54 protein-coding genes and 1 CRISPR repeat array (2 of these 55 only partly in view) are annotated in these 57,447 nt (G+C 52.3%); of the genes, 28 read left to right on the plus strand and 26 right to left on the minus strand.

All coding sequences use genetic code 11. The features are described from left to right. The 4 genes from JL719_RS05145 to JL719_RS05160 all read right to left on the minus strand — a co-directional run. Positions 1-211 carry the 5' portion of a peroxiredoxin gene (locus JL719_RS05145; RefSeq protein WP_033157086.1) on the minus strand. Its footprint begins 278 nt before the window's first position, so 211 of the gene's 489 nt are visible here — the first part of the coding sequence; the start codon lies at positions 209-211; its stop codon lies off the left edge, out of view. A 232-nt stretch (positions 212-443) separates the two neighbouring features. After that, complete coding sequence (locus JL719_RS05150) at positions 444-1,874, minus strand: TolC family protein (RefSeq protein WP_033157085.1); 1,431 nt, start codon at positions 1,872-1,874, stop codon at positions 444-446. Further along, complete coding sequence (locus tag JL719_RS05155; protein WP_033157084.1) at positions 1,864-5,037, minus strand: efflux RND transporter permease subunit; 3,174 nt, start codon at positions 5,035-5,037, stop codon at positions 1,864-1,866. Before JL719_RS05155 ends, JL719_RS05150 begins: the two co-directional genes overlap by 11 nt. A gap of 21 nt (positions 5,038-5,058) precedes the next feature. Beyond that, positions 5,059-6,144 carry an efflux RND transporter periplasmic adaptor subunit gene (locus tag JL719_RS05160; RefSeq protein ID WP_033157083.1) on the minus strand — a complete coding sequence of 362 codons (1,086 nt, stop codon included), beginning with the start codon at positions 6,142-6,144 and terminating at the stop codon, positions 5,059-5,061. Between the two features lie 454 nt (positions 6,145-6,598). Between JL719_RS05160 and JL719_RS05165 the strand changes: the two genes are divergently transcribed. From JL719_RS05165 to JL719_RS05190, 6 genes are all read left to right on the plus strand, one after another. Next, entirely contained in the window at positions 6,599-7,273 is a 675-nt protein-coding gene (locus JL719_RS05165) for a response regulator (protein ID WP_033157082.1), read from the plus strand. Then, positions 7,266-8,663, plus strand: coding sequence for a sensor histidine kinase (locus JL719_RS05170; RefSeq protein ID WP_033157081.1), 1,398 nt, complete (start codon positions 7,266-7,268; stop codon positions 8,661-8,663). Before JL719_RS05165 ends, JL719_RS05170 begins: the two co-directional genes overlap by 8 nt. Before the next feature lie 99 nt (positions 8,664-8,762). After that, positions 8,763-9,389 (plus strand): carbonate dehydratase, encoded by a 627-nt coding sequence (gene can, locus JL719_RS05175; RefSeq protein WP_033157080.1) that lies wholly within the window; start codon positions 8,763-8,765, stop codon positions 9,387-9,389. A 169-nt stretch (positions 9,390-9,558) separates the two neighbouring features. Continuing rightward, a complete protein-coding gene (locus JL719_RS05180) occupies positions 9,559-9,870 on the plus strand; it encodes a hypothetical protein (protein ID WP_033157079.1) in 312 nt (103 codons plus the stop codon). Between the two features lie 117 nt (positions 9,871-9,987). Further along, positions 9,988-10,344: a hypothetical protein gene (locus tag JL719_RS05185; protein WP_051670067.1), complete on the plus strand. Its 357-nt coding sequence runs from the start codon at positions 9,988-9,990 to the stop codon at positions 10,342-10,344. 44 nt (positions 10,345-10,388) lie between these two features. Further along, positions 10,389-10,814 (plus strand): hypothetical protein, encoded by a 426-nt coding sequence (locus JL719_RS05190; RefSeq protein ID WP_033157078.1) that lies wholly within the window; start codon positions 10,389-10,391, stop codon positions 10,812-10,814. A gap of 78 nt (positions 10,815-10,892) precedes the next feature. On the opposite strand, the gene rpiA is transcribed toward JL719_RS05190, so the two are convergent. From rpiA to JL719_RS05205, 3 genes are all read right to left on the minus strand, one after another. Continuing rightward, a complete protein-coding gene (rpiA, locus tag JL719_RS05195; protein ID WP_033157077.1) occupies positions 10,893-11,570 on the minus strand; it encodes a ribose-5-phosphate isomerase RpiA in 678 nt (225 codons plus the stop codon). A 91-nt stretch (positions 11,571-11,661) separates the two neighbouring features. After that, positions 11,662-12,690 (minus strand): UDP-3-O-(3-hydroxymyristoyl)glucosamine N-acyltransferase, encoded by a 1,029-nt coding sequence (lpxD, locus tag JL719_RS05200; protein ID WP_033157076.1) that lies wholly within the window; start codon positions 12,688-12,690, stop codon positions 11,662-11,664. Between the two features lie 8 nt (positions 12,691-12,698). After that, positions 12,699-14,927 (minus strand): spermidine synthase, encoded by a 2,229-nt coding sequence (locus JL719_RS05205; protein ID WP_033157075.1) that lies wholly within the window; start codon positions 14,925-14,927, stop codon positions 12,699-12,701. A gap of 241 nt (positions 14,928-15,168) precedes the next feature. Here JL719_RS05205 and JL719_RS05210 point away from each other — a divergent pair, with 241 nt between their 5' ends. From JL719_RS05210 to JL719_RS05220, 3 genes are all read left to right on the plus strand, one after another. Further along, entirely contained in the window at positions 15,169-15,495 is a 327-nt protein-coding gene (locus JL719_RS05210) for a hypothetical protein (protein WP_033157074.1), read from the plus strand. 252 nt (positions 15,496-15,747) lie between these two features. Then, on the plus strand, positions 15,748-16,056 hold the full coding sequence (locus JL719_RS05215; RefSeq protein WP_033157073.1) for a hypothetical protein: 309 nt from the start codon (positions 15,748-15,750) through the stop codon (positions 16,054-16,056). Positions 16,057-16,180: 124 nt separating this feature from the next. Next, positions 16,181-17,434, plus strand: coding sequence for a glutamate-5-semialdehyde dehydrogenase (locus tag JL719_RS05220; protein WP_033157243.1), 1,254 nt, complete (start codon positions 16,181-16,183; stop codon positions 17,432-17,434). A 48-nt stretch (positions 17,435-17,482) separates the two neighbouring features. Here JL719_RS05220 and JL719_RS05225 read toward each other — a convergent pair whose 3' ends face one another. From JL719_RS05225 to JL719_RS05240, 4 genes are all read right to left on the minus strand, one after another. Further along, positions 17,483-18,415, minus strand: coding sequence for a hypothetical protein (locus JL719_RS05225; RefSeq protein WP_033157072.1), 933 nt, complete (start codon positions 18,413-18,415; stop codon positions 17,483-17,485). Positions 18,416-18,684: 269 nt separating this feature from the next. Continuing rightward, positions 18,685-19,134: a hypothetical protein gene (locus JL719_RS05230; protein WP_033157071.1), complete on the minus strand. Its 450-nt coding sequence runs from the start codon at positions 19,132-19,134 to the stop codon at positions 18,685-18,687. Positions 19,135-19,254: 120 nt separating this feature from the next. Continuing rightward, positions 19,255-19,680, minus strand: coding sequence for a VOC family protein (locus JL719_RS05235; protein WP_033157070.1), 426 nt, complete (start codon positions 19,678-19,680; stop codon positions 19,255-19,257). 82 nt (positions 19,681-19,762) lie between these two features. Further along, complete coding sequence (locus JL719_RS05240; RefSeq protein ID WP_033157069.1) at positions 19,763-21,127, minus strand: cytochrome P450; 1,365 nt, start codon at positions 21,125-21,127, stop codon at positions 19,763-19,765. A 371-nt stretch (positions 21,128-21,498) separates the two neighbouring features. Between JL719_RS05240 and JL719_RS05245 the strand changes: the two genes are divergently transcribed. From JL719_RS05245 to csb2, 5 genes are all read left to right on the plus strand, one after another. Continuing rightward, positions 21,499-22,470, plus strand: a complete 972-nt coding sequence (locus tag JL719_RS05245) for a helix-turn-helix transcriptional regulator (protein WP_033157068.1) — start codon at positions 21,499-21,501, stop codon at positions 22,468-22,470. A 92-nt stretch (positions 22,471-22,562) separates the two neighbouring features. Further along, a complete protein-coding gene (gene cas3g, locus JL719_RS05250) occupies positions 22,563-24,917 on the plus strand; it encodes a type I-G CRISPR-associated helicase/endonuclease Cas3g (RefSeq protein WP_033157067.1) in 2,355 nt (784 codons plus the stop codon). Beyond that, positions 24,914-27,268, plus strand: coding sequence for a type I-G CRISPR-associated protein Cas8g1/Csx17 (gene cas8g1 / locus JL719_RS05255; RefSeq protein ID WP_051670063.1), 2,355 nt, complete (start codon positions 24,914-24,916; stop codon positions 27,266-27,268). The genes cas3g and cas8g1 overlap by 4 nt, the downstream gene beginning before the upstream one ends. 163 nt (positions 27,269-27,431) lie before the next feature. After that, complete coding sequence (cas7g, locus tag JL719_RS05260; RefSeq protein WP_033157066.1) at positions 27,432-28,442, plus strand: type I-G CRISPR-associated RAMP protein Csb1/Cas7g; 1,011 nt, start codon at positions 27,432-27,434, stop codon at positions 28,440-28,442. Positions 28,443-28,445: 3 nt separating this feature from the next. After that, positions 28,446-29,963, plus strand: a complete 1,518-nt coding sequence (gene csb2, locus JL719_RS05265; protein WP_033157065.1) for a type I-G CRISPR-associated protein Csb2 — start codon at positions 28,446-28,448, stop codon at positions 29,961-29,963. 4 nt (positions 29,964-29,967) lie between these two features. Here the strand turns inward: csb2 and JL719_RS05270 are convergent, their stop codons facing one another. Together JL719_RS05270 and JL719_RS05275 are read right to left on the minus strand one after the other, a co-directional pair. Continuing rightward, positions 29,968-30,309: a type II toxin-antitoxin system PemK/MazF family toxin gene (locus JL719_RS05270; protein WP_225893021.1), complete on the minus strand. Its 342-nt coding sequence runs from the start codon at positions 30,307-30,309 to the stop codon at positions 29,968-29,970. Further along, on the minus strand, positions 30,309-30,617 hold the full coding sequence (locus tag JL719_RS05275) for a ribbon-helix-helix protein, CopG family (protein ID WP_033157063.1): 309 nt from the start codon (positions 30,615-30,617) through the stop codon (positions 30,309-30,311). Before JL719_RS05275 ends, JL719_RS05270 begins: the two co-directional genes overlap by 1 nt. A gap of 73 nt (positions 30,618-30,690) precedes the next feature. On the opposite strand from JL719_RS05275, the gene JL719_RS05280 reads away from it, so the two are divergent. The 4 genes from JL719_RS05280 to JL719_RS05295 all read left to right on the plus strand — a co-directional run bounded on the left by JL719_RS05280 (position 30,691) and on the right by JL719_RS05295 (position 37,915). Further along, positions 30,691-30,894, plus strand: a complete 204-nt coding sequence (locus JL719_RS05280; RefSeq protein ID WP_033157062.1) for a hypothetical protein — start codon at positions 30,691-30,693, stop codon at positions 30,892-30,894. A gap of 24 nt (positions 30,895-30,918) precedes the next feature. Beyond that, positions 30,919-32,640: a CRISPR-associated endonuclease Cas4/Cas1 gene (locus JL719_RS05285; protein ID WP_033157061.1), complete on the plus strand. Its 1,722-nt coding sequence runs from the start codon at positions 30,919-30,921 to the stop codon at positions 32,638-32,640. Next, positions 32,640-32,936: a CRISPR-associated endonuclease Cas2 gene (gene cas2, locus JL719_RS05290; protein ID WP_033157060.1), complete on the plus strand. Its 297-nt coding sequence runs from the start codon at positions 32,640-32,642 to the stop codon at positions 32,934-32,936. The genes JL719_RS05285 and cas2 overlap by 1 nt, the downstream gene beginning before the upstream one ends. A gap of 209 nt (positions 32,937-33,145) precedes the next feature. Beyond that, positions 33,146-33,692: a CRISPR direct-repeat array (repeat unit 36 nt; unit sequence GCATTCCCCGGCCTCCCGCCGGGGCCTCATTGAAGG). Between the two features lie 326 nt (positions 33,693-34,018). Beyond that, entirely contained in the window at positions 34,019-37,915 is a 3,897-nt protein-coding gene (locus JL719_RS05295) for a PAS domain S-box protein (protein ID WP_129871351.1), read from the plus strand. Between the two features lie 32 nt (positions 37,916-37,947). Here the strand turns inward: JL719_RS05295 and JL719_RS05300 are convergent, their stop codons facing one another. Further along, entirely contained in the window at positions 37,948-38,223 is a 276-nt protein-coding gene (locus JL719_RS05300) for a hypothetical protein (RefSeq protein WP_033157059.1), read from the minus strand. Here JL719_RS05300 and JL719_RS05305 point away from each other — a divergent pair. Beyond that, positions 38,222-39,484, plus strand: coding sequence for an alpha/beta hydrolase (locus tag JL719_RS05305; protein WP_033157058.1), 1,263 nt, complete (start codon positions 38,222-38,224; stop codon positions 39,482-39,484). The genes JL719_RS05300 and JL719_RS05305 overlap by 2 nt on opposite strands. Before the next feature lie 105 nt (positions 39,485-39,589). Here JL719_RS05305 and JL719_RS05310 read toward each other — a convergent pair whose 3' ends face one another. Next, the gene (locus JL719_RS05310) at positions 39,590-40,213 is read right to left on the minus strand and encodes an NUDIX domain-containing protein (protein ID WP_033157057.1); all 624 of its coding nucleotides are present in this window, start codon (positions 40,211-40,213) and stop codon (positions 39,590-39,592) included. Continuing rightward, the gene (locus JL719_RS05315; protein ID WP_033157056.1) at positions 40,210-41,319 is read right to left on the minus strand and encodes a PQQ-dependent sugar dehydrogenase; all 1,110 of its coding nucleotides are present in this window, start codon (positions 41,317-41,319) and stop codon (positions 40,210-40,212) included. Before JL719_RS05315 ends, JL719_RS05310 begins: the two co-directional genes overlap by 4 nt. Positions 41,320-41,431: 112 nt before the next feature. On the opposite strand from JL719_RS05315, the gene htpX reads away from it, so the two are divergent. Then, positions 41,432-42,307 (plus strand): protease HtpX, encoded by an 876-nt coding sequence (gene htpX, locus JL719_RS05320; RefSeq protein WP_033157055.1) that lies wholly within the window; start codon positions 41,432-41,434, stop codon positions 42,305-42,307. A 42-nt stretch (positions 42,308-42,349) separates the two neighbouring features. Further along, a complete protein-coding gene (locus tag JL719_RS05325) occupies positions 42,350-42,577 on the plus strand; it encodes a DUF2835 domain-containing protein (RefSeq protein WP_033157240.1) in 228 nt (75 codons plus the stop codon). A gap of 173 nt (positions 42,578-42,750) precedes the next feature. On the opposite strand, the gene JL719_RS05330 is transcribed toward JL719_RS05325, so the two are convergent. Together JL719_RS05330 and JL719_RS05335 are read right to left on the minus strand one after the other, a co-directional pair. Further along, positions 42,751-43,260, minus strand: coding sequence for an RNA polymerase sigma factor (locus JL719_RS05330; RefSeq protein ID WP_033157054.1), 510 nt, complete (start codon positions 43,258-43,260; stop codon positions 42,751-42,753). A gap of 447 nt (positions 43,261-43,707) precedes the next feature. Then, positions 43,708-46,089, minus strand: a complete 2,382-nt coding sequence (locus tag JL719_RS05335) for a TonB-dependent siderophore receptor (RefSeq protein WP_033157053.1) — start codon at positions 46,087-46,089, stop codon at positions 43,708-43,710. Between the two features lie 182 nt (positions 46,090-46,271). On the opposite strand from JL719_RS05335, the gene JL719_RS05340 reads away from it, so the two are divergent. The 4 genes from JL719_RS05340 (at position 46,272) to JL719_RS05355 (ending at position 47,673) form a co-directional block, all read left to right on the plus strand. Next, entirely contained in the window at positions 46,272-46,697 is a 426-nt protein-coding gene (locus JL719_RS05340; RefSeq protein ID WP_129871352.1) for a putative toxin-antitoxin system toxin component, PIN family, read from the plus strand. Beyond that, positions 46,694-46,912, plus strand: coding sequence for a ribbon-helix-helix protein, CopG family (locus JL719_RS05345; protein ID WP_033157051.1), 219 nt, complete (start codon positions 46,694-46,696; stop codon positions 46,910-46,912). The genes JL719_RS05340 and JL719_RS05345 overlap by 4 nt, the downstream gene beginning before the upstream one ends. Positions 46,913-47,014: 102 nt before the next feature. Then, positions 47,015-47,260: a type II toxin-antitoxin system Phd/YefM family antitoxin gene (locus tag JL719_RS05350; RefSeq protein WP_033157050.1), complete on the plus strand. Its 246-nt coding sequence runs from the start codon at positions 47,015-47,017 to the stop codon at positions 47,258-47,260. A gap of 5 nt (positions 47,261-47,265) precedes the next feature. Next, positions 47,266-47,673, plus strand: a complete 408-nt coding sequence (locus tag JL719_RS05355; protein WP_225893105.1) for a type II toxin-antitoxin system VapC family toxin — start codon at positions 47,266-47,268, stop codon at positions 47,671-47,673. Between the two features lie 51 nt (positions 47,674-47,724). Here JL719_RS05355 and JL719_RS05360 read toward each other — a convergent pair whose 3' ends face one another. The 3 genes from JL719_RS05360 to JL719_RS05370 form a co-directional block, all read right to left on the minus strand. Next, a complete protein-coding gene (locus JL719_RS05360) occupies positions 47,725-48,783 on the minus strand; it encodes a FecR family protein (protein WP_033157048.1) in 1,059 nt (352 codons plus the stop codon). A gap of 48 nt (positions 48,784-48,831) precedes the next feature. Further along, on the minus strand, positions 48,832-49,353 hold the full coding sequence (locus JL719_RS05365; RefSeq protein ID WP_033157047.1) for an RNA polymerase sigma factor: 522 nt from the start codon (positions 49,351-49,353) through the stop codon (positions 48,832-48,834). Positions 49,354-49,640: 287 nt separating this feature from the next. Further along, complete coding sequence (locus tag JL719_RS05370; protein WP_033157046.1) at positions 49,641-50,150, minus strand: RNA polymerase sigma factor; 510 nt, start codon at positions 50,148-50,150, stop codon at positions 49,641-49,643. A gap of 406 nt (positions 50,151-50,556) precedes the next feature. Between JL719_RS05370 and JL719_RS05375 the strand changes: the two genes are divergently transcribed. After that, positions 50,557-51,096, plus strand: coding sequence for an REP-associated tyrosine transposase (locus tag JL719_RS05375; RefSeq protein WP_033157045.1), 540 nt, complete (start codon positions 50,557-50,559; stop codon positions 51,094-51,096). A 105-nt stretch (positions 51,097-51,201) separates the two neighbouring features. Then, a complete protein-coding gene (locus tag JL719_RS05380; RefSeq protein ID WP_051670082.1) occupies positions 51,202-51,738 on the plus strand; it encodes an REP-associated tyrosine transposase in 537 nt (178 codons plus the stop codon). 168 nt (positions 51,739-51,906) lie between these two features. On the opposite strand, the gene JL719_RS05385 is transcribed toward JL719_RS05380, so the two are convergent. The 5 genes from JL719_RS05385 to JL719_RS05405 form a co-directional block, all read right to left on the minus strand. Beyond that, on the minus strand, positions 51,907-54,354 hold the full coding sequence (locus tag JL719_RS05385) for a TonB-dependent siderophore receptor (RefSeq protein WP_033157044.1): 2,448 nt from the start codon (positions 54,352-54,354) through the stop codon (positions 51,907-51,909). A 451-nt stretch (positions 54,355-54,805) separates the two neighbouring features. Then, entirely contained in the window at positions 54,806-55,081 is a 276-nt protein-coding gene (locus tag JL719_RS05390; protein ID WP_033157043.1) for a hypothetical protein, read from the minus strand. Further along, positions 55,074-55,376: a BrnT family toxin gene (locus tag JL719_RS05395; protein ID WP_033157042.1), complete on the minus strand. Its 303-nt coding sequence runs from the start codon at positions 55,374-55,376 to the stop codon at positions 55,074-55,076. Before JL719_RS05395 ends, JL719_RS05390 begins: the two co-directional genes overlap by 8 nt. Before the next feature lie 78 nt (positions 55,377-55,454). Beyond that, positions 55,455-56,420: a FecR domain-containing protein gene (locus tag JL719_RS05400; RefSeq protein ID WP_033157041.1), complete on the minus strand. Its 966-nt coding sequence runs from the start codon at positions 56,418-56,420 to the stop codon at positions 55,455-55,457. Positions 56,421-56,426: 6 nt separating this feature from the next. Continuing rightward, positions 56,427-56,936 (minus strand): sigma-70 family RNA polymerase sigma factor, encoded by a 510-nt coding sequence (locus JL719_RS05405; protein WP_033157040.1) that lies wholly within the window; start codon positions 56,934-56,936, stop codon positions 56,427-56,429. Positions 56,937-57,344: 408 nt separating this feature from the next. Between JL719_RS05405 and JL719_RS05410 the strand changes: the two genes are divergently transcribed. Further along, on the plus strand, positions 57,345-57,447 hold the 5' end (the start) of the coding sequence (locus JL719_RS05410; protein WP_033157238.1) for an MFS transporter. The gene runs 1,190 nt beyond the window's last position; 103 of the gene's 1,293 nt are visible here — the first part of the coding sequence; the start codon lies at positions 57,345-57,347; its stop codon lies off the right edge, out of view.

Consider the following 57,447-nt stretch of genomic DNA (forward strand, 5'->3'; position numbering starts at 1 on the left):
CGCCGATGATCACGGTGTCCTGGGCGTCGAATTCGCCGGCCAGTGCGGTAAAGTCGTTGGCTTCAATGGTGCAGCCGGGGGTGTCGTCTTTGGGATAGAAGTACAACACCACATTTTTGTCCTCTTGGTAATCGGACAGGTAAATGAGTTTGTTGTCTTGATTGGCGGATCTAAAAAAGGGCGCTTCCTGGTTTTTTTGTAATTGTGACATGCGATTCTCCTCTTGTTTTTGGCCGGATAAGTTCCAGCACGCGGGCTGTTGGCATCGATTTAAAGCGGCGCCAGGTTTTTACGACCGGCGTCGTTGAAACCGAAAGGCTCTGCCGTAAAAGGCTGCTCTCGGCGATTATGAACCAGGTTTCCGGTGGCATCTACCACAAATATGGTGAGATTTAGGTGGACTGCAGTGCCGGGGTAACTTGAGTCTATCTCAACAAAATGCATTATGACTGCCAACCGCCGCCCAGCGCTTTGTAGAGTTCTACCATGGCGCTAATCTGCTTTTGCTTGGTTTCGATCAGTTCCTTTTTCGCTTCCAAGGCATCGCGTTGCGTCAGCAATACCTCCAGATAATCGGCGCGGGCCGAGATGAACAACTGGTTGGCTACGTCGATTGATTTCACCAAAGAATCGACTTGCTGGCGTTTGAGCTGGTAGTTTTTGTCCAGTTTATCGATGTTGGACAGTTGATTGGCGACTTCAGCATAGGCATTAATGATGCTTTGCTCGTATTCATAGGCCGCCTGCACCTGCTTGGCGTTGGCGTTTTTATATTCGGCGGTAATCGCGTTTTTGTTGACCAGCGGTGCCACCAGTTCGCCGGCGACCATGGCCGCCAATGATTCCGGCGTGTTGATCAGATATTTCAAGGCAAAGGCTTGAAAGCCGACGCCGGCCTTGATGCCGAACGACGGGTAGAAATTAGCCCTGGCAACGTCGATATTCAGGTCGGCAGCCTTCAATTCCAGTTCGGCTTTGCGGATGTCCGGCCGGTTTTGCAACAGCTCCGACGGCAAGCCGGCGCTCAACGCCTTGGGCTTGATGCTCATGAAACCGGCCGACGAACGTTCGATAGGCTGCGGGGTTCGCCCCAGCAAGGTGTTGATACGGTTTTCTACAACGGTAATCTGCTGCTCGATTTCATATTGCCTGGCCTGGTTTTTCGCCACCTCGGCTTCGTAACGCTTCACTGCCAACGTATTGGTGCGCGCATAAATCTGCAATTGCCTGACTACCAGCAAGCCATTCTGCTGCAGCGCGATGTTTTGCTGCAAATTTTCCAACTGGTTATCCAGGGCCAGCAGTTCGTAATAGGCATGCGCCACTTCCGCGACCAGATGAGTCAACAGGAAATTACGGCCTTCACCCGAAGCCATATATTCGTAGACCGCTACCTGGGTGGCGTTCCTGAGCTTCTTCCAGACGTCGATTTCCCAAGTCGAGAACAAACCGAATTGGTAGTCGCCGAGGAAAGCCGGGAAGGCCTGGCCTTTGGCAATCTCCAAATTTTCTTCGACCGCGCCGTTGCGGGTGTGCTTTGCGGTTTTCTCGCCGCTTGCCGCCGCGCCAAGTTTGACGAAGGGCAAATATTCCCCTTTGCGGGCCTGGATTTCGTTTTCGGCGATGCTGATGCGTTGCAGTGCGATGTTGATTTCCTTGTTATTGGCAACGGCGGTATCGATCAAGCTCAGCAGATGCGGATCGTCGAAAAATTCTTGCCATTTCACGGTCGCAGAACTGGCCTGCTCAATGACTCCCGGCTTGAATTGGTCGGGCAGCTGCTTATCCGCCATCTTGGTGGTCATGTCCGGAATGCCGCAAGCTTGCAGCAGCAAGCCGGCTGCCACCGTTGCGGCTAAACATTTAATACTCATCGTCGTCTCCATAGTGATAATGCTCGGTTAACGGTTCGACGTCTTCGTTTTTGACCAATGACTTACCTTCGATTAGGTTGGCGAACAGGTAATAAAGCCCAGGGATCAGCACCACGCCGAACACGGTACCGAACAACATGCCGCCCAGTGCCGAGCTGCCTATGGTGCGGTTTCCGACCGAGCCGGCGCCGGTGGCCACCACCAAGGGGATCAAGCCGGCGATGAAGGCGAACGAGGTCATTAAAATCGGCCGGAACCGCGCCCTCGCGCCCTCAATGGCCGCGTCTTTGACCGACATGCCCTGGCCGTGTTTTTGCACCGCGAATTCGACGATCAATACCGCGTTCTTGCCCAGCAAGCCGATCAACATCACCAAGCCGACTTGGGCATAAATGTCATTGGCTAGCCCCAACGCTTTCAACAGAAAGAACGAACCAAAGATGCCGGCCGGCAACGAACACAACACCGCTAGCGGCAACACGAAGCTTTCGTACTGCGCCGCCAATACCAGATAAACGAACATCAACACTACGCCGAAGATGATCAGCGCTTCGTTGCCGCGCGCCGCTTCGTCAAACGACAGGCCTTCCCAGGCAATGTCATAACCGCGCGGCAAGGTTTTGGCCGCCACGTCCCGCACCGCGTCAATTGCCTCACCGGTGGTGTAACCAGCCGCCGGCTCGGCACGGATCGCTGCCGAGTTGTACAGGTTATAGCGGGTAATTTCGTTTGGGCCCTGGCGCTGCTTGATGGTCATGAACGACGAATATGGGACCATTTCACCGGCATCGTTTTTGACGAAAAACTTCAAAATGTCCGACGGAAACCGGCGAAACTCCGGCGAAGCCTGGGCATACACCTTGAAAAAGTTGTTGAAGCGGATAAAGCCCTGCTCATAAGTACTACCGATCATGATGTCCAGGTTTTCCATCGCCTTATCGATGGACACGCCTTTCTGCATCGCCAGTTGGTTATCGATGACCAGTTCGTATTGCGGGTAATTGGCAGCGTAAAACGTGAACAGTCCGGTCAATTCTTTGCGCTTGCCCAGCGCGGCCATAAAGTCCTGGTTGATCTTGTCGAACTTTTGATAATCGACATCTTCGGACTTATCCAGCAGACGTAAGGCCAGACCGGACGCCGCGCCGTAACCCGGCACCGGCGGCGGTTCGAAAAATTCGATCAAGGCGCCAAAATCCTTGGTTTTTTCCTCCAGTTCTCGAATCACGTCGTGCACCGACATTTTACGTTGCGACCAATCCTTGAGATTGATGATGCAGGTGCCGGCATTGGAACCGCGGCCTTCGGTCAATACTTCGTAGCCGGCCAGCGACGATACCGATTGCACACCGTCTATCGTCGTTGCCACACTTTGCAGCTGGCGCGCAACCTGGTTGGTCACTTCTAGCGTTGAACCGGGTGGGGTCTGGATAATGGCGTAAATCATGCCTTGGTCCTCACCGGGAATGAAACCGGCCGGCAAGGTTTGATTGACGAGAAAAATGCCGAACGAGAATCCACCCAAAGCCAGCAAAGTGACAATGCGCCGAGCCACCACGACGTTCAGCACTTTAACGTAGCGGCCGGTGACTTTTTCGAACAGATAGTTAAAACCGTCGATGAACAGGCCAATCGGGGTTCTGCGCTTCGGCTGGCCGTGGGTGTTTTTCAAAATCATCGCGCACAAAACAGGCGCCAACGATAAGGCGACAATCGCGGAAATCACGATGGACGATGCCATCGCAATCGAGAACTGCCGATAAAACACCCCGACCGGGCCCGACATGAAGGCAATCGGCACAAACACCGACGTCATGACCAAGGTGATCGCGATAATCGCGCCGCCAATTTCGCCCAAAACTTTTTGCGAGGCGACGTAAGGTGTGACGTGTTCCGCTTCCATCTTGGCGTGTACCGCCTCCACGACCACGATGGCGTCATCGACGACGATACCTATCGCCAGGACCAACGCAAACAGCGTGATCAGGTTAATCGACAAGCCAAAAGCCGACATCACCGCGAACGAGCCGATCAACGATACCGGCACCGCCAAAATCGGAATCAAAGTCGAACGCCAGTCGCCCAAGAAGATGAACACCACCAAGGCCACCAGCACGAATGCCTCGCCCAAGGTATGCAGGACTTTCTCTATCGAGGCATCGAGGAAGCGGGACACGTCGTAATCGATTTCGTAATCCATGCCTTCCGGAAACGAGGCTTTCAATTCCTCCATTTTGGCTTTGACGTCCTCGATTACCTGGCTGGCGTTGCTGCCGTAGTTTTGCTTGAGCACAATCGCCGCCGACGGGAACGAATCTTTGTTGGAATAAATATCGTAAAATTCGCTGCTCAGATCGACCTTGGCGATGTCTTTTAAATGCAGAATTTCGCCTTCCGAATTGGCGCGGATGATGATGTTTTCGTACTGCTCGGGTTTGTTATAGCGGCCTTGGTACACCAGCACATATTCTTTGGATTGGGCGGCGATACCGGTGCTTTGCCCAATTCGGCCCGGCCGGCCGATGATGCTCTGCTTGCCTATCGCGTCCATCACCTCGTCGATTGACACCTTGTAAGCGCGCATCCGGTCCGGATTCAGCCAAACCCGCATCGCGTATTGACGGCTACCCAAAATCTTGGCCTGAGCGATGCCGAACACCCGCTGAATTTCCGGGATGACGTTGACGTTGGCGTAATTGAACAGAAATTTCTCGTCGGCGTTCTTGTCCTTGCTGTACAAATTGACGTACATCAGCATGCTGGGTTGCACCCGTTCAACGACGACGCCTTCCAGTTGCACCAGCTTCGGCAACCGGCTCATCACCTGATCCAGGCGGGTCTTGACGTTGACCATTGCCAGGTTGGGATCGACGCCCAAGCCAAAAATGACTTGAATCGTCGCTTCGCCGGCGCTAGTCGCGTCCGAGACAATGTACTTCATACCCGGTACACCGTTGATTGCCCGTTCGATGGTGATCAGCGACGATTGCACTAACACGTCGGCGCTGGCACCGGGAAACGCTAACGAGACAATGACCCGCGGCGGCGCAATATCCGGGAACTGCGAGATGGGTAAGGATTTAATCGACAGCGTGCCCATGAACAGAAACAACAGCGACAATACAATGGCCATCACCGGGCGTTTGATAAAGATATTAAACATGGCTTATCCCCGACTGGCGAATTACTCGGTATACAATTCCAATTCGGAACGAATTTTTTCCGGCGGAATTAAATTAATCTCCACTTTTTCGCCGGCGTGGACCTTGCGCAACCCCTCTAATAGCACCTTGTCGTCGTCTTTCAAGCCCTCTTTTATAATAAATAAATGCGGCAATTCGGCTTCGATTTTGACTAGCCGTTGCTCCAATTTTCCCTCTGGATTAACGACATAAACGTAGGTTTTGTCGAGAATATCGAAGGTGGCTTTTTGCGGAATTAACAACGCATTTTTATAAGGCTTTGTCATTAATATGGTGCCGGTTTCGCCGTGTCTTAGAAGTTTATCCGGATTGGCAAAAGTGGCGCGAAATTCGATATTGCCGGCGGTATTGTCAAAATCAGCTTCTATGGTTTCTATAATACCGTTCTGATTGTAAACTTGGCCGTTGGCGAGCTTTAATTGCACCTTGGTTCGGGCGTCTTCATCCTTGTGTAATTTATAATCAAGATATTCCGCTTCCGGCACATTAAAATAAACCCACAATTTACTGATATCCGATAATGTGGTTAATAAGGCGCCGTCTTCCAGTAAGCTGCCGGTCCGCACATCCAGATGATCCATGATGCCTTCGAATGGCGCATTAATATTGGTAAAACCCAAATGGGTTTCCGCCAGCTTCACTTCCGCGTTAGCCTTGTCCAGCTTGGCTTTCGCCAAGGCTAGCTCATTGGGTGAGACGATTTTTTGATCTGCCAAACCCTTGGTGTTTAGGTATTCGATATTTATCGCATTGGCTTCGGCCTGGGCTTTTAATAATTCGGCCTGGTAAATATTTGGCATAATTTTGAACATCGGTTGGCCTTGATGAACCAACTGCCCTTCATCGACAAATATATTCTGCACATAGCCCCGTTCCAATGCGCGAATTTCAATATGTCGAAATGCGTGAATCTGGGCAACATACTCCTTAGTTACCGCAGTATCTTCGCGTAGCGGCATGGTCGCTTCCAGTTTGGGTATTTCTTCTGGATGCTCAGTATCGGAGTGATTGCATCCGCTTATTAAAGCGGCCAATAATCCCATAAATAAAGTTGTTTTATATTTCATTTTAAACTGCCTAATTTACAATACGTATAAAATATCTATTATTAATCTTTAATTTAATAGAGCGAATTAAGCCTGCGACTGAAATAAACGTAAAATATTCATTTGAAATCGACTAGATTTGAGCAAATTCGATGCCAGTATTTTTTTGTGCTATTGATCAGTGAATAAATACCAGCAACGTATAGGGGATTTACCTTTGGTCTTAGATATAGCGTGAGTTAGAGGCGCAAATACTCCGATTTAAGGGTGTTTGATTTTTGATAAGCTTTAAGCTCCTAGATTGGTTGTCTGGTTGAAATCCACCGGCCAAAGGTTTGCAGTCCGGCAGGTTGGGGGTTTCGTGATAAGGTTTTCAAACATGACTGTGTTCTTGGATACCATGGAGCGACGCCTGGCGCGCGGCTCACCCTGTTGATACCCGCAGTCATTAACCTTTCAAGATAGGAAACAAAGCATGCGAATTTTATTAGTCGAAGATGACGCCGCATTGGGGGACGGCTTGTCGCGAACCCTGAGCGATTGGGGCTTCGACACTACGCTGGCCAAGACCGGGAATTACGCCGGTAGCGCGCTGATGACGCAACCCTACGATCTGGTGATTCTGGATTTGGGCCTGCCTGACATCGACGGACGGGAGGTATTGCGGCAGTTACGGGCGCGCAAATCGGTGATCCCGGTGTTGATATTGACCGCCCGCGATGCGCTGAACGATAGGGTTAGCGGTCTGGAACTGGGCGCCGACGATTACATGACCAAACCCTTCGAACTGCGGGAGTTGGAAGCCAGGGTCAGGGCGTTGTTGCGCCGCAGTCACGGCGGCTTTAATCATGACATTCGTTTCGGGGCATTGACTTTGGATACCCGCAATCAGCAGATCAGCGCCAACGACATGCCGATGGCGCTGCCGCCGCGGGAATACGGCGTGTTGGAAGCCTTGATGTTGAACAGCGGCCGGGTGGTCAGCAAGGATAATATTGCGCAACGGCTGGCGGCCCATGCCGAGGAATTGGCCGACAATGCCATCGAAGTGTATGTGCATAGGCTGCGCAAGCGCTTGGAACCGTTGGGGATCAACATTAGAACCCTGCGCGGGCTGGGTTATCTTTTGGAGAAAAGTCAGGATGAATAAACCGCAAAGTCTTAGGGCTCAGCTGCTTTCCAAGCTGACTTTGCCCCTGCTTTTCGTGGTATTGCTGGATGCCGCTGCTTCTTATTTCGTGGCAATGCACTATACCGATCTGGCGTACGACCGCTGGTTGCTGGATTCGGTGAAGTCGTTGACGCAAGAGGTGCATGCCCAACAAAACCACGTCACTTTCGAATTACCGCCGATTGCTGTCGAAGTATTTCGTTGGGACGACGTCGATAAAACCTTTTTTAAAGTGGAGTCGCAAGCAGAGGGCTTCATGGCCGGCGACGCCGACTTGCCCAGTCCAGTGATTAACACGTTAACCAGTAATGAACCGTTTTTTTCGAACGGCGAGATCGAAGGCCATGAGGTGCGGATCGTGTCGGTGCTGACCACGCCGACGCCCAGTTCCGAGCACGTGTTGGTGTCCGTGGCGGAAACCCTGAACAAGCGCCGCAGCATGATGACCGAGATTTTACTGGCCGTGGTCCCGCCACAATTTTTGCTGCTGTTCATCGTCGGTTTTCATGTCTGGACCGGCGTTAATCGCGGGCTCAGGCCGTTGAACGATCTGGCCGCGCACCTGGCCGAGCGTTCGGCCCGCGACTTTAATCCGATCCTGGATGCCGACGTGCCGTTGGAAGTACGCTCGCTGACGCATACCATCAACGATTTATTGCAACGGCTGGGTTCGACCTTAATCACCCAACAGCGTTTCATCGAAAATGCCGCGCATCAATTACGTACACCGCTGGCCGGTCTAAAATTACAGGCCGAGCGTGCTCTCGGTGCCGACAACCCGGAAGCGATGAAAGCGGCGCTTGGACATATCAAAAATGCCGCCGACCGCGTTGCTCATCTCAGTACGCAATTGCTGGTTCTCGCCCGGTCGGAATCGGTGTCGCACAGTGCTCCGGAATTCAAACCGGTCGATTTGGTCAAGCTGGCGCGGGAATCGTGTATGGATTGGGTGACCAGGGCTTTGGATCGGAATATTGAACTGGGATTCGACGCGCCGGATGCCGCCGTGATGGTCGCCGGTGACGCGGTCTTGTTGCGCGAATTGCTCAGCAATCTGTTGGACAATGCGATTTGCTACGGCAACAGCGGCGGGCATATCAATGTTGGCGTTCGGGCCTTGCCGCATTTGGCGCTGATTGTCGAGGACGACGGTCCCGGCATTTCGATTATCGAGCAGGAGAAAATTTTCGAACGCTTTTATCGAATCCAGGGCAGCCAAGGGGAGGGTTGCGGTTTGGGGCTGGCCATCGTCAAAGAAATTGCCGATTTGCATGCGGCACGGGTCACGGTAGTCAGTGGCGGCCAGGGTAGGCAGGGGACTCGCTTCGAGATTGTTTTTAATGCTGACGAAAGTGTAATCAATAGTTAGCACGCGCTTTGGGGATAGCCAGATGTTCTTTGAAAGGTTGATGAAAGGTTAAGCCGTTAATTTAGCCTCACCATCAACTCAATAAGGAATGTGCGTGCCATGCCTAACAAACTGCTTTTAGAAAACAAAGCCTGGTCTCAACAACTGGTAAACAGAAATCCGGACTATTTCGTCAATTTGGCCAAGGAGCAACGTCCCGAGTTTTTATGGATAGGTTGCGCCGATAGCCGGGTGCCGGCGGAGACCGTGGTCAACGCTCAGCCGGGAGAAATTTTTGTGCACCGCAACATCGCTAACCAAGTCGTTACCACCGACTTTAATTGCCTCAGCGTGTTGCAGTACGCGATTGAAGTGCTGAAAGTCAAACATGTGATCGTCTGCGGCCATTACGGTTGCGGCGGCGTCAAAGCGGCATTGCAAGCGCAAAATGTCGATTTGGCGATCACCAATAAATGGCTGATGCATATCAAGGATGTCTATCGTCTGCACATGGACGAGTTGGATCATATCAATCCGGAGAAGCAGCTCGACCGGATGGTTGAGTTGAACATTATCGAACAGGTGTATCGCCTGGCGCATACCTCCATCATCCAATCGGCCTGGAAACAGGGCCATAAACCAACCGTGCGCGGCTGGGTGTATGGGCTTGACGATGGCTTGATTGAAGAGTTGATCAAGCTTGACCATAACACCCCGATCAACCCCATTTACCGTTACGCAGCTTGATTACGGCTGCTTTTTAAACAAAAAACCGGCGTTTGCAATGGCTAACCGATATGAAGAAAGGCAATGGTGTTGCTATTAAGATAGCGATTCGCTATCTTAATGACGTGTGAAGGGGCATTTTCAAAAATCAAAACTGGGTCAGGCCAGATAACAACAGGAGCCGCAATTCATGTTTATTCCATTAGCTTCGGGAAAAAGCGCTGCACGGATAAGTGCCGCGTATTTAATCAGCGTTAGTTTGCTGATGTCCGCTTGTGCAACTAGGGAAGATGCCGAGTATCCCCATGCTGTTGGTGTGAAGACTGTCTTATCCACTGTGGCGTCATCCACAACGGCCGCTGACAGCACATCTTCGACGCCGCAAGTTAACGCACTTGCCGCAACGCTTACTCCGCATTCCGACGATATGCTGCAATCCTTTGAGCGAGCGTCGATGAAGATGGATCAATTGCATCGGCAAAAGGGCGAATGGAGTTTCTAACTTTTTTACTCCCTCCGTACCTTTGCCGAATCAGGGAGTTGGTGAAGAGTGATTGTAAAAACAGCACATTGCATTAGAAAACATTGTGATCACAAATAATAAGAAAGGAGACCATCAATGAAAACTAAACACTTAGCATCGCTACTGATTGCCGTCGGATTGCTGTCTGCTTGTGCGACAGAGTCTGGCCCCAAGCCGCAAAGTTGGGCAAAAGCGGTACAGACCGCTGATACCCGAGATGCGCATATACGTCTTGCCGATCATTACGAAGATGTCGCTAAAACGCTGGATGCGGATGCCCAGGAAGAGCGAGAAATGCTGGATCAATATATAGCCAAACCCTGGAAGTATGGAAAACGCATTCAGGATTTGAAGGCGCGCGCTGACGCGATGGTCAGAGATTTGGAGATGGCCGCCAAAGAAAGCCGGCAAATGGCGGAATACCACAGGCAGATGGCCATGGAAGAGCGCTAACCGGCCCGGTTGCGTTTGTTATTCACAAATCCTGGAGAATTGAGATGATCAGAGAGCATCTTGACTTGGTTATCGTCGGGCTGATCGCGCTATCTATCGCCATGTATGACATGGTGATTGATTTGTTTATGAATGTTCTGCATCTGTGTTTCGAGCTACTGCATTTTCTGTACGAATGGTTCGAGCTAGGCATAGAGTACACGGTTGAACACCTATTTCATACGTCTCGGCACGGTAGCCAGATTCTCACGTTCTATATTCTGTTATTGATCGCCGGTTTGTTGTTGTACGGCTTATGGCGGCTTATGCCGCGCCTGTGCCGGAAGTGCGTAGAGTGTTTGCGGTTGACTTGGGAGCGCCGAAAAACCGAATGCCATCATTACTGGCTGTCGCTGCCTTTGCTGAATAAAGTGAAGCTGATTTCCACGGCAACCGGGGTTTTTAGTTTGACGTTTTATTTTATGACGTGAACGTAAATCGCCGAATGGGTGAGAACCTGCCCATTCGGCGAGACGGATTTTGGGAGCTTGTGCTGGGATTCTTGGCGATTAAGCCCACTGCTCTTCGACTTGGCCGTCTTGACCGCAAAATACTGCGCGGGTCAGACCGCAGAAAATGCCGTGTTCGACAATGCCCGGAATGGCATTCAGTTGCTCGTTCAGGGTTTTACCGTCCGGATTGGCTTCGAAGGCTACATCCAGCACCAGGCTGCCGTGCGAGGTAACCACCAATCCGTCTTGATTGGCAGTTTGCCGCAACGAGCCTTGGCCGCCAATCGCCGCAACACTGCGCTGCACCAGTCGCCAGGCAAATGGGCTGACTTCGATGGGAATAGGGAATTTCTCGCCGATGCGATTGACCTTCTTGCTGGCATCAATCAACACCAGAAACTGATCCGCGGCCTTGGCCAGCAACTTTTCTCGCACCAGGTCGTAACCGCGGCCTTTCAGCAAAGTCAGGTCGGGGCTTACCTCGTCCGCGCCATCGACATATAAATCCAAGCCGTCGATATGTTCCATGCCGAGCAAGGACAAGCCCAGTTGTTTGGCTTTGTTGGCGCTGACTACTGAACTGGAAACCACCTTGAACTGCAGGCCTTCCTCATTTTGCCGACGCGCCAGCGCTTCGATGAAAAAATTGGCGGTGGAGCCGGTGCCCAGTCCCACTATCATGCCCGGTTTGACATGTTGTACCGCGTGTTCCGCGACTCGCTGTTTGTCGTTCATGATTCTGTCCTGTTGAGTGGTATAGAAATGTGCCAAGTTTTAGGGGCGATTGATTCGCTTTGGGCGATTTAAAGCGCCCCTACAAACCTGCTTACTCTTCCAGTTTGAGCACCCGCGCTTCCAGCGCCTTAAATTTTTGCAGCAACTCCGGCAATTTGGCCAAAGCAGCCAGTTCTTTCCAGGCCACTTTGCGGTCCTTGGCCGGACTGCCAAATACTTGCGCGCCGGGATCGATGTCTCCAGAGATGCCGCTGCGGGCCATCACTACCGCCCGCGCACCGATTTTGACGTGGTCTGCCACACCGGTGCTGCCGGCTAAAATCGCGCCGTCTTCGATGGTGCAAGAGCCGGAGATGCCGGACTGGCCGCAGATAATCACATTGCGGCCGACGATATTGTTGTGACCGAGCTGTACCAGGTTGTCGATCTTGCTGCCCCAGCCGATTTTAGTGGCGCCCAGTGCGCCGCGGTCGATGCAGGTGTTGGCGCCGATTTCGACGTTGTCGGCAATTTCCACATGACCGACGTGCGGTACTTTCACGTGCTGGTTGTCTCGGAATTTATAGCCAAAGCCATCGGCACCGATTACCGCGCCGGCGTGAATGATCACGTTATTGCCAATGATGCTGTGGTCGTAGATCACCGCGTTGGGGTGGATATGGCAGTGCTTGCCTATCATCACATGATTGCCGATGCGGGCGCCGGCTTCGATAGTGCTGCTGTCGCCGATGCTGCTTTGTTGGCCCACGGTAGCGAACGGCCCGACATGTACGTCAAAACCCAAAGTCGATGTTTCAGCCAACACCGCATGCTCGGACACCTGGCGTTTAAAAACCGGTTCCGGATGCAGCAGTTTTACCGCATTTAAAAAGCTGATTTCCGGGTCTTTGCAGACCAACAAGGTCAGATTTTCCGGAATCTCGCCATCTAGCAATTGTTCGGCGATAAAGCAGGCCGAAGCCTTGGAGTCTTTCAAATATTTTTTGTATTTACCGTCGCTAAGCACGGTGACTTGATGCGGGGTGGCTGACATGATGTCGGCCGCAGAATTAATAAAAGTGGTCGAGTCGCCGCCCTGGGCGGTGGCGCCGCAACGTTGGGCAAGGTCCGTAATGAGCATGTCCTATCCTATTTCCAAATGCCAATAATATGAGTGAAGTCGTCGGTCCAAGGCTGCAGACCGAACGTCAGCGGTAGTTTCTGCCAATGCCCGAGCCGGCTTTGCTGCAAGCGCTGCAGGCGCTCGGGCTGTTTTGCTATCACTACCCAGTCGGTAGCGATGACCAGAGGGACATCGGTTTCCGGTTTAAATTCCTGCAACAAGGCCGCCAAATGCAATTGGTTGACGTGGTCGGCCATGACTTTTTTCAGCGCCAGATGGCGGTTGGTGATATGAAAAGCCAGTAAACCGTTGTCTTTCAGCTTGCTAAAGTATAGCTGCAAAGCCTCGCGCGTCAGCAGATGCGTGGGTACGGCATCCGAGCTGAAGGCGTCCATGATTAATAAATCGAAGCTGGCGTCGGTTTCTTTCAGCAACGATTGTCGGGCATCGCCGACGATCATTTCTGCTTGCTTGTTGCAGCGGCTGAGGTAACTAAACCAGGCCGGGTTTTGTGCCACTTCCACAACCAGCGGGTCGATTTCATAGAATTTCCACAGCTGGCCTTCCTTGGTGTAGCAGGCGAGCGCACCGGCACCCAAGCCCACCGCGCCGATGTGCCAATGCCGGTTTTCGCCGTCAAATTCGGCAAACAGCTGGCCGATGGGGCCGGGGCGGCTGTAATAGGTCAAGGGTGTGGTGACGTTGGCGGCGGTCAGGCGCTGTGCGCCATGTTTGGTGGTACCGTGATACAGCTCGCGGACGGTTTCCGGCCGTTGGTTTTCATCGGGGATGACGGTATCTCGGACCGACATCACGCCGAAGAAGCTGCGTTCCTGATAAATAGTGTTAGAGGCCATGCTGTGCAAGCCCAGCGTGAACAACAAAATCACCCCGGTCAACGCGCCCAAACCGATGGGGCTATGCCGTAGCGAATAACTCACACCGGCCAGCAGAATTAGCGCGCCGCCGATCAAGTCCAGGTAGTCGAATAGCTGGTGGCTAGTGAAGTAAATAGTCAGGCCGGTGATTAATAACAACATCGGGAAAATCGGCTGCAAAAACCAACGGCCGTTGAAAAAACCGGGGCGCAACAGCAAGGCGGCGACGATCATGATCGGATATTCGTAAACCGCGTTAAAGATAAACGGTGCGACGAAAGTATTGAACAAACCGCCCAACATGCCGGCGAAAGACATCACCAGATAAAAGCGGGTCAGATATTGCGGATGCGGCCGGCTTTTAGCCAGTTCGCCGTGGCAGACCATCACCGCCAGGAAGAAGGCCAGCAAATGCAGGATCAAATCCAGCCAGTAGGGCAATGTGGCCGGATTAATGAAGGAATATGCGATGAATACCGTCAATACTGCCGGTTGTGCAGCCAGCATCCAGGGTCGGATACGCTCGGCCCAGGTACTGAATACCAGGATGAAGGTCAGCAAATACAAGGTCAGCGGCACTATCCACAGCAAGGGTACGGCGGCGATGTCGGTGCTGATGAACTGCGTCAAGCCCAGTAGCAAGCTGGACGGTACGAAAGCCAGCGCCAGCCAGCGCAACTGCTCTAGCGTCGATGGCGGCTCGATGCCGGCATCGCTTAACACTTCGTCGTCTGCGTTCTCGGCTTGGCTGCGCCAGAAGCTGAGCGCGCAAACGACAATTAACGCGCAGAGGCCAATATAGCCGCCGCTCCAAATCAGTCTTTGGTTCGCCAAACCCAAATTCGGCTCTATCAAAAAGGGATAGCTCAATAAAGCCAACAGGCTGCCGGCATTGCTAGCGGCGTATAAGTAATAAGGGTCGTCGCTGCTGTGGTGGCCGCTATGCGAAAACCACTTTTGCAACAAAGGCGCAGTGGTGGATACCACGAAGAACGGTAGGCCGATAGCCAGAAACAAGGTCCACACCAGCCATAAGGTAGGGTCGCCTTCGGTGGGTGGTGCGGCATCCTGCGGCAGCGCCACGGGTAGTGCGATCACGCTGAAAACCAGCAAGGCGGTGTGAATCTGTATCTGCCGTTGACTGCCCAACCGCGAACTCAACCAATGCGCATACAAGTAGCCTAGAAACAGCAGCGTTTGGTAAAACACCATGCACGTGTTCCACACCGCCGGCGTGCCGCCCAGCAGCGGTAGCAATAGCTTGCCGAACATTGGCTGCAACACGAACATCAGTGTGGCGCTGATAAACAGCGTGGCGGCGAATAAAATGACGGGTGATATCAAAGGTTTGGCGGTGGGCTGCGGAGTGTTATTCATTGTAATTATGCGAGTTCCGTACGTGTCCTGGCCCAATGATAAAGCATTTGGCTTTTAAAGTGGTTTTGGATGAGGTTGGGCTGGTACTTTGGATATCGAACCGATCCGGTCTTTTACGACTCTTATTTGATCGACTGGTATATGTTGAAGCAGTTCGCCCTTAGGATCACACGAAACTATAACTCTATCGATTTGGGCGGATATACTAATCTCCTTCAGCCATTTGTCAGAGCAACATTCTATGAGGCAAGGATTAGACGATCACGAAGCTTGGCTTGATACTTTAGATAAAAAGCTATTTGTCTCGAACAGCGAGGTCAAAGTTGAATTTGATAACCCAATCTGTTTCCCGCTTGATGAATGTACAGACCTGAAAGACCTTAAGGGAATGGCTCGCACTCTAAGGTCTGTTCTCTCATGTAACGAAACACCTTTACCTCGCAAATATTTGATCGAACGATTTTTGAGACTCGTGATCCGTGAAAATAGACTACCTACAACAGTAGAAAAGGCCATGCGAGAATTGAGAATAGATTGGAATATTTCGAATGAATATCAAGATTGGTAATTGCTGTGGTCAGTAGGATGCGGTAAACACGGTGTACCGCATTGATCGCGATTGGTGCGTTTCTTAATTCACCCTACTTACTGGGAAGAGGGCATTCATTGCCATAGATGGTAAGCTTCTAGCTATCCATGCCATTTGGATTTCGACATTCCCCGCGTGCCCTTGGGTATGCCGAAATGATGATTTTGAGGATGAGCGACGCATTCAGCTGGAGCAGCTTGCGAAAAAGGAATATCTTTAGGACAGAAATAAATGAAACCTCTTGAACCAAAAATTTATATTCTCAAAGTATTTTTCAAGCAGTCCGATTTTCTGCAAGTTAAGCGTTTATGCAGTGATCTTGGGATTATGCCGGAGAATACAAATGAGATTGGTGAGGATGACTGGGGGCATCGCGGTTATCTTGAGCTGTGGTTTCAAGAGGTTACCGACAAAAGCATCACTTTGCATATTCAAAAACAGCGGAATAAAACTGCAAAAAAGTACATGGAAAATCTGCAACAATTTTTTGACGACTTGTATTCTCTGGAATATGTTGAATATCTAGTTTATCTAGATTAGTTGTTAATGAATAGATGTGGTAATCAATATCCATCGCACGGTATTTAAAGGCCTGGTTAATATTCCTGCGTCAGATAAAACCGATCAATATCAGCAGTTTGAAAAACAATTTTCCTTAAAAAACATGACTACCAACACCATCCAAACCATCGCCCAACAAAGTCGCGCCGCGTCGCGCCAATTAGCATCAGCGTCCGAATCTGCGCGCAATCTGGCTCTGGCGAAAATGGCCGAAGCGCTGGACTTGGTCAGGCAGCGAGTGCTGGAGGTCAACGCCCAGGAAATCGTCAAAGCCCGCGAAGAAGGCCAATCGGATGCCATGGTCAAGCGCCTGACGATAGACGACAAAACCTTTGATTACATGCTGTCGCGCCTGAAAAAAGTGGCGCAATTGCCGGACCCGTTAAACCGGATACTGACCGGGCATACCAATCCGGCCGGGCTGCGGGTTTACAAAAAATCGGTGCCGCTCGGCGTGATCGGCATCATTTACGAATCGCGCCCCAACGTCACCACCGATGCCGCCGGGGTGTGCATCAAAAGCGGTAATGCGGTGATTTTGCGCGGTGGTTCGGAAGCCTTGCAAACCAACGCGATACTCACCGATGCGATGATAGCCGGCGCGGTTGCTGCCGGTCTGCCGGAACATGCGATACAGATCATCCGCACCCCCGGCCACGAAGCGGTGGGCGAGTTGCTGAAAATGGACGAATATATCGACGTGCTGATTCCGCGCGGCGGCAAAGGCTTGATCAAGCGCATCGCCGAAGGCACGCGGATTCCGGTTATCAAGCATTACGACGGCATTTGCCACCTGTATCTCGCTACAGATGCCGATCCGGAGCAAGCCGTCGCGCTGGCGGTCAATTCCAAATGCCAAAGTGTGCAAGTCTGTAACGCACTGGAAACCTTGCTGGTGGACAGTGCATGCGCCGCACAACTGTTGCCGTTGCTGCACACCGCATTTGCCGAAAACCGCATCGAACTGCGCGGCTGCGAACAAACCCAAAAGCTGTTGCCCGGTGTTGTTCCAGCGATGGAAGAAGACTGGCATAGCGAATACCTGGCGCCGATACTGTCGGTGAAGGTCGTGGACGGCATTCAACAAGCCATAGACCATATCAACCGCTACGGTTCCGGCCATACCGACGGCATCGTCACGCAAAGCCTGAGCTTGGCCCGGCAATTTGAAGAGCAGGTGGATTCGGCGTCGGTGATGATTAACGCCTCGACTCGTTTGTCGGGCGGCGGCGATTACGGTTTGGGATCGGTGGTGGGTATCAGCACCGATAAACTCCACGTGCGCGGCCCGGTCGGGCCGGATGAACTCACTACCTACAAGTGGGTGGCGTATGGGGATGGACATTTGCGCGGCTAGGTAGCAAAGCTAGAGACCTGTCCGCGATGTAACTATAGGAAATGCCGATTATTTTTCTATCCTTAAACCAATACCCATGTGATCGGTAACAGCCGCTGTATATCTGCCGCCGCCGCTTACCGGCGTCGATTGCGACAGGTAGACGACTTCCGCCAATTTTAGGCTAGTCGTGTTAAAAACGGCTACATCGTATTTTTTGGTGGCCGTGCTGTTAGTGCCTTCAAAGCTGCGTTGATGCGAGTCGAAGGGGTTTATGCTGCCACCGGGGTGGGCGTCGCTAAATTTGATGCCCAACGCTCGGCTAAGCACTCTGGCGGTAAAATCGTTGGTCGGCTGATTCGTATCGCCCATTACCACGTCAATCGGCCCCAGTCCGGCTTGAATCACCACGCTGTTAATTTTTTGGTAATAGCTCATCAGGCTATTTTCATCTTTGGCGATGGAATTTGGCACGTGTACGAATACCACGATGATGTTGTAACACGCTATCGCCAGCCAACCGTCGCCTTCGCCCAGAAACTTGTTGGCCGCATCTTTAGTGGAATGGACGCTAAAGCAATTACAAGCCTTGGCAGGCGAGGATGTATGAATCAATTGCCCGGCGTTACTATGCAGGGATGTCCAGTCCGAATGGCTGCTGTCCAGTTCGCCGCATACCAGTAAATCGGCGCCGCCGAAAGCGCGTATCAGGTTTTGGTAAATTTGCCGGACCTTATTGGCAACCATACTCGAAAAACTGTCGTTGCTGTGTTGGCCTTTATCCATGTATCCGGACGACGCTGTCGAACGCAATTCGGCCGGACCTTGTACCGGAATGTCCGGCGAAATATCGGGCGCGGTCGGCAGAACCAGATTCCAGGGCGCCGAATTTTGCGCCATATGCTCATGTGTCATTCTCGTGAAGTACTGAGAATTGGAGGCGCTGATACCGTGCTCGGAACTGGAGTTAGAGTTAAGGGATTGGTACGCAATAATCGGCATGTTTAGGTCCTTAAATCCGCTGAGATTTTGTTTGGAAGCAAAGAGAATATCGCGCTGAGATAGATCAATGAGGATATTGTCCGCCGATGGTAGCAGTTTGTCAGGCGGCTCTCAACAGCCTGTTTGGCGGCATGGATAACCGGTCTTTGCGCAAATGGATTAACCGGGACTTTGCAGTCCGGAGCCTTTGGACCACGCCGCAATCCGGTATAGCCGCTGTGCTCCCGCCTGCGCGGGAGCGACGATATTGGCCTGGGCCGGATTAATAATCAGTTTTCGCCTCTACTGATATTATGCTGATGCTCAATAGATTCGGTTAAGTTGTAGCCGTTGTCGTTAAATAAATCGCCGGTAAAAAATAAGCGCATATCGATAATCCAGCCTATTTTTCTTTGTTTGTTATTTTCGACAATAATAGTCGCCAGCTTTTGGTTGTTATCAATAACCTGCGTCACAATGGTCTTTGGATAATCAGGATCTTCTTTTAAAGCTCCGGATACTATGCGCTGAGCCGATTCTATGGTTAGTATCTGGGTGATATTAGGGGTTGCCGAGTTTTTATCGTTTATTAACGATTGCGCTTTAAAATAACCAATATCGTAAGCCAGTTTGGCAATCAGGCTAATGGCAATAGCCACGCCCCAAACAGACAGGCCAATTTTTAATCGTCTTCTAACGCGAGGATGAGATAGTCTTTGCAGAAAAACTCTAAATTTCATTTTGATGTGATTATCCGGCCTTATCGGCCACTATTGAATATTAATGGTTGCAGTTTTTGCTCAATAACTCTGGAGCAACTGATATAACGGCAGTGCAAGGCGAGTTATTAGAATCTTTGTTTAGTTTGGCAGTTGCACAAAACCGTGTTGGTCGAGCGGAAAAAAAGGATTGAAACAAACTTCCCAAAGAAAGCCGTCGGGGTCGGAAAAATAACCCCTGAAGCCGCCCCAAGCCGCTTTTTCGCCAGGACGAACCAGCTTACCTCCGGCCGAAACCGCTTCAAGCAAGGTCGCGTCAACTTCTTTTGCCGATGCGACGTTGTGAGCCAGCGAAAATCCGGGAAAACCTGAGCCATCGGCCGATACCATTGCGTCGTCTGCTAATGCTTCGCGGCCGAACAACGCAAATGCCAGGCTCCCCACCTGAAAGAATGCCACTTCCTGCTGGCTGCCGGACGATTCTTGCCAACCCAGTGCTTTATAAAAACGCCGGCTTCTAGCCAAATCGGCTACGCCTAGTGTGACAAAACTAATGGTCTGTTTCATGACGCTCCCTGTTACGTAAAAAGGCCGTCTAGTCGGCCCGTGCGGCGCCGACTAGCTATAACCGTCAGCGCAGACCGTAAGCTTAACCAATTGGTTCCACTCTGCCAACAACCGGACGGTCCGGTTTCAACGTAACGCTGAAGGCTTCTTTGACGGAAATGTCGGTTTCGAAGGTAAATGCCTTGAAAAAACTGGCTATGACCAACAGCATTTCCAGCTCGGCAAAATGACGCCCTATGCAATTATGCAAACCGCCGCCGAACGGAAAAAAGGCATATTTGTGTCCGCCGGGCGTCGCGGTTTCCAGAAATCTGTCGGGATTAAAAGCGTCCGGGCTCTCCCAAAGCCGGGCGCTATGGTGGGTGGTGTGCATGCTCAATAACACGATGGTGCCGGCGGGAATCGCGTAATCCCCCAGCTCTATGTCCTGAACGGTTTGCGTGGACAGCGCCGAAGTGGGCGGATACAGGCGCAGGGTTTCGTTCAACGCCGCTTTGGTATAACTCAGCTGGCCCAAGTGCGCCGAGCTTAAGGTTTCGTTCGGCAAGCTGCAGATTTCGGCGGCGATCTTGTCGCGCACTTCCGGGTGCCTGCCGGTTAAATAAAAAAACCACACCAAGGTATTGATAGTGGTTTCCTGGCCGGCGAAGAACAGATTGACGGCTTCGTCTTGCAGCAAATTGTCGGGCATCGTGTAACCGGTACTGCGGTCGCTGGCTTGCATTAACTGCGATATCAGACTTTGTCCCGGACTCTTCCGCGTCTGCGCAATTTCCGCACCGATAAAGGTTTGCAGATAGTTCACGGCGGTCAGATAACGCTTGGATTTTAGCGGGAAGAAGCGTTTCAAACGGCGGCCAAGCACAATTTCGCTGCCCAACTGTACCGGCAACTCCTGACAGATGATTTCGATCACCTTGATCAGCTCCGCGCCGTTGCTTAGCTGATCCACGGACTTGCCCAGCAGGATACGGATAAAAATCCGCTGAATCAGCCGCTTTATTTCCGTGCTTAAATCAACTTGGCCGGACGCCGCCTTTTTCAACTCTTCCGCCATCGCCGCCGCTTCTTCGACCATGATCAACTCATAGTTTTTAACCGTGTCCTTGGTAAACAACGGTTGCATCAAGCGGCGCTGTTTACTCCAAACCTGGCTTTCGCTATTGACCAAGCCGTTACCGAACAGCGATTTCTTGGCGTCATAGAGAAAATTACGGTTCAACTGGCCCTTGCCCTCCAGATTGAAAATCTGCTCTATATATTCCGGGTCGCAGACGAACAGAATATTTCTGCCCAACAGCCGTCCCAACACCAGCTCGCCGTATTGCTTATGAATTCCGGCCAGCGTCGCCAGCGGCCGCCAGATCAACTGCATCATCGGTAAAAGCACCGAATGTTCCGGCAGTGAGGTTTTTTTCGAACGGTTCAATAAAGTCGAGTTTTCCATGGTTTCAATCGGTCATAGACTGCAGTTTTAACGAGCGTTCAGCCCGCGGCCAGCATGTTAAGCAGGCGCCGTTGAATTGCCTTCCTCATATGCAAGCGGGCTGGAGTCAGGAACGTAAAGTAAGGTTAAAGCTTTTTTGAGCCCATTATCACCAGCTTCTCCCAAAGGGCAATGGCAGTTTTTGCATGTCTTAAGCAAGGCTGGTAAGACAAGGCATCACCTTGCCAAGTTTAGCGGGTAAAAGTGTCATCATGAGGCTGGCTTTATAGGTTTTGGCAAACTCAGTCCGGCCCGTAAAGGTCGGCCCGGTCACGCTTGAAAAACTGGTCTAAGCTGTTAGCGACAAATCATCAGGGATAGAGATTTCAGCCATGCATCACCTCGACAAAATCGTCAAACTCCACGGCTTGCTGAAAAGCCGCCGCACACCCATTTCCGGACCGGAAATAGACAAAGAACTAGGTTGCTCCAAAGCCACCCGCCAGCGCTTGGTGGACGACTTGCGCGACCGTTTGAACGCGCCGCTGGTTTGCGACCGCAGCGCCGGCGGTTACTACTACGACCGCGACGACCCGCGCCATCCGTTCGAACTGCCCGGCATCTGGCTCACCGCCGCAGAACTGCAAGCCTTGATTGCCTGCGAACACCTGCTCGGCAACCTGGCGCCGGGATTATTGCAAAATGAAATCGGCCAACTCCGCGACCATTTGCAAAAACTGCTGGACCGCTCGCCGGGCGTCAAAACCCCGCAACTGGGCCGTATCAAAATCCTTAGCCAAGCCTACCGCAGCCGCAACGACGGCTTGTTTTTGACCTTGGTCCAAGCCCTGTTCAATCAACACCGGCTAATTATTCAGTATCACGCCCGCAGCGACGACCAAACCAGCGAACGGCCGGTATCCCCGCAAAACCTGGTCTTGTACAAAGACAACTGGTACCTCGACGCCTACTGCCACCAGCGCAACGAACCGCGTACCTTTGCGCTGGACCGCATCAGATCCGCAACCGCCAGCGGCGAACCGGCGCAACTGCTGGACCCGGCCACGCTGCAACAACATTTTGGCTCCTCCTACGGCATCTTCGCCGGCACGCCCAAACACACCGCCATCCTCAATTTCTCCGCCAAAGCCGGCCGCTGGGTCGCCGACGAAACCTGGCACAGCCAACAAGAATCCGAGTGGCTAACCGACGGCCGCTACCAACTGCGCATCCCGTTCAACCGTCACGAAGAGCTACTGATGGATATTTTGAAATACGGCGCCGAGGTGGAAGTGGTCGAGCCGGGTTTTTTGCGGGAATTGGTCAGGCAGAAAGCGGAGAAGCTGCTGGCAGTTTACAGATGACTTGAAAAATATTTGAACGAAAAAAATCTCGGCCTCAGGTTCTGAGACCGAGCCATGTTAGAAAACGTTTACCCTGATTCAAAAGGTTTGCCATGAGCGACTACAGCGCATTTTTCAGACAAGCAACATTGTTAGCGGAGCCGTTTCCGTATCAACAAACCCTGGCCCAAGCTGCTTGGCCGGATTTCCTGGAAATTCCAACCGGCCTCGGCAAAACCGCCGCAATCATATTGGCGTGGCTTTATAAACGTCAAGTCGCGCATGATGTCGACACGCCGCGCCGACTGGTGTACTGCTTACCGATGCGGGTTTTGGTCGAGCAAACCCAAGCCAACATCGATTCCTGGCTAGAACGCTTGAATCTGCAAGATCAAGTCAATGTTCACATTTTGATGGGCGGCGAAGACGGCCAATCCTGGGTTATGCAACCGGAAAAAGACGCTATTCTGATCGGTACTCAGGACATGCTGTTGTCGCGCGCCTTAATGCGCGGCTACGGCGTTAGCCGTTACCAATGGCCTGTGCATTTTGCCTTGCTGCATAACGATGCACTGTGGGTGTTCGACGAAGTGCAGTTGATGGGTGCGGGCTTATCGACCAGCGCGCAAGTGGAAGCCTTCCGGCGTACGCTGACAACCAGTGTCGTCACAAAAAGCCTTTGGGTTTCCGCCACCTTAAATCGCGATTGGTTGAATACAGTAGACTTTGCCGATTATTTGCCAAAGACAATCAGCTTGCCATTGAGCAGCGCCGAACAAACCCTTCCAGAGGTACAACGACGCATTAAGGCGATAAAGCGCCTTTCCAAAGCGGCATGCCTGCTAAGCACCGAAACCAAAAAAAACTACGTCGCGCAACTCGCCGAACTGGTTAGCCAACAGCATCAACTAGGGACGAACAGTTTGGTGATCGTCAATCGGGTCGAACGCGCGCAGCAGATATATGCGCAATTGAAAAAGCAAAAGCCGGCGGCGGAATTATTGTTGGTTCATGCCCGATTTCGGCTGCACGAGCGGCGGCAACTTAACCAGCGTTTACAGCAAGCGGCACCGGAAGCGGGCCGCATCATCATCGCCACCCAAGCCATCGAAGCCGGGGTGGATATTTCCAGCAAGACCTTGTTTACCGAGATTGCGCTGTGGTCGTCGTTGGTCCAACGTTTCGGGCGCTGTAACCGTTACGGCGAATATAACCAAACCGGCGGCGCGGATATTTTCTGGATCGACATCGAAGACGATGCCTTGCCTTACGCGCCGGAGGATTTTGCAGTTAGCCGCAGCCATATGCTGAGTCTGGAGAGCGCCGCGCCTTCCGAACTGCCGAAAGTGACCACCGAACAGGCGATTCATCCGGTCATACGCAAAAAAGATTTTCTGGATTTGTTCAACACCGATGCCGACCTGAGCGGCTTCGACACCGACATTTCCCCATTCATCCGTGACCAAGGCATGCCGCAACTGCGAGTGTTTTGGCGCGACATCGAAAAGCCGCAGACTGATGAACCGCAACCTTTGCATAGCGAGCTTTGTCCGGTGTCGATGGGACAAATCAAAGACTATTTCAAGGACAAGGAGCGGACCGCTTTCGTTTGGGACGGCTTGGCAAAAACCTGGAAAAAGATCGACCAGCCATTTCCGGGCATGACCTTGCTTCTGCTGGCTAGGCACGGCGGTTACGATCTGGAATCAGGCTTCGATCCCATCAAAAAACAAGCGGTGCCGGTCGTGTCGTCGGAAACGGCGCAAAGCGATGACAGTTTTACCGGCGACCAAGATAGCCGTAAAACCAAGGCGATAGAACTGCCCGCTCATTTGCGGCATGTTTTCGAACATGCCCAACACTTGGTAGATCAGGTGCAGGCCCAAGCAATCGGAAAACACGCGGTAGTTACAGCCGCTGCTTGGCATGACGTGGGTAAATCGCACAAAGTATTTCAACACACCATGCTGCAAGATGAACGGCTGAGCGATGAAAAGCTTTGGGCCAAATCCGCAGCAAACGCCGGTCACCAACGCCGATATTTCCGCCACGAACTGGCCTCCATGCTGGCGTGGCTAATCAACAACGCCGAACATCCGCAACGCGACCTGATTGCCTATTTGATCGTCGCCCACCACGGCAAAGTGCGCTTAAGCCTAAGAGCCATGCCGGACGAAAAGCCGCCCAAGGACAAACCGCATATTCTCTATGCCCGTGGCGTTTACCAAGGCGACTGTTTGCCGGAAGTTACCGTTCTCGACCAAGTCATGCCGGCTACCGAATTGCGGCTGGAATTGATGCAGCTGGGCGAAACCGAAGTGATGGGGGCGTCTTGGACCACGCGCGTGCAAACCCTATTGCGCGAACACGGCCCATTCGAACTGGCCTGGTACGAAATCCTGGTCCGCATCGCCGACTGGCGCGCCTCGGAAGCCGAACAACAAGACGGTATGGAGAATCCGCTATGAGCCACGAAATCGAGTTAAAAGGCTGCGCACCTACGCCGCTGGCCCATTACCTGAAGGCGCTGGGCATATTACGTTTGGTCGCGGAGCAGAAAGACCCGAATGCCAAAGGTCGCTGGCGGGACGAGGCCTTTCTGTTGCAAAGCAGTTTGGATAAAGAAAGCCTATTGCGGTTTTTTCTGGAGGAGTATCAACCTACACCAATTTTGACACCCTGGAATGGTCGTGGCGGCTTTTTAGAAGGTGACGATGAAGAAAAAGATGGGGATGACGAAGGTGGCGGACGTAAGGGGGCGCAAATGGTAGCGCTTTATACGGGTAATGTTCACGAACGGTTTGCAGACATCAAACTGGCATTAACCCAAATCGCAACCAATAAAACGCTCTCGGAGTTAAATCGAAGTCGTGCGCGTTTTAAAGTTCTTGATAAGTTAAAAAAAGCTAAGAAAGTGCTTTCGGACGACGAAACGAAAGAACATAAGACATTAGAACTTCTTATCAAAACTACCAAACGCGACTTACTCCAATCACTGCGCAATGATTTAGCAGGTTCGATTTTAAATTGGTTTGACGCTTGCCAGATTGTTGGGGAACGGCTAATGCATGCTCCGTTACTTGGAACTGGTGGTTTGGACGGTAGCATGGATTTTGGCGTTAATTATCTTGAGCGTTTAAGTCACCTAGTGGAAGTTTTAGAAACTGGCGAACCTAAACCTTGGGCAAATTCATTGCTAGAGCAATCGTTATTTCAGGAATCTACCCCTTTTATACCCATTTGGATTCCAGGACAGTTTGCACCAGGAAATATCGGCGCACCAAATTCATCTACCGGATTTTCCGGAGATTCCCGAGACAATCATTGGGATTATCTATTTACGCTGGAGGGTTCAATATTATTCGCTACCGCAGCAACAAAGCGATTACAAAGCGCTAGCGATGGCGCATTAAGCTACCCCTTCACTGTTAAAGCAATCGGGTCAGGAAGTGGCGCTAATAGTGCGCCCGATGTCGATCCGAAGAAAACTCGAGCGGAAATTTGGCTTCCTTTGTGGAATAAATCATCAAGCTTGGATGAATTGAGAATTTTATTTCAGGAGGGTAGAACAACTGTAGGTCGCAAACCAGCCAAAGACGGCTTGGACTTCGCGCGTGCGGTGGCGTCCTTGGGCGTGGATCGCGGCATTACCGAATTTCAACGCTACGGATTCATGATGCGTTCCGGTAAATCCTATCTGGCTACACCGATAAGCCGGATTGCAACGCGCGCCAATCCATCGGCAGAATTGATTAACGATTTGGAACGCAACCGCTTTTTGGACAGTTTGCGCCGCTTTGCCCGCAGTGACAAAGCGTCGGCGCGATTGGCCTCATTGGCGCATCAACTGGAAAACCGTTTGTTCGACCTCACGCGCGGCGCGGATCGTCGGGTTTGCCAAGACATTTTGATGTTACTCGGCAAAATTCAACGCACTGTCAGTATCAGCTCGAAAGCGAAAGAGGAAATTCATCAACCGATACCCTTATTAAGCTCGCAATGGCTGATGGCCAGCGACGATGCCAGCTCAGAGTTTCGTTTGGCCTGCGCTTTGGCCGGCTTAAAAGCCGTTGGCGGCGGAGCAAAAAAATCCGCATTGCAGGAAAGCCCTACCGAATCGATTGTCGAGGCGTCTGCCGGCTTACCTATGCGCCTTCATTTTGCCGGCATCAAACTCGACAAGAAACGCTATGTCTGGGACAACGAATCGCGGCTGGCCGTTTGGGGCGAAGGTTCTCTCACGCAAAATCTGAATGAAACCCTGCGTTGCCGCTGGCTGACGGCGCAACGGCTTTCACATGCGGACAAACCTTTTGCCTATGGTGTCGGTGCAAATCAAGCCGATATAGCCGCATTTTTGGCTGGCTCGGTCGATGACCTGCGTATTAGCGATTTGGCGCAGGGTTTGGCGTTGCTCAAGGAATTCAACTCAACCGGACTTCAAACATGGGCAACCCGCCATGCGGCATTGCCCAACGCCTACGGCGTGCTTAAGCCGTTTTTCGTGCCGGATCGCGAATTGGTCAGAATCGGTTTCTTGGCGGCGGATGCCCACTTACCGCTACGCGGCGAGTTGCTGTCCTGGTTGGCCGCCAATCAAACGCAAAAAGCCGTCGATTGGGCTTGGGCCAAGCTGCGCCAGGTCGGTGTTGGTTTGCCGCATTTCCCGCAGCAAGCGCCAAGCGCGGTTGGAATCGATGGGCCTCGCCTGTTGGCGGCGTTGGCTTTTCCGCTCACATTCGGCCAACTGAAAAGTCTGTTGTTGACGCTGGGCGCCGGTGAAAAAGCAACAGAACAGCAAACCGAATCGGTCCAATGACATTTACCTCAGATATTCCTTGTTCCAACACGCCGCGTTGGAATACCGGGCTTGACCGTGCGGTGGTCTGCCTAGGCACCGCAGCGCGGTGCATTCGGGTTACCACGCAGCGCATGGTAACCAGGGAATTACATATTTTTATTTTGTTACCAGGAGATAAACCATGAGTATCGACTTTTCCGCTCTACACGCCGCCCCGAGACTGTTGATCGAGGCCGAATTACAACCCCTGCAAGGCGCACGTTTTCAGCCCACCGGTTTTCCCGACTTGGGCGCCGCCGTTTACGATGGGCCTAACGGTAATCGACTGCTGCTGGTGGAATCGGCGCAGAGTATGGCTAACCGGATGGAGACCGTTTGCTGGGATGCGCCTAACGATGATTGGGTTGATGCTTTAAAAGGCTTACCCTTGATTAAGGTGATTGATAATCAAGGGAAACCTTTAACCAACACAGTACAGGAAGCCCACCGCCTAAACTCGGCATACGTCCTTGAGGGTAAAGACCAAACAGTTTTCGATAAATTGAAAGCCGAATTGGCGGACATGGACGAGGGAGCAGTAGATCTCAAAAAGCTCGCTGCGGTCGTACTGAGATACGACGCAAACGCCTTACTCCACGGCTTGTTTCTTGCCAAAAAAGAATTGGCCGGCGGCCGGCTACGCTTGCCGCGCGTCGTGTCGTCGTTCATCGAAGCGGAAGATGTAAATTTGGCGCAAAGCGGCGGCGTCAAAAACGACCATGTAAAACCAGGCAAAGGCGATGAAGGCCAGACATCTAAAGAAGGTTTTGGCAATATTCCTTTCTCCAGAACGGAATACACCGCACCCAAAATCATCGCTTACTTCAACATCGACCTCGCCCAAATACGCGGTTTTGGCTTGGGCAATGCGGTGGAGCAATTGCTGATTGCCTTGGCGCTCTACAAAATCCGGGCGGTTCTGGACTTCGGTTTGCGCTTGCGCACCGCCTGCGATTTGGATGTCAAGCAACTGACCGTTACCCGTCCCACCGCCTGGGAATTACCTGAGCGTAATACCCTGGAAGCCGCGTTACCGGGTTTGATTGCCGCCGTTGCCGCCGAAAACCGTTTTGCCGAGCCGCGCGTTACCACGGTCACCTGGGAAAAAGGCAAAGCCAAAAAAGCCAAGGCTGAAACGGAAAGCGAGGACTAAGCCATGCTTACGCTATCGCTCAGCTTTCCCGGCGGGCGTTACCACGCCACGCCGTGGGGCAAGCACGTCAACGAAGCGGACGTGGCTTGGCCGCCCGACCCATGGCGCTTGACCCGCGCTTTAATTGCTACCTGGCACCGCAAACTCGATCATCAGCTTTACCCTGAGGCCTTGCTGACAAGCTTGCTCGGTTTGCTGGCGGACGAACCGCCGCATTACTGGCTGCCGACGGCGGTGCACAGTCATACCCGACACTACATGCCCAATCGCCAAAAATCCACGTTGATTTTCGACGCCTTTGCCCGCATCGATCCAACTGACGCGCTGATCGTGCACTGGCCCGAATGCCGACTGAACGAGGCGCAAACCAAATTGCTGGACGAGCTTTTAAACTGCATCAGCTATGTCGGACGCGCCGAGTCTTGGGTGGAGGCAAAACGCCTCGACAATTGGAACGGTGAACCAAACTGTTTTCCGGGAAGCAGCCAAATCGATCAGGAAACCGGCGAGATTCAGGCCGAACCGGTGCAGTTATACGCACCGCTTACGCCCGATGCCTACGCCAATTTTCAGCAGCAAATGCAGACCGGCTTAGCCTTGCGTAAGTTGAAAGCGTCGGAATCGAAAAGCATCAAGAAAACCCTGCCGACTAGTTGGTTGGAGGCTGTCAGCCTGGACACCGCCGACTTGCAAAACGCCGGCTGGAGCGCGCCGCCCGCCGCGCAAAAAATTCTCTATCAGCGCCCGATTCAGGCATTGAAAAGCAGCGTTGCCAGCCACGCCAAACCTAAACCAAGGCCGTCTGCCGACACGGTGCGTTACGCCGTTTACGGCAAGCCGCTGATGCGCGAATTGGATACCATCAGATTTGCCGAGCACGTGCGCCGAGCGGTGATGGGTAAGGCCAAATGGACATTGGGCGAAACCGCGATTCCTCCGTTGCTGTCCGGGCATGGCTTGAATGCCGATAACCGCCACTGCCACGCCTTTTACCTGCCGCAAGCCGACTCCAACGGCCTGCTCGATCACGTGCTAATTCACGTCCCGGCCGGTATTGACGGTGACATGCGCCGGGTTTTCGGCGAGTTAAAAACGGTCAAAGGCTTTGACGGCCAGGAATGGCACTTAATGCTGGAGCATATCGGCCAGCGTGAAGATTTCGAAAGCGTCTCGCCTATCGTCCAAACCGCCAGTGTTTGGCAGTCGCAAACGCCGTATCTACATCCGTGGCATTGCAAAAAAGACTTCGATGTATCGGCACAGATTCGGCGGGAATGCCGGGAGCGTGAGTTGCCGGAACCGACGGGTATCCAGCCCTTACCGACCATCAAGCCGCACGGCCGCGAACTCCGCCCGATTGACTTTCACCGCTTTCGAAGCAAAAGGGGGCTAGTGCAACCGGATACTCGCGGTTCGTTCTGGCAACTGACGTTCGCCGAACCGGTTACCGGACCGCTGGCATTGGGTTTTGGCTGCCATTTTGGCTTGGGTTTGTTCGCTCCGGTAAAAGCCAATGAATAATGGCTCACCACAACCCCATCACCCCTCGCAAACTCTTCTCCACCGCCGCCAGTTCCTCGGCGGTGACGGTGGCGAGGGGGCCTTCGCCGAAGCGGGAGCGGTCGATGGCGCGCAGTTGTTCGGCCATAACGTAACTGGCGGCTTTCAATCGGCCTTGCGGGGCAATCGGTATCCGCAACGGCGCCAGGTTTGGTCGAAACTGGCTGGTCAGCGGCACCACCACGATGGTGGGCAGGCCGCCGGTAATCAGCGTATCGTCCTGCAACACCAGCACCGGTCTAATTTTGCCGATTTCGGCGCCCTTGTTGGGGTTCAGATTGGCGGTCCACACCTCGCCGCGTTTCATCATTCCCACCATTTTTCGTCGGGGTTTATGCCGGCGGCGCGTTCATCAGCAATTATTCGGTCGAGACCATCGTCCACCGCGTCGAAATCCGCGGCAATTTGTAGCGCTTCCGCTCTGGCTTGCGGATCGTTGGCCAAGGCGCGCGCCGCGGCCACCATTTCCGCCATAAACCGCTCGCGTTCGCGGCGGGCCAAGTATTCGGTGATCGCCAGGCGGGCGATTTCCGATTGGCTTTTGCCTTCCAATTGGGCTTCGGCTTTGAGGTTGGCTTCCACATCGTCGGGTAAACGCAGGCTGATGGCGGGCATGGCGGGCTCCTTCAAAAGACAAAATGACAGACAAATTGTATGACAAAACGTATAACAAGCCTGGTTTTTTAACATGTGCGATGCAACGACAAGCGATTGGCCCGAAGACGCGCCTGTGCCCTTAGATCATCCGGAGATTCCGCCGTTAATCCTTGAAGCCGTTTTACAGTATTGGCAACCGGGGTATGTCTTGCATCGAATGGTCACAAAGCAAGGCTTGGAGTGGTGGCTGCTCGATACCGAAGGCGGGTTGATCGAAGCGTTTTGGCTTAACTAAATTTTAAGAGCAATCGAGCGAATCATGTCCGACGACCAAGTACCCATCCAGCTAGAGCTACCGCTACCGTTCCCGGAGCTATCCGGCGACATGCCCTTGTTGCCGGCGCGGATGATCAACGAATACCAGTACTGCCCGCGCTTGGCTTATCTGGAATGGGTGCAGGGCGAATGGGCGGCGTCGGCGGACACCGTGGAAGGCGACCACGCACATCGCCGGGTGGATACGCCGTCCAAAAGCTTCCCGGAAGCGGACGAGTTGGAGGAAACCGATAAGCTGCATGGCCGCTCTATCACGTTATCGTCTAACCGTTTGGGTCTGATCGCCAAGCTGGATTTGATTGAAGCCGAGGATGGCTTGGTCACGCCCATCGATTACAAACGCGGTAAACGTCCGCATGTGGCGCGCGGCGCTTACGACCCGGAACGGGTACAGCTTTGTGTGCAAGGCATGGTGTTGCAGGAACACGGTTATGTCTGCGAGGAGGGCGCCTTGTACTTTGTGCAAAGCCGCGAGCGGGTGCGGGTGGCTTTCGACGAAGAATTGAAGCAACTCACCGCCAATGCCATCAACGGTTTGCGCTTGATTGCCGCCGGTGGCCATATTCCGGAACCCTTGCAGGACAGCCCCAAGTGTTCGGGCTGTTCGCTGGTGGGTATTTGTCTGCCGGACGAAGTCAATTACCTGCGCCACGCCGACCTCGAACCCCGGCCGCTGGCGGTGATGCGCGACGAAGCATTGCCGGTTTACGTGCAAGCCTGGAAGGCCAAGATCGGCAAAAAGGGCGAGGAGCTTGAAATCAGCATCGACGACGACAAGGTGCAAACCGCGCGGCTGGTGGACACTTCGCAAGTGGTGGTAATGGGCAACGTCTACATCACTACGCCGTGTTTGCAAGACCTGATGAAGCGCGAGATTCCGGTCAGTTGGCACAGCTACGGCGGCTGGTTTGTCGGCCACACCATCGGCACCGGCCATAAGAATGTCGAGTTGCGCACCGCCCAGTACAAAGCCAGTTTCGACGACAAAACCTGTCTGGCGATAGCACGCAACCTGGTGCGCGCCAAAATCCAGAATTGCCGAACCCAGGCCCGGCGCAATTGGCGCGCCGACGAGCCGGTGGAAATGTTGCTGGAACCGCTGAAGTCCCTGGCCGACAAATCGCAACGTGCGCTGGATTTACCGCAATTGTTGGGTATCGAAGGCGCGGCGGCGGCCTTGTATTTCGGCGCGTTCGATAAATTGATCAAAAAGCCGGACGACAGCAAACAGATGAGTTTTGACTTCAACACCCGCAACCGCCGCCCGCCCACCGATCCGGTCAACGCCTTGCTGTCGTTTGCGTATGCCATGCTGGTACGCACCTGGACCATGAATCTGAGCGCGGTTGGCCTGGACCCGTATCGCGGCTTTTACCACCAACCGCGTTACGGCCGCCCGGCGTTGGCGCTGGATTTGATGGAACCGTTTCGGCCCATCATCGCCGATTCCACGGTATTGCAAGTCATCAATAACGGCGAAGTGCGGCCCACCGACTTTATCTGTGCCGCCGGCAGCGTGGCCCTGAACGAGGGCGGCCGCAAGCGCTTCATCACCGCCTTCGAACGGCGCTTAAGCCAGGAAATAACCCATCCCATCTTCGGCTACAAGGCCAATTATCGGCAGGTGTTCGAGATTCAGGCGCGCTTGTTCGGCCGCTATTTGCTTGGCGAATTGCCGGAATATCCCAACTTCACCACCCGCTGATGGCTGCCCTCGAACACCTGTATATCGTGACTTACGACATCAGCGATACCAAACGCTGGCGGCGGGTGTTTCGGCTGATGAAAGGTTATGGCGATTGGCTGCAATTGTCGGTGTTTCAATGCCGGCTGAGTCGTAAGCGCCATGCGGAATTAATCGCGCTGTTGGATGGCATCATCCATCATAGCGACGACCATGTTCTGATCATCAATGTCGGGCCGGCGGAAACGGTGAAGCCCTCGGTGGTCAGTTTGGGGAAGGATTTCGATGTGGTGGAACGTCAGCCGGTCATCGTCTGATGTGGATTTTCCGCCGCCGCTTTGCGAGCGCTGTAGTGGCGCGCAAAAACCGGTCAGCTCTCGCAAGCTGGCAGCTCTTTAACAATCAAACACTTAGCAAGTTGGATTGGCGCGGCGCAAACTTTTCCGCTAAAGTTGAGCGGCCGTTTTACGCAGTCCTCGCAAACGGCCCGCGCAGGCCGCGCCAATCATGGCCTCCAGCCCGCGCTGCATTCCCCGGCCTCCCGCCGGGGCCTCATTGAAGGCGGCACTAATACAAACGACGGAAACGGCAACAACCCGCATTCCCCGGCCTCCCGCCGGGGCCTCATTGAAGGTGTCGCTGCAGAAGATTCTCGGGCATGCCGATATCGGCATTCCCCGGCCTCCCGCCGGGGCCTCATTGAAGGGACGCTACGCAAATCAAGGCGGAAATAATTACCCATAGCATTCCCCGGCCTCCCGCCGGGGCCTCATTGAAGGGGAAAGGGAATGGCGATTAAGGCCCAAGAGGACGGTGCATTCCCCGGCCTCCCGCCGGGGCCTCATTGAAGGTGCGATTAAAGTCGGTTGATATTTTCCGGCGCCTATTTGGCATTCCCCGGCCTCCCGCCGGGGCCTCATTGAAGGCGAAGGCATTACTTTTGGTGATTTGGTTAAAACGATTGGCATTCCCCGGCCTCCCGCCGGGGCCTCATTGAAGCATAGGGTGGGTTAGTACTAGACTGTTTGGCCTGGGTAGCATTCCCCGGCCTCCCGCCGGGGCCTCGTTGAAGCACTTCGCCTTCCAGCCGCGCCATACGCTCCGACTCGGGCATTCCCCGTCTTCCCGCCGGAGCACTCAGCCCGAACGGCACATCCGTGATAAATAGGGCCGGGTCAATAATCCAAGCGTATTCCCCCCAACCATCTACCTGCTGCCAGCATTTAATTCCACATAAAAAGTGGCTAAACCTTACGCTGTTTGGGCTAGCTGCTATGTTTAGTTGTATCGGATTTAGAGAATCCAAATGCGGGTTATGCGTTAGCTAACGGATACGGGGCGACGGTATGTCGTTCAAGTTCCCTAAATCGTGCAAATCACTATTACCGATCTTCCTGCCATGAATGACATTCTAAAGTTTCTGACCGACAATAATTTTATGCCGCATGGCTATTGCCTGAGCTGGTCGCCGGGTTTGTTGTGGACCTTTGTGATCAGCGATGGCTTGATATTTCTGTCTTACTTTTTGCTGCCGGTTGCCTTGGGTTATTTCGCGCGGCATCGGCAGGATTTTCCGTATGTCCGAGTGTTGTGGCTGTTTGTGGTGTTCATTCTGGCCTGCGGTACGACGCATCTGATGGATGTGGTGGTGATTTGGGAACCACTTTACGGACTGGATGCTTTTGCCAAAGTGGTGACGGCGATAGTTTCGGTGATAACGGTGGCGGTGCTGATACCGCTGATTCCCAAAGCGCTGCAATTGCCCAGCCCGGCGCAGTTACGCGAGGCCAACGCCCAGTTGCAGCAGGAAGTGGCCGAACGTGAGCGGGTCGAGCAGGCCCTGAAAGCGGCGAACGTATTGCTTGAGCAGGGCTTGGTGGCGGAACGTACCCAGTTGGCGGCGCTGGTCAATTCTTCCGACGATGCGATTATCGGCAAAAATTTGGACGGAATCGTTACCAGTTGGAACCCCGCGGCCGAACGTATCTTCGGTTACAGCGCCGTTGAAATTATTGGTCAGCCGATCACGCTGCTGTTTCCCGCCGAACTGGTGATCACGGAAGCCGAATTGCTCCAGCGGATTTTAAACGGCGAGCGGATCAGCAATTACGAAACCCAGCGGGTGCGTAAAGACGGCAGCCGGATCGAGGTCGCCTCGACGATTTCGGCTATCAAAGATGGCGACGGCAAGGTCATCGGCGCGTCGAAGATCGTCCGCGACATCACTGAGCGTAAGCGTATCAAGGCGGCGCTGCGGGAAAGCGAAGCTAATTTCCGTAAATTGTTCGATGTGGCACCGGTGCCGATGGCGCTGGTCGCCGCCGACGGTACGATGCTGGCTTTGAACCAGTCTATTGCCCGGACTTTTGGTTATACCTTGTCCGACATCCCAACCGTCGAGGATTGGTGGCAACATGCGTATCCCGATCCGGAGTACCGGCAAACGGTTTTCGACACTTGGCAGAATTTGCAGCAGCGCGCGGCCGAGCAGCAGGCACCGATAGAATCTCACGAATATCAAGTGACTTGTAAAAACGGCGACGTGCGCACCGCTATCATCTCCGGGGTGACGATAGGCGACAATTTACTGGCAACGTTGATGGACATCACCGAGCGTAAGCGTGCGGAGGAGACGCTGCGTAAATTATCCTTGGTAGTCGAGCAAAGCCCGGAGAGCATCGTTATTACCGACCTGGATGCGCGCATCGAATACGTCAACGAAGCCGTGATCCAGACCACCGGCTACACGCGCTCCGAGCTGTTGGGCCAAAAAGCCAGTCTGTTTAAATCGGGCAAGACCAAGCCGGAGTATTTTGCGGTGCTTTGGGATAATTTGACGCACGGCCGGTCCTGGCAGGGCGAGTTTATCAATAAGCGCAAGGATGGCCACGAGTTTGTGGAATCGGCTATCGTGGCGCCGATTCGCCAGCAAGACGGGCGGATTAGCCATTACATGGCGATCAAGGACGACATCAGCGAGAAGAAGCAGATGCTCCTAGAGTTGGAGAGCTATCGCGAGCATCTGGAAGAATTGGTGGTTGAACGCACCGAACAATTGGCCGATGCGATGCAAGCGGCGGAAGTGGCCAATGTGTCGAAAAGTGCCTTTTTGGCGAATATGAGCCACGAAATCCGCACGCCGATGAACGCGATTATTGGTTTGACGCATTTGCTGCAAAACACCACGCTGGATGCCAAGCAGCGTGAACAGCTGGCGAAAATTTCGGTCGCTGCCCAGCATTTGCTGGGCATCATCAACGACATTCTGGATTTCTCCAAGATCGAAGCCGGCAAATTGGTGTTGGACATCGGCGATTTCGATCTTGACCAGGTTTTCAAAAGTTTGAACGACCTGATTTGCGACCGCGCCGCCGAGAAAGGTTTGGAAGTGATTAACCGTATCGACCCGGCGCTACCGGCGGTGTTACGGGGCGATGCGCTGCGGCTGGGACAAATTTTGCTCAATTTTGCCAGTAATGCCGTCAAGTTTACCGACGCCGGACACATCGTGTTTCGGGCTAAATTGCTAGCCAAAAATCCGGTGGGGATTGTGGCTCGATTCGAAATCAGCGACACCGGCATCGGCATGAATGCCGAGCAATGCAGCCGTTTGTTTCAAGCCTTCGAACAAGCCGATTCCACCACGTCGCGGCGTTTCGGCGGCACAGGTTTAGGCCTAGCCATCAGTAAGCGTCTGATCGAAATGATGGGCGGCACGGTGGGTGTGCAGAGCAACTTGGGGCACGGCAGTACGTTTTGGCTGGAATTGCCGTTTGAGTATGCGGTGGGGTCGGCGCTGCAATTGCCTAAGCCGGATATTCGTAAAGGTTTAAAAGTATTGGTGGTAGACGATGTGGCCGAGGCCCGCGAAGCCATCGCCCACATGCTGACGCGGTTCGAGGCGCGGGTGAGCGTCGCCGATTCCGGTTTGGCGGCCGTGCAACAGGTTGTCGATGCCCGGCAAGCCGATGCACCGTTCGATCTGGTGCTGATGGACTGGATGATGCCGGGGGTAGACGGCATTCAAACCGCGCGCCGGATGGGCGAAATCCTCGGCGAGGCCTTACCGAAAATTGTCTTGGTGACCGCCTATAGTTACGACGGCAGCGCCGAGGACTTGTACAGCGTCGGGATTGTGGGGCATCTTGCCAAACCGGTGACGCTGTCGGCCTTACACGATACGATTGCCGGCGTGCTGTCGGGATGGCGGCAAAAAGCGCCCGCGGATGCGCGGCATCCGGATTTATCCCGCCTAAAAGGCCGACGGGTGTTATTGGCCGAAGACAATCTGATCAATCAGGAAGTGGCGTTGGAGTTGTTGCAAGACGCCGGTTTGGTAGTCGATTTGGCCGAAAACGGCCGGATCGCTTGCGATATGGCCGCCAAACAGTTGTACGACCTGATTCTGCTGGATGTGCAAATGCCGGAGATGGATGGTATGGCCGCCAGTTTGGCGATCAGGCGTATGCCGGGGCGGGAAAAGACGCCGATATTGGCCATGACCGCCAACGCCTTCGACGAAGATCGGCGCGCCTGTCTGAGCGCTGGGATGAATGACCACATTCCCAAACCGGTGAATCCGGAGGTGCTGTACGACGTGATGTTACGCTGGATGCCGCCTTTGCCGCCCAGCCCGCCTGCCCGCGTTCATAAAACCCCGGATGAGCAAAACGACGGCAACGCGGCGCTGCTCGAGCGTTTGGCGAACATTCCGGGCCTGGATTTGCAGGCCGGTTTACACAATCTGCAACACAAGCTGCCGTTTTATTTGCGCCAGTTACGCCATTTCGCGCAGCGGCATGCGGCCGAAGCCGACAATATCCGGCATTTATTGGCGGTGGGCGATTGGGAGTCCGCACAAAGAGCCGCACATTCCTTAAAAAGCAGTGCCGCAACCTTGGGAATAACCCACATCCGGGAGACCGCCGAGGGTATTGAGATCACGTTAAAACAGCGCGCGGCCGCAGCGGCCGAGTCCTTGCAAATTCCGCTAAAACAATTGACGGAGCAACTCGCCTGGTTTATTGCGCAGATTCTCGATGTGTTGCCGGCTGAACCTGCGCTTCAAGACATTTCGCCGCCCACCTATTCCGAGGAAGCGCTGCGTGCGGTGGTCGAAGGCCTGCGGATATTACTGGAGGAGGGCAATATTCAATCGCAAGTTTATGTACAAAACCATCGGGAGCAATTACGGCAAGCTTTTGGCCACGAGGGTGTCGCATCGTTGCTGCGGCATGTCGAGGTGTTTGCTTTCGACCAAGCCTTGGATGTTTTGCAGCGCGATCCGCACCTTTAGCCGGCTGAGACGGGTTTACCCATTTTTACAATTTACCTGCGCCGCTTGATACCGCTGTCGGCGATAATGCCGCACTCGAACCTGTCGCCGATTTTTTGCCGGAGTTGCAAAGTCATGTCCCAAGCTAATAAATTTTTTATGAATCCGGCCCTGTTTATCACGGGTATGCCGTTCCGGCTGGATGCGTCCAAGCCCAGGCGGCGGCGTCCTTCGATAAACTCCGTACCTTCAAGGGCATTAAGGCTAACGGGATTTGAGGGCTGGGTTAGCCATAAAGCGTGCCGATTGCTGTTGGCCTGTGCGCTCATGCTGCTAGCGGCTTGTTCCTCCAGGCCGCCGCTGCCCAGTCAGGAAGATCAGCAAGAAAAATTGAGTGAAATATTGAGCAATGGCGGCTACAAAACCGCGCGGAATTTTCCGGTGGATGTTACGCACGATGTCTGGATTTATCAGCAAACGGAACTGGAAGTAGAGCTGGTCGGGCCGAGTGCGCCGGGAAGCTATCCGTTGATTATTTATCTGCCCAGCTTGGGCGAAGATGCTAAAGCCGGGCGTTTGTGGCGGGAAACCTGGGCCAAGGCCGGCTACCTGGTGTTTAGCATGCAGCCGGTGCCGGTCAGCCAAGCCTTGAAGGCCTTGGAGGCGGAGCGGCGCTTCGATGACCCGGAGGAGATTCCGGACGACGACAATACGGAGCTGGCTGATGAAAATATGGCGTTGCGACCTGAGCCGACTAGCGGCGGTTGGTTTGGTGACAAGCCTCGTCGGCAATCGCGGACGGCTAGGGAAAGCGAATTGCGTTATGTCGGTCATCAATACTTTGGCGTGGAGAATCTGAAAACCCGCTTGGCGCAACTATTTTGGGCCTATGCGCAACTGCAAACGCGCGCCGGCTTACGACAACCTTTGTATGCGTCTGCCGATTTCAGCAAGGTGATACTGGCGGGCTACGACCTGGGTGCGCAAACCGTGACGGCAGCCTTGGGCGAGAATTTTGGTAGCGGTTTGCCGCGCGCAGACCAATTGAAGCCGGTGGCTGCGATGGTGTTGAGTCCGTCGGTGGATTTGGCGGAAGGCAACGTGCGCAGCCGGTTTCAAGCTTTGCGTCTGCCGATGCTGACGATTACCGGTAGCGAGGATAACGATCCTTACGCGATTAGTTCCGCCGCCGTGCGTACGGCGGTTTGGGAACAGGCCCCGGCCGGCGGCAAATATCTGTTGTTATTGCGCGGCGCAGGGCATCGTTTGCTGTCAGGCAATGAGTTGGGCGGGCGGTTTGGCTTGAGCGGGGTGCGGCGCGGCGACTTCGGCATGGATTCCGGCGGCGGTCCGGGCGGACATAGTGGCGGCGGGCGGCGCGGCATGAGTGCTGGCGGTGCAGGCGGCGGCTTATTTGGCAAAACAGAGCGCCGCGATCCGAACTTGGGTTATAAACAAGTGGCAGCCATCGCCAGCGTGTCCAGCGCATTTTTGGATATGCTGATTAAAAAAGACGAGTTTGCCCAAGCCTGGCTGAATGAAAAAGCCGGCAAATGGCTGGATAGGGCAGGTACTTTACAAACGCGATAGCCGGCAAAACCTAGGCGTATCGCCTGTTGGCCTTGCCAGTGGACGCGGGCGAAAGCTTGCCCGACCGCTGTGTTTTGCGGGCTAGAGCCCGGTTCACCGTGGCAGTTACCACGCGGGCGAATTAAGTCCGGCCAACCAGCGGGCACGTAATTGCTCACGATGAATATACAGCCATTGAATGGCAAGGATGGGGATGCCGGATTCGATCTTGCCGTCTTCCAGCATTTGAAATGCCTCGTCGAATTTGACGGCTGTGACGCGGATGTCTTCATCTTCCTCGTCCAGGCCGTGAATGCCGCCGACCCGGCTGCTATCGACCCGGCCACAGAACAGGGTAATCCACTCCGATGAGCCGCCTGGGGTGGTGAAGAACTGTTTGATTTCGATCAGTTCTAAAATCTCGCAGCCGGCTTCCTCGCGCGCTTCGCGATAAGCGACTTCGTCAGCGGTTTCACCCGCTTCAATCGCACCGGCCACAATTTCCAGCTGCCATGCCCGCTCCGGTTGCAGGACTGCGCCGACTCGGAACTGTTCTATCAATACCACTTCGTCGCGGTCCGGATCGTATAGCAGCACGGCCACGCAATTGCCGCGGCGGAATAGTTCGCGCTTTAACGGGGGACTCCAACCGCCGTTGAACAGCGTGTGTTTCAGGGTGTATTGCTCCAGCCGGAAAAAGCCTTCATACACTACCTGCGTATCCAGTATCTGAAATTGTTTGTCGCTCATCGGCCGTAGCTTACCCGGTAGATGACGCCCAAACTGTCGTCGCTGATCAATAAGCTGCCGTCCGGCATTTGCAGAATGTCGTTCGGCCGTCCCAGTACTTGGCCGTCCGCTGTCAGCCAACCGCTGATGAAGGGTAGTTCGTTATAGGCTTGGCCTTCGCGGAATTTGACCACATTGACCTGGTAACCTTGCGGTACAGTGCGGTTCCAAGAGCCATGTTGGGCGACGAATAGCTGCCGGAAATAAGTGTCCGGAAATTGTTTGCCGGTATAAAAACGCATACCGAGCGGGGCGATGTGGGCTTTATATTTCCAGGCAGGCGCTTTAAATTTGTAGCATTGTTTATCGCCGATATACTCCGGGTCGGCAAGGGTGCCGGCGTGGCAATAAGGGAAACCGAAATGCTCGCCTTTTTGATTCCATTCGTTCAATTCGTCGGGCGGTAAGTCGTCGCCCAGATAGTCGCGGCCGTTGTCATTGAAAAACAGATGGCCGCTACGGGTTTCCCAATCGAAACCCACCGTGTTGCGAATGCCGCGAGCCAGGATTTCCATATCGCTGCCATCCGGGTCCATGCGAATCAGCGAGCCGTAAATCGGTTTGTCCGGGTCGCAGACGTTACAAGGCGCGCCGACGGCGGTGTATAACTTGCCGTCGGGTCCGAAGCGCAAATATTTCCAGCCATGGTGGCGGTCGGAGGGAAACTGGTCGAATACTGTGACCGCTTTGGGCGGGCTGGCCAAACGCTGGCCAACCTCGTCGAAACGAATGATGCGGTGAATTTCAGCGACATATAACGTGCCGTCTTTGTAAGCCACGCCATTGGGTAGATTGAGCTGTTGAATGATCAGATATTTTTGTTCGGCAACACCGTCGCCATCCTTATCCTGTACCGCATAGACGCTGCCTTGCCGGGAACCGACATAGACCACGCCATTGTCGCCCAGCGCCATTTGCCGGGCGTTGGGAACGTCGTCGGCGAATATTCTGATATTAAAACCCGGCGGCAGACGTAATTGTTTTAGCACGGCCTCTTGTTCGGGGGTGGCTGCCAGACATAGCTGTGTAGCGGCAAACAGCATCAATAGCGACTTTATAATTCTCATTTTTATGTCCCTCAAGTAAACTTTGGCAGATGTTAACACTCTATAGCCTTGAATTTAATCTTTGGGCTCCCCAGATTAAACCCACTTTATAACAACACAGGAAAGTTACGCCATGATGAGAATAGTGCTGTTTTTGGCCACTAACGTGGCCATTATGATTGCGATCAGCATCATATTTAGTGTATTTGGCTTACAAGGCGCACTCGATGCTCAGGGCGTCAACTTGAACATCGAAGGCCTGCTGGCTATGTCCGCAGTGATTGGGATGACCGGTTCGATTGTTTCCTTGTTCATGTCTAAATGGTCTGCGAAAAGCGCGATGGGCGTGCATGTCATCGAGCAGCCGCAAAATCAAACCGAGCAATGGTTGATCAGCGTGGTTGAACGCCAAGCCCGGCAAGCCGGTATCGGAATGCCGGAAGTGGGGATTTTCGATGCCCCGCAAGCCAACGCCTTCGCTACTGGCGCCAGCAGAGACAACGCCTTGGTGGCCGTCAGCACCGGTTTGCTGCGCAGCATGAGTGCCGATGAAGTGGAGGCGGTGGTCGGTCACGAGATCAGTCACGTTGCCAATGGTGACATGATTACCATGGCCTTGATGCAAGGGGTGGTGAATACCTTTGTCTACTTCTTCGCAACCATCATTGGCTATGTGGTGGATCGCGTGGTGTTCAAAACCGAACGTGGTTACGGTCCGGCCTACTATGTGACGCAAATGGTGGCGCAAATTGCCTTGTCGATTTTGGCGTCCATGCTGGTGATGTGGTTCTCGCGTTACCGCGAATTCCGTGCCGATGAGGGTGGGGCTAACCTGGCCGGCAGGCAGAAAATGATCGGCGCCTTGCGTGCCTTACAACGTTCGCATGAGCCTGCTGAATTGCCCGGCGAATTGGCGGCATTTGGTATCAACGGTGGTGGCGTACAACGCTTGTTTATGAGCCATCCGCCTTTGGAAGAACGCATCGCCGCCTTGCAAAACATGCGTTAGAACGCTCCCTTGCCGCGCCGGGTCAACCGGCGCGGCTTTTTTATGGCTAATCAATTCATTCGCTTCAAGTTGGATCTCAGTTACGACCAATATTTGGCCGTTTATCAAGGCGTCGCCAAAACCGTGGTGACGATTGCCGATGACGGCCGGCGCATCGTCTTTCCCGCGGGCAATATTCAGCGGTATCTAAGCAAATCCGGCATCCAGGGCCATTTTGAAATGGAGTTGGGGGCGGGCAATAAGTTTGTCGGCATCAAAAAGCTGGCGTGACGGCTTAAATCTTAGCCATGTTCGCGTTAATCGTTGATGTCGTCCCGGCGGACTGGCGGGACCAGGAAACCACCGAGTGCGCTGGATTTCGGCAATCCATGCCAATGACGGCGTTGACGATCCTTCAATGGCTAACGCAAACATTGCTTAAATCTTTCCGCTATCCCCTCAAGTTAACCATCATCCAAGTTCGCGCCGGCCAACATGCGTCCGGTTTGGTACAGCACCCGCTCGACCTGGCGCTCCGAGATCTGTAATTCGGCGGCAATGTGCTGATGGCGCTTGCCGTCTAGCCGACGCAAGCACCAGATTTGCCGATTGAGCGCGGGTAAGCCGCGCAGCCAGTTTTCGGCTGCCAACCATTGCTGCTCGCCTTGCACCATCCGCTCAGGTAAAGGACAGGGACATTGCCAGTCCTGGTCCAACGCCCCGCCGTCCCGTGCTTGTTGCCGGGCTTGGCTGCGCAGATAATCCAAAGCCAGATTGCCCGCCACCCGGTACAGAAATGCCCGGCAATTGGTGATGGCATCCTGCCCTGCATAGTAGGCAATATGCAAAAAGGTATCTTGCAGCAAGTCGGCTGCCGCCTCCCGGCAATTGACCTGGCGCAGCAGAAATTGCTGTAGCTCGGTTTGGTGGCGTAAATACGCGGCAGTTAAGGGTGGATAATGATCGTTCAACATTGGGCATGCCTAATTTTGCCGCATTTATAGCTGTACGTTGACGCGCGTGAGCACCGAGCAACGCTATTCGCTTGGTGAGCAAGCCACCGGTAACCTAACAGCGATTTAAAAATGATCCCTTCCTGATGAGTAATCAGTAGGGTGGATAAGCCGTGCGCATCCACCAAGATTGCCGGATAATTTTCTTTTTTGCGGGTTGGGGTGAGGTAACGAACCCCAACACGACAACCGTTGAACCACCAGCCAAACGTCAAAGCGAGACATCGCGACCCAAAAAATTATCAGCAAGGAGCAACGGGCAAACCGGTCGAAAATGTTGGGGTTCGTTACCTCACCCCAACCTACCAAAACCCAACTTACCAAGTTACGCAAACCCAACGTACAAGGTTAAAATTTCATTGTAATTTTAATGAAAACAATGAAAATTAAGCATTTAAGCCAATAAATTTAATACTCTACCCTGATCGATCCCATAAAGTTTCTTGGCATTCCAACTTCAATATCTGAGCGATCTTGTGAAGCGGGATAATAGGTTTTGTCCATAAGATTATTGACATTCAGTTGAGCAGTTAAATGACTTTTTCCTACTTTCCATCCATAACTGCTTAACAAATTGACCGTGGCATATCCAGGTAATATCGCTGTGCTCGAGTCATTATTAGTATTTCTAGCACCTCTAGCAATAACGCCACCGCCAAATTTCAAGCCTTGGAGAACGCCTGATTGAAGCTCATAAGTAGTAAATATGCTGCCACCGTGCAATGGCACTCCCTGAAAACGTCTGCCTAATTGGCCTGCACTGCCAACAGTTACGGAAGCGTCAGGGGTATAAGCATAAGCTCCAATAATATTCCATCCCGGTAATATCTCGCCTTTTAGATCTAGTTCTAAGCCTGCGCTTCTTGCTTCGCCAATCGCAAGAGAAAATCCTGGATGATCTGGATCAGATATAGCAACATTTTGTTTTGTTAAATCAAACCACGCGAGCGTTCCAAGAAACCTTTTATGGAATAGCTCGGTTTTTATACCTAATTCCCATTGTTGAGCGCTTGTTGGAGATAAGAATTTACCTCCGAATCCAGTTCCATTTACACCGCTGAAGTTTTCTGTATAGCTACCATAAAAACTAAGTTCAGGAATCGGCTGCCAAACAATGCCGCCTCTTGGCACTAAGCTATCCTGTCTTGGTTCTTTGGTAGACTGTCCATTAAAGTTACTGCTCGATTCAGTGCTGTCATATCTCATACCACCCAGAATTTGGATGTTATAAGGAAGCTTAATTTGATCTTGGAAATAGAGACCAAACCAATCCTGAATGCCAGAGTATTTTATATAATCTGCTGGATTCCCTCTTGCAGTAGCCAAGTCAGGATATTGTGGCTTGTATATATTGATACTATCAAATATAAATCCTTGGGTTGTATTAATCGAATATCTGTAATGATCGCCACCTAGTAATAAAGTGTGTCCTAATCCTAATGTTTCAAATTTGCCTGTCAAATTTAGACTATTAAAATAAACAGGCTGCTTACTAGGGTCTTGAAATTGCACTAATCCAAAGCGTCCCATGTTTCCATTTGCGTCTGGAGAACCGTCTGTATCTGATGCCACTCCGTCCGTTCCAATCCATTGCGCATTAAACCGATGACTGAGTTTCCAGTTATCGTTAAATGCATGAGACCAATTGATGCCTACCATTGTCCGCTCGTAATTGTAAGGGTAAGGGTTGCTTGTAAATCTTTCACGGGGTAGGTTTGCAGGGCGGTCGCCAATTGCCGGAATACCTCTGTCATAAACAATATGACCAGTGTCATATTCCATTTCAAAATTTACTTGAGTTTTTGGGCTTATATTCCAAGTGACAACTGGTGCTAAAAATGTTCTCTCACTATTGACGAAGTCTCTGAATGAGTTCGCACTTTTGTAGGCAAGATTAAATCTATATAAAAGCGACTTATCGTCGTTAATTGGTCCCGTTGCATCAACTGTTGTTCGATATAAATCAAAGGAACCAAATTGTTGTTGCAATGAATAATAAGGAGTTTCAAGCGGTTTCTTTGTCACATAATTAACCATTCCACCAGGGCTGGTTAATCCGTATAAAAGCGAAGCAGGTCCTTTCAATACCTCAACCCTTTCAGTACTTGCCAAATCTCGACCGCCAGTAACGTAACCGGCAATTGGAAAAGGCATCCCATCGCGATAGTCTCCTTGTGGATAGTTATCAAAACCTCGCCTTGTCGATGCTTCTAAAAAATCACCCGATCCGCCACTACGGTAAACACCGCTAACATAATCCAGCGCATCGTTTGGTCTAATGCCTTGAATATCTTCTAACACCTGTTTAGGCACGACTTGTATCGAATAAGGTGTTTCCATAATCGGCGTATCAGTCTTGGTCGCTGTAGACGCATTGGGCAAACTGTAATCTGGATTATAAGGATCGGTCGAATCATAAACCGCCTTCCCAGCAACCGTCACCGCCGGCAAAGTCGTCGTCGCATTGCTTCCGATTTCAGCCGCTTTAACTGCCACCGCATCCTCCGCCGTAAAGGTATAGGTCAACCCCGTGCCGGCCAGTAACTTTTGCAAGGCTTCCCGCGCGGTAAAGTCACCTTGAATGCCGCTGGTTTGCTTGCCTTTCAGCGCGTCACCATCACTAAAGATTTGGATGTGGGTTTCCGCTGCCAGTGCTTTTAATGCATCACTCATGCTTTGCGGGGCAATGCTCAGGTGGTGAGTTTGTTGTTCGGCAAGCGCTGCGCCGGTTGCAGACAGGATTGCCAGTGCCAGCAGGCTGCGACGCGGTTTCCATGTGAATTTTTTCATTATTGATCCTCTGATTGCTGAAAGGTCTGTGCCGTTTATTCCGGCTCATAAAGTAAGACAGCTCAGCGTCGAAAATCTGGTCAGCTTGGGAGAAGGTTTTTGCAAATTTTTTTCGATAGATGCTCTCTAAGGCCTGTGTTAAGATAATTTTGTGTGCATATGTGATGGCAATTTAACGAATCATGAGAGTCGTAATCGATACCAATGTATTGGTAGCAGGGCTGATAGGAAAGACAGGGCCGAATCGGGAAATCTTGCGGCGCTGTCTTGAAGGGGATTTACAGCCCTTTGTTGGCAACGCGCTTTATCTTGAATACCAAGATTTACTCAATCGTGAACATATCCAAGCATTATGCAATCAAACATCGGTTTCTTTGATGGCGTTTCTTGATGGCTTTGCGAGTGTCTGTACCTCTGTGGACGCGCGTTATCTTTGGCGGCCGAATTTGCAGGATGAAGCGGATAATCACCTTATTGAATTGGCTATTGCCGCACGTGCTTCTTACATTATTACCAACAATTTATCTGACTTCGCCAATGCGGAACTTAGGCACATCGGTTTTGAAGTCGTTACACCGCAACAGCTATTGAGGTTATTAGAATCATGACTACCTTATCCATTCGTTTACCTGAAGACATGGCGGAAAGATTGAAAGATATTGCCAAAGTTAGAGGCATTAGCCTTAACAAATTAATGTTTGAGTTTTCCGCACAAGCGCTGGCGGAAGATGAAGCCAGGCAACGGTTTATGGCTGCACAGGTGCGCGGCAATCCGAAACAGGCTTTGAAAATGCTCGATGAATTGGATGCTATGGGGCTTTGATTGATCTTATGTCTAAGCATGTTTTGAAGGCTGTTTAGCGTTTTGACACACCATTTTATAAAGCTCATACTCATAACTGGTATGACTGGACAGGAGAGATAGATGCATACTTGGCAATTACAAGAGGCGAAGAGCCGATTCAGCGAGGTGGTAGAGCTCAGCCTGAAAGAAGGCCCACAACTGGTGACTCGACGCGGTGAAGAGGCTGTTGTCATCTTGGCCGTTGACGATTATCGGCGCTTAAGCGGTCAATTGCCGCGTTTGAAGGACTGCCTGCTCAATGCGCCACGCGGTGAGGCCTTAGTGTTGGAACGATCCACGGAAGTGATTCGGGATCTGGCTTTGTGAAATATATGTTGGATACTTGTGCGCTCTCTGAGCTAGTCAAGAGTAAGCCCGATGCCAAAGTCCTGCAGTGGTTTGAAGCTAGCAAAGCGCACGAGCTTTGTATCAGTGCGATGACTTTGGCTGAATTGCAGCGTGGTGTTAACCGGTTGCCAGAGTCCAAGCGCCAATCTGAGCTTACGCTCTGGCTACAAGAATTGGAGATCGGTTTTGAAGATCGGATTTTGGTATTCGACGCCAGGGTTGCAAAGGTGTGGGCGCAAATGACGGTTGAGGCAGAGACACAAGGGAAATCTCTAGCTGCCTTTGACTCGATCATTGCCGCGACTGCCCGAGCGCATGGCTGTCGATTAGTTACTCGTAATGTTCGAGACTTCAGCAACGCAGGTATTGAAGCGCTTAATCCTTGGCTGTAAACATGATGGGCTGATCAGCCTCTTGGGGCAAGGTGCTGGTTTGTATGCCTGTTAACCTTGGTTCGTCGAAATCATAATCTTGCCGTCTTGCAATTGCTGGGTTTTGATCGGCAATGCGGCTTGTAGGGTGTTGAGTATTTTAGGCAGGTTGTCGATTTCGAAGCTGGCCGATACCCGAATTTGTTTAAGTGCTTCGCCGCTGTATTGGAAGCTTACTTTGTGATAACGCTGTACTTGGCTTAACACGGTTTCCAAAGGCGCCATCTCAAATACCAACCGGCCACTGCGCCAGGCAATGATGTTGGCAGCATTGGTGGCAATCGGCGCATAGACTTGGCTTTGGTCGTCGTAGCTAATTTGCTGGCCTGCTAGCAATGCAGGGGTTTCGTCATTTTTTGGCGTGCTGTTCAGGTGCAGCCAAAATGCTGATCGGCTGATGACATGATCCAGCCAGCGAGCTCCGGTTATTTTGCTGTCCGGAATGATCTGTACTTGACCTTCAGCGACGGTGACTTGCGTTGTGTTGTTTGCAGAATAAACATTAAAGCGCGTGCCAATATCATGAATACGGCCATTGCCGGCTATCACATCGAAAGGCCGGTCTATTTCATGGGCCACACTCACATAAACCTCGCCTTTTTCCAGGCCAATCACCCGGCGGTTGCCGGTCATTTTGACGGACAGTTGGGTATCGGTATTCAGGGTGATTTGCGAGCCATCGGCCAAATCAATCGACTTGCGTTCGCCGACTGCGGTGGCATAGTAATCGGTTAGCCGATAGTCATTTAAACCAAAAGTCGTGGTCAAAACCAGCAAGCCCATCAATCCGGTTGTTTGCACTTTGCGGATGCGTTGTTTACGCTGGATGCGCTTTGCTCGAATTTCCTGTGCCGCTTCCCGAGCCGGAAAGCGGGTGGGTTTTAGTTGATCCAGCTGTTGCCAAAGCTGGAGCGCGCGCTCGTATTCAAAGCGGTTGCTGTCATTTTCTGCCAGCCAAGCTTGTAGCTGCTGTTCTGCAGCCGTCGTCCACTCGTCCGAATGTTGCGTGAACACCCAGAATCCGGCTTGTTCCTGCGGCGTACCGCTGAGTTTGTAAGTTTTGGATTTCATCTGGCCAGTCTTGTTTGCGCTTTACCTAATAAGACAGTTGAGCACTGCTTATCGAGTCAGATTATCACCCAAAAAATCATGCCCCAGATGCTGAATAAGATGTTGCCAGGCTTTGAACACATAGCGTTGCGCCGATTTGCTGGAAATGCCCAGTGCTTCGGCAACCTCTGGGTAACTTAAACCATCCAGTTTGCTTAAGATAAAGGCATGCTGCACGACTTCCGGCAGTTGCAGCAAAACCGATAGAAAACGCTCCAGTTGCTGCTGGATCGCGACCGTCGTTTCCGGCGCAGGCAGTGGGCAAACCAGTTGCTCCAGCTCTACCGGTTCGTCTGGCGTATACCGCAACCTGACCTGTTCGTGATCGTAGGCGTTTTTGCTGAGATTGGCGGCGGTTTTAAACAAATAGGCGCGGTGGTTTTCGATGGCCGTCAGATTGGGATGTTGCATTAATCGTAAAAAAGCTTCCTGGGTAATGTCTTCCGCGATTGTGACATTGCTTTGGCGTTCAGTGAATGCCAGAAGCTCCTTGCCGTGTCTGCGGAATAGTTTGTCCAGTAATGTATTCATGCATTTTTGATCGAGGCAAGCTTAACGCGGTCAATCGGGTTGGTTTTTTGGGTAGAAAACCTGGTAGGGCAGCAAAAAATATTCCATTTAACTGGCTTTGGGTTTTTTCATGGCATGTGTTTTTCATAAAATCTCAATATATTCATTGGGTTAGATTATGGCTAAAACGCTAATCAAGCCGATGTTTTGACAACGCACCCTGTGCTGGTAAGCAATTGTTTAAGAAAAATCGTGGCATATGACTTATTTTCTTGTCGGAGTAAGTGAAATCTCATATCCGATAGATATCAACAATCGTCCAGGCGGGCTTCTGCCAGCAATTTTCCGGTTCGGTACAAGAGGTGTTCGACCTGACGTGTCGAGAGCTTTGATTCGGCGGCAATTTGTGGGTGACGTTTGCCGTCCAAGCGATGCAAGCACAAGATTTGTCGGTTGAGTGTGGGTAAACCGTAAAGCCAACTTTCGATCGCCAACCATCGTTGCTCGCCCTGTACAAAGCGCTCCGGCAGCGGCTTGGGGCACTGCCAGTCTTCATCCAAAGCGCCGCCGTCCCGTGCCTGTTGCCGAGCTTGGCGACGCAAATAATCCAAAGCCAGATTGCCGGCCACCCGGTACAAAAACGCCCGGCAATTGCTGATGGCATCTTGTGCTGAGTATTCGGCGATATGCAAGAAGGTATCCTGCAATAAGTCTGCCGCCGCTTCCCGGCACTGGACCCGCCGCCACAGAAATTGCTGTAGTTCGGTTTGGTGCTGTAAAAACGCGGCAGTTAAGGGTGGGTGTGGTTCGTTCGTCATCTAATATCAAAAAGATTGCCGCTTTTAAGCTGTGCCTCGGCGCCCATGAGTTCCGAACAACTTTGAGTAATTCGTGTTTTGCATCAGCGTATGGAATGCGCGCGGCATTTGGTTTGACCGGGTTTTGGGTTCAATTTGAAAGTGGGCGGAAAATCGCCGAGAGCGTCGGTTGGAGTGAGGCACGAACCCCAACACGACAACCGTTGAGCCACCAGCCAAACCCGAACGCGACACATCACGCCCCATAAAGCCATCAGCAGGCAGCCAAGGCCGAACCGACGACGATTAAAAATACCGTCATCATCAGGCCTGTGTAGCGATGCAGCAAAACCGAAAACGGGCGAATTTTCATCATGACTCCCATGCTATATTTCCAAACATCCCAAACCCCAACCCAACGGCTACCATGCTATACCGACGTCATTTCAGCGAAGGCGGCAGTTATTTTTTTACCGTTAACCTGGCGGAAAGAAAGCGGCACTTATTGGTGGAACACATCGACGCACTCCGCGAAGCCATTCGCATTGTGCGCAGCCGCCATCCATTTCAAATCGACGCCATGGTGGTCATGCCCGATCATTTGCACGCCATATTTACCCTGCCGCCCAATGATTCCGATTACCCGACCCGTTGGATGCTGATCAAAGCCGGTTTTTCCAGACAAATCCCCAAAACAGAACGCATCAACGCTAGCCGCCGTAGCAAAGGCGAGCGCGGCATCTGGCAGCGCCGGTTTTGGGAACACACCATCCAAGACGAAGACGATTTTCGCCACCACATCGATTACATCCATTACAACCCCGTCAAACACGGTTACGTCACCCGCCCAGCCGATTGGTTACATTCCAGCATCCATAAATACATAAACGCCGGCACATTGCCCGCCGAGTGGGGCACCGCCTCCCCCGAAAACAACAAACGGTTTGGGGAGCGTAGGTTGGGGTGAGGCACGAACCCCAACACGACAACCGTTGAGCCACCAGCCAAACATGAAAACGAGACATTGCAGCCAACAAAACAGCTAATGATTTGTAAAGTTCAAACCGGTCAAATGTTGGGGTTCGTTACCTCACCCCAACCTACGCAAGCCCAACTTACCGAGTTGGCGGAAAGAAAACGGTGCTTATTGATTGAACACATTGATGCGCTCCGCGAAGCCATTCGCATTGTGCGCAGCCGCCATCCATTTCAAATTGACGCCATGGTAGTCATGCCCGATCATTTGCACGCCATATTTACCCTGCCGCCCAATGATTCCGATTACCCGACCCGTTGGATGCTGATCAAAGCCGGTTTTTCCAGACAAATCCCCAAAACAGAACGCATCAACGCTAGCCGCCGTAGCAAAGGCGAGCGCGGTATCTGGCAGCGCCGATTTTGGGAACACACCATCCAAGGCGAAGACGATTTTCGCCACCACATCGATTACATCCATTACAACCCCGTCAAACACGGATACGTCACCCGCCCAGCCGATTGGTTACATTCCAGCATCCATAAATACATAAACGCCGGCACATTGCCCGCCGAGTGGGGCACCGCCTCCCCCGAAAACGACAAACGGTTTGGGGAGCGTAGGTTGGGGTGAGGCACGAACCCCAACACGACAACCATAAAACCACCCGCAAACAACCGACAACGCGACATCAAAATTACCGATGATTTGAAGGCCATCAATGTTGGGGTTCGTTACCTCACCCCAACCTACGGTCCTACCGCGCGCGAGTGGTAAACGAGCAAACAGATGATTTTGAAGCTAGTAATCCAATCGTAATGATCCGATAAATGAGATAGGTTCTCCCGGCAAGGCTCCAGTGCTATCCTGCACCCGTGAACCCCGGAAATAATCCTTATCCAATAAATTGTTGACATTGAATTGAGTGGTCAACTTCGAACCGCCGATTTTCCAGTTATAAGACACCATGGCATCCACGCGCACAAAGCCGGGCAATTCATAGGTATTATCATTGTTGCCGGCGCGCTGGCCTTGGGCAAACATACCAGCACCGATTTTAAAGCGCTCGTCAGGATGAAAGGTTAGCCACAAGCTGCCTGAGTGTTCTGGGACATTGGGTAAACGATTCCCTTGTTTGGATGTCATTCCCCAGGGTGCAAAGTCATTGTCTTTAGTAAAGATCGCATCGGTGTAGGCATAAGTGCCGAGCAGGCTCAAGTAATCGGTGAGCTCGCCGGTCAGGTCAAGCTCTATCCCCTGGCTTCTTGCCTCGCCAACAGGAATTCTATAGGGCAGGCCCGGCACGCCGGTCAACATGTTTTCCTTGGTTAAATGGTAGTAGGCGAGATTCGACGACAAACGGCCGTCGAAAAACTCGGTCTTAAATCCAATTTCATATTGAGTGCCAACTTCCGGCTTATTGACCGTTTTGGTGGGGGTTAAGCCGTTATTGGTGCCGATGGATTCCACGTAATTGCCGAACACGGATAGCCATTCCCACGGTTGATAAACGATACCGAATCGGGGATTCAATCGGTTGTCTTCTCTATCATCAATACTGATTGGCTCCGAGCAACAACCGGTACCATAGTCCAGGATGTCGTAACGCGCGCCGACCAAGAAATGCAATTTATCCCATAGGGTGATTTGGTCCTGAGCGTAAACACCATACCATTGATCTTTTTCCTGCCACCAGAAGTCGTTTGGTACGGCGTTGATCGCATTGGCATCCAGCATGTGATTATTAGGATTAAAAATATCCAGCGCCGGTATCACACCATAGGTCCAATGGTTGTCATAGGTATCGGTGGTAAGCTTAAAGTAATCGCCCCCTATCAAGAGCTTATGCTTTAGGCCGAAGGTGTCGAATTCGCCGGAAATATCCAGATTGGTGGCAAAACTTTCCCTGTCTGTTGGCCCCGTCATCAAGGCTCGATTGATCGTTTGCTTGTCGGCATTGATGCTGCCCGCCGGGAAAATCGAGTTGAATTCGTGTGTCCATTCATGCCAATTGAATTTGTGTTCTATCTTCCAGTGGTCATTGAAGCGATGCGAAATGATGGTGGCGATTTGATTGCTATCCATGGAGCTATTGTTAACCGCCGCATCGCCGACAAAAAAACTTTTGGGAACCTGCGCAGGACGGTTGCCGACGGCAGGAATACCAAAATCCATCACATAGTCGTCATGTTGGTGTTCGAGCTGCACCGTCATCTCGGTTTGATCGGAAAGGCGCCAAGTCAAGGATGGGGCGACATAAATCCGCTCGTTCTCGTTGTAATTGCGGAATGAGTTGTTGCTCGAATAGGCAATATTTAAACGGTATAGCAATGATTTATCGTCGTCAATTGGGCCTGTCGCATCTGCCGTTGTGCGATACAAGTCGTAAGAACCGAACTGTTGTTGCAGAGAATAATGCGCTTTATCCAGTGGTTTCTTGGTAACGTAATTAACCAAACCTCCGGGCTGGGTACGACCATAAAGCATGGCCGCTGCTCCTTTCAGTACCTCAACCCGCTCCATGCCAGCAGGCTCGAAGTAGCCCGTGTTTTGCCTGAGACCATCGCGGTAAATGTTCGCCCCTAAACTAAAACCACGAACAATAAAGCCTTGGTACAAATCGCCGAAGTCGAAATTACGCTGTACGCCGCTTACATTTCGAATGACTGCGTCGTCAAATAAGACAATTTGCTGATCATCCATCACAGCTCTAGGTACAACCTTGATAGACATCGGCGTTTCCATGATCGGCGTATCTGTCTTGGTTGCCGTGGATGCGTGAGATCGGTTGTAATCAGGGTTGTAGGGATCGGTTGAATCATAAATCGCCTTCCCCAAAACCGTCACCGCCGGCAAAGTCGATGCCGCATTACTCCCCGAATCCACCACCTTGATAGCCACCGAGTCCTCACCGGTAAAGCTGTACGTCAAACCGCTACCCGCCAGCAGTTTTCTAAAGCCTTCTTCGATGGTGTACTCGCCATCCAGCCCGCTAGTGGTTTTGCCGTCGGTCAACGTGGCTTCCGCTGAAAATAGTAAGCCGGAGCTAGTCGCAAACTGCCTTAAGGCCTGACTCAAGGAGCCGCCGCCAATATGGTAGCTGCGCTTAATGCTGGCGTGGCCGTTACTGCTTTCCGCATGGACGGGAGCGGATACGGTTAATGCGGAGGCCAGTAGAATGCCTTGTATAGCCAGGTGCAGTCGAGAGGGCTGTAAGTCGTGCTTGCTGATGTGAAAGGTCGATGACATCGGTTTTATCTCCTTTAAAAAATGCGGTTGTCATCACCTATGTCAATCGAGACTGAAAAAGCGGAACTGGAAATTGAAAAAATTTGAAATATTTTTTAAGTATTTGTTTTTTGTAAAAAAATTGAGTTTTTGGTGTAAATGCGTAGGGTGGAGTGCGCCTCGAACCCCAACACGACAACCGTTGAGCCACCCGCTAACCATGAAAGCGAGACACCGCGACCCATAAAGCCATCAGCAACCGATAAAAGCTAAACTGATCGAAGGTGTTGGGGTTCGTGCCTCACCCCAACATGCCCTTGAGCCACGCTACGTAAGCTTGATTTGCAGGAGGTGGGGCGATGCTGGGAGCGATTACCGAGACGATAGGATCATTTCGAAATGCGTGACAGGATGATGTAGCTGGCTTATCAGGGAACGGCCAAGTCGATTGAGGAGACGGGAAGTAACTCACTCATGAAACATCAAGATGAATTTTGTTAGACGTATATTGGTGCACCAAAATTTGAATAATATTTTGATACGGCACGCCATTTTCCAGTCCCTTTTTCTTTAACGCATAGAGATCGTTTTCAGAAAGTCTGATGGAAACTGATTTTTTCTTTTCGTGTTTCAAAAAATCTTGCAGTTCTACCAGGCGCTCCTGAATATTGTCTTTACTGCGCCATTCATCGTTTTCAACACTATCGAGAATGTCTTGTTCAAAAGCATCTAAATTTAGCTTAGTCATCATTTGCCGCCTTGTTGTAACGTTTATTTATTTTTCGGGAAGGGATAATCGTCTTTAAAAAAATGCTGTTCTCTTCTTCAACGTAAGGCACGATGTAAACATAATTTATTATGGCGATTAAGATGATAAAAACCGATTGATTGGGATATTTTTCAGAATTTGGATGCGCCAAATCATCGAGTACATGTCCCATTTCAATGGCTAATAAGACATCCTCAAAACCAATCCCTCTTTCCGCTTTTAGCAAAGCGTTTTTTTCAGGAGAGAAATATACTTGTTTTTGCCTGTATGCCATACGATGTATGGTATTTTCTCAAGCAAGGTGCAGTCAACTAATACTCGGTGTATAGCGATGTTAAGTTGTCTGGCGCGCTTAGCGCGGCAGGACTTTAACCCAGAGCGGCAATGGGTTTGTTATCTTGACCGGCAAGTTGGTAGCCAACGAAGCCAGGATTTTGTCGGTATCCTTGAGCGGGAAGGAGCCGATGATGCGCATGTCGGCAATTTCCGGCGCGCAGGTGACGTAGCCTTGCCGGTAACGATTCAGTTGTAGCAGAAACTCGCTGAGTGGGATGTCGTCGGCGACGATGACGCCTTGGGTCCAGGCGGGTTTGTCCAGTTTGCTTGGCTGTATGGGTTCGATGCGATCAGCTACAAACCGGGTATTTTGTCCGGCATGTAGCTGCTGTTTCGGGCTGTTAGGATGGATTGGCTGGATTTCCACGCTGTCGGCAAACACAGCGACCTCGCTGCGGTCGACTTGTTGGCTGACACTAAAACGGGTGCCCAGCGCCCGAACCCGGCCATCCTGGGTATCGACCACAAAAGGTCGCTGCCAACCTGCGTTATCCTTGGCGGTCTCGATATAAATTTCCCCGGAGACCAGTTGCAAGCGCCGCAAATCAGCGCTGAATGCCACGTTCAAGGCGCTGCCGCTGTCCATAGCGACTGTCGAGCCGTCCGCCAAGGTGATTGTTTGGATTTGACCTTGGGCGACATGGTAATCCGCCGTCCAGGCTTGCCAGTAACCTGCACGGGAAAACTGCCAGCTCGCCAAGCCGACGCCGCCGAGCAATACCAAATGTTTGATGGCGCGTCTGCGCTGCAAATCCGGCGCCGTCAGGGCGGCTAACGCGGCTTTGGGTGGCAGCGATTTGAAGCGATCGATATGAAATTCCACTCTGGACCAAGCGGTTTGATGATCGGGATGCGCGACTAACCAGGCTTGCCATTGCGCGGTTTCATTGGCTTGCACTTGTCCGGAGCGGAACAACGCAAACCACTCGGCCGCTTGGGCCAAGATACGTGGGTCGATTTCCGAGTGGCGTGTGTGCTGCATCGGGGTTTAATAGCCGGCGCTCAGGCACTGAAACATGGCTTGTGCCATGTATTTTCTGACCATGCGGTCACTGACGCCTAATTGCCGACCGATTTCGGCATAGGTGAGGTCGTCGAGTTGCGCCAACAAAAAAGCCTTACGCACTTTTGCCGGTAGTTGATTGAGTAGTTCGTCGATTTCCCGCAAGACTTCGAACACGATGGCGCTATCCTCCGCCGAAATGACCCGCTCCTCGGGATAGGCCGCGAGTCTCGCCAGATAAGCCTGTTCGATGCTGTTGCGCCGCCAGTGATTGATCAGCAGGCGTTTGGCGATAGTGGTCAGGTAGGCGCGGGGTTCGTTGAGACTTGGTGTGTCTTTTGCGGCGATGACGCGCAGAAATGTATCTTGGGCATGATCTTCCGCCTGCAGGCGGTCCTGCACCCGTTTTTCCAACCATTGCAGCAGCCAGGGGTGGTGGTCCTGATACAGGCGGGTGAGGTCTTGTTGGCCGTCGTCAATACACTCTGTGCTCATCAATTTAGTTTTACATGCCCAGTTTACAAAAGGTCTTACGCTTTGCCGTTAATGCTTTCGGCCTAGCGGCCCCGCTTTTTTTTGCAAACTCAAAACTAAGCAAGAACTGCTCCGAAGTCGTTAATTTAGGCGGCTTGTCTGTTTAGGGTTTTAAAAAAGTAAATAAAATCATTTTCTTACAGTTGCTCACGCTCATGCGCATGGTCGAGCCGGGGAGTGCGCTGCTTCGAAACCGGATGTCTAAAATGCGTGATTTGGCGTATTTTGTTTGGGAATGCTTGAAATCACCTAAATCCCCCAGGCCCCGCCGTTGAGGTATGGATCGGCCCTGTTACACGCGATCGAAATGGGTGTGGTTCAACGGGGGGCGTAAGTTAAGATGTGCAAAAACTCATCGGCTTAAACGACATGTCTCATTCCAATGACCCGTACTCGGAAACAAGGCGGCTGTTCAATATCTTCAGCGGCTCGGTTGGCAACCTGGTGGAATATTTTGATTGGGCCATTTACG

The organism is Methylomonas sp. LW13, from assembly GCF_016865255.1.
In the GTDB taxonomy this organism is placed as follows: Bacteria; Pseudomonadota; Gammaproteobacteria; order Methylococcales; family Methylomonadaceae; genus Methylomonas.

Bases quoted from the DNA above. Each gene is read 5' to 3' on its own strand.
- JL719_RS05150 (WP_033157085.1), bottom strand. From the start codon at position 1,874: ATGAGTATTAAATGTTTAGCCGCAACGGTGGCAGCCGGCTTGCTGCTG.
- JL719_RS05155 (WP_033157084.1), bottom strand. From the start codon at position 5,037: ATGTTTAATATCTTTATCAAACGCCCGGTGATGGCCATTGTATTGTCG.
- JL719_RS05160 (WP_033157083.1), bottom strand. From the start codon at position 6,144: ATGAAATATAAAACAACTTTATTTATGGGATTATTGGCCGCTTTAATA.
- JL719_RS05165 (WP_033157082.1), top strand. From the start codon at position 6,599: ATGCGAATTTTATTAGTCGAAGATGACGCCGCATTGGGGGACGGCTTG.
- JL719_RS05170 (WP_033157081.1), top strand. From the start codon at position 7,266: ATGAATAAACCGCAAAGTCTTAGGGCTCAGCTGCTTTCCAAGCTGACT.
- can (WP_033157080.1), top strand. From the start codon at position 8,763: ATGCCTAACAAACTGCTTTTAGAAAACAAAGCCTGGTCTCAACAACTG.
- JL719_RS05180 (WP_033157079.1), top strand. From the start codon at position 9,559: ATGTTTATTCCATTAGCTTCGGGAAAAAGCGCTGCACGGATAAGTGCC.
- JL719_RS05185 (WP_051670067.1), top strand. From the start codon at position 9,988: ATGAAAACTAAACACTTAGCATCGCTACTGATTGCCGTCGGATTGCTG.
- JL719_RS05190 (WP_033157078.1), top strand. From the start codon at position 10,389: ATGATCAGAGAGCATCTTGACTTGGTTATCGTCGGGCTGATCGCGCTA.
- rpiA (WP_033157077.1), bottom strand. From the start codon at position 11,570: ATGAACGACAAACAGCGAGTCGCGGAACACGCGGTACAACATGTCAAA.
- lpxD (WP_033157076.1), bottom strand. From the start codon at position 12,690: ATGCTCATTACGGACCTTGCCCAACGTTGCGGCGCCACCGCCCAGGGC.
- JL719_RS05205 (WP_033157075.1), bottom strand. From the start codon at position 14,927: ATGAATAACACTCCGCAGCCCACCGCCAAACCTTTGATATCACCCGTC.
- JL719_RS05210 (WP_033157074.1), top strand. From the start codon at position 15,169: ATGAGGCAAGGATTAGACGATCACGAAGCTTGGCTTGATACTTTAGAT.
- JL719_RS05215 (WP_033157073.1), top strand. From the start codon at position 15,748: ATGAAACCTCTTGAACCAAAAATTTATATTCTCAAAGTATTTTTCAAG.
- JL719_RS05220 (WP_033157243.1), top strand. From the start codon at position 16,181: ATGACTACCAACACCATCCAAACCATCGCCCAACAAAGTCGCGCCGCG.
- JL719_RS05225 (WP_033157072.1), bottom strand. From the start codon at position 18,415: ATGCCGATTATTGCGTACCAATCCCTTAACTCTAACTCCAGTTCCGAG.
- JL719_RS05230 (WP_033157071.1), bottom strand. From the start codon at position 19,134: ATGAAATTTAGAGTTTTTCTGCAAAGACTATCTCATCCTCGCGTTAGA.
- JL719_RS05235 (WP_033157070.1), bottom strand. From the start codon at position 19,680: ATGAAACAGACCATTAGTTTTGTCACACTAGGCGTAGCCGATTTGGCT.
- JL719_RS05240 (WP_033157069.1), bottom strand. From the start codon at position 21,127: ATGGAAAACTCGACTTTATTGAACCGTTCGAAAAAAACCTCACTGCCG.
- JL719_RS05245 (WP_033157068.1), top strand. From the start codon at position 21,499: ATGCATCACCTCGACAAAATCGTCAAACTCCACGGCTTGCTGAAAAGC.
- cas3g (WP_033157067.1), top strand. From the start codon at position 22,563: ATGAGCGACTACAGCGCATTTTTCAGACAAGCAACATTGTTAGCGGAG.
- cas8g1 (WP_051670063.1), top strand. From the start codon at position 24,914: ATGAGCCACGAAATCGAGTTAAAAGGCTGCGCACCTACGCCGCTGGCC.
- cas7g (WP_033157066.1), top strand. From the start codon at position 27,432: ATGAGTATCGACTTTTCCGCTCTACACGCCGCCCCGAGACTGTTGATC.
- csb2 (WP_033157065.1), top strand. From the start codon at position 28,446: ATGCTTACGCTATCGCTCAGCTTTCCCGGCGGGCGTTACCACGCCACG.
- JL719_RS05270 (WP_225893021.1), bottom strand. From the start codon at position 30,309: ATGAAACGCGGCGAGGTGTGGACCGCCAATCTGAACCCCAACAAGGGC.
- JL719_RS05275 (WP_033157063.1), bottom strand. From the start codon at position 30,617: ATGCCCGCCATCAGCCTGCGTTTACCCGACGATGTGGAAGCCAACCTC.
- JL719_RS05280 (WP_033157062.1), top strand. From the start codon at position 30,691: ATGTGCGATGCAACGACAAGCGATTGGCCCGAAGACGCGCCTGTGCCC.
- JL719_RS05285 (WP_033157061.1), top strand. From the start codon at position 30,919: ATGTCCGACGACCAAGTACCCATCCAGCTAGAGCTACCGCTACCGTTC.
- cas2 (WP_033157060.1), top strand. From the start codon at position 32,640: ATGGCTGCCCTCGAACACCTGTATATCGTGACTTACGACATCAGCGAT.
- JL719_RS05295 (WP_129871351.1), top strand. From the start codon at position 34,019: ATGAATGACATTCTAAAGTTTCTGACCGACAATAATTTTATGCCGCAT.
- JL719_RS05305 (WP_033157058.1), top strand. From the start codon at position 38,222: ATGCTGCTAGCGGCTTGTTCCTCCAGGCCGCCGCTGCCCAGTCAGGAA.
- JL719_RS05300 (WP_033157059.1), bottom strand. From the start codon at position 38,223: ATGAGCGCACAGGCCAACAGCAATCGGCACGCTTTATGGCTAACCCAG.
- JL719_RS05310 (WP_033157057.1), bottom strand. From the start codon at position 40,213: ATGAGCGACAAACAATTTCAGATACTGGATACGCAGGTAGTGTATGAA.
- JL719_RS05315 (WP_033157056.1), bottom strand. From the start codon at position 41,319: ATGAGAATTATAAAGTCGCTATTGATGCTGTTTGCCGCTACACAGCTA.
- htpX (WP_033157055.1), top strand. From the start codon at position 41,432: ATGATGAGAATAGTGCTGTTTTTGGCCACTAACGTGGCCATTATGATT.
- JL719_RS05325 (WP_033157240.1), top strand. From the start codon at position 42,350: ATGGCTAATCAATTCATTCGCTTCAAGTTGGATCTCAGTTACGACCAA.
- JL719_RS05330 (WP_033157054.1), bottom strand. From the start codon at position 43,260: ATGTTGAACGATCATTATCCACCCTTAACTGCCGCGTATTTACGCCAC.
- JL719_RS05335 (WP_033157053.1), bottom strand. From the start codon at position 46,089: ATGAAAAAATTCACATGGAAACCGCGTCGCAGCCTGCTGGCACTGGCA.
- JL719_RS05340 (WP_129871352.1), top strand. From the start codon at position 46,272: ATGAGAGTCGTAATCGATACCAATGTATTGGTAGCAGGGCTGATAGGA.
- JL719_RS05345 (WP_033157051.1), top strand. From the start codon at position 46,694: ATGACTACCTTATCCATTCGTTTACCTGAAGACATGGCGGAAAGATTG.
- JL719_RS05350 (WP_033157050.1), top strand. From the start codon at position 47,015: ATGCATACTTGGCAATTACAAGAGGCGAAGAGCCGATTCAGCGAGGTG.
- JL719_RS05355 (WP_225893105.1), top strand. From the start codon at position 47,266: ATGTTGGATACTTGTGCGCTCTCTGAGCTAGTCAAGAGTAAGCCCGAT.
- JL719_RS05360 (WP_033157048.1), bottom strand. From the start codon at position 48,783: ATGAAATCCAAAACTTACAAACTCAGCGGTACGCCGCAGGAACAAGCC.
- JL719_RS05365 (WP_033157047.1), bottom strand. From the start codon at position 49,353: ATGAATACATTACTGGACAAACTATTCCGCAGACACGGCAAGGAGCTT.
- JL719_RS05370 (WP_033157046.1), bottom strand. From the start codon at position 50,150: ATGACGAACGAACCACACCCACCCTTAACTGCCGCGTTTTTACAGCAC.
- JL719_RS05375 (WP_033157045.1), top strand. From the start codon at position 50,557: ATGCTATACCGACGTCATTTCAGCGAAGGCGGCAGTTATTTTTTTACC.
- JL719_RS05380 (WP_051670082.1), top strand. From the start codon at position 51,202: ATGTTGGGGTTCGTTACCTCACCCCAACCTACGCAAGCCCAACTTACC.
- JL719_RS05385 (WP_033157044.1), bottom strand. From the start codon at position 54,354: ATGTCATCGACCTTTCACATCAGCAAGCACGACTTACAGCCCTCTCGA.
- JL719_RS05390 (WP_033157043.1), bottom strand. From the start codon at position 55,081: ATGACTAAGCTAAATTTAGATGCTTTTGAACAAGACATTCTCGATAGT.
- JL719_RS05395 (WP_033157042.1), bottom strand. From the start codon at position 55,376: ATGGCATACAGGCAAAAACAAGTATATTTCTCTCCTGAAAAAAACGCT.
- JL719_RS05400 (WP_033157041.1), bottom strand. From the start codon at position 56,420: ATGCAGCACACACGCCACTCGGAAATCGACCCACGTATCTTGGCCCAA.
- JL719_RS05405 (WP_033157040.1), bottom strand. From the start codon at position 56,936: ATGAGCACAGAGTGTATTGACGACGGCCAACAAGACCTCACCCGCCTG.